Source organism: Streptomyces sp. NPDC048417, assembly GCF_040651615.1.
Classification (GTDB): Bacteria; Actinomycetota; Actinomycetes; order Streptomycetales; family Streptomycetaceae; genus Streptomyces.
Genome location: NZ_JBEZKI010000030.1, coordinates 57,672 through 114,102 on the forward strand (window position 1 = coordinate 57,672; position 56,431 = coordinate 114,102).

Below are 56,431 nucleotides of genomic sequence, written 5' to 3' on the forward strand. Positions count from 1 at the left end.
AATCCGGCACCGATGACCAGCACGCGGGAGGGTCCGTCGGCGAGGGCCCGTCGCAGGCTCTCGGCGTGCTCGCGGGTCCGTACGACGAACACCCCGTCCAGGGCCGCCTCGGACTCGACGAACCAGGGCCGGGCCCGTACCCCGGTGGAGATCAGGAGCCGGTCGAAGGGAACCTCGCGGCCGTCGGCGAGACGCACGTGGTTCGTCGCGAGGTCCAGCCCGTCGGCGGGCACGCCCAGCAGCCACTCCGCGTCGATGTCACGACGGCGGGGCAGCACGGTGCCGTCGGCGGGCACCCACCCCGTCAGCACCTGCTTGGACAGGGGAGGCCGGTCGTAGGGCTCGCCCGACTCGTCACCGATCATGGTCAATGATCCGGTGAACCCCTCGTCGCGCAGAGCCTCCGCGGCCCGCAGCCCCGCCAGGGACGCCCCGACGATCACGATGCGGCCCTCGCGTCTGAACGCTCGCAGGTGGTCGGTACCGGTCATGACGGCGACGCCTCCGCCGGTGCGTGCCGCGCCTCCTGCTGGCCGAGCAGGATCGCAAGATCAACGACAACTTTCACCCCGACCTCCACAGGGAGTGGGAACTGCAGACCCTCAAGCCGGCGTCACTCCGGCGCGCAACGGGGGAGGAGCCGGCCGCTGCCCGCCCCTGCGAAGTGCGAGGGGGTGCACCGCGCTCGTCGGGTCTCCGTGGGAGGAATGGACCACCGCGGCCAAGGCGATCGGCGCCTGACTGGGGACGTATCCCTGGGTGCGGCTGCATTTTGGTTACGTAGGCGGCGCGCTCTTTTGGATTGCCTTTTCGACGGAAACCGTGCCGGCACGGTGTGCCGAAATACCGTCAGAGAATCAGCGTAACAGCGGCACCGACTCCGGCGAGTCCAGCGTTGATCGATGAGATGGCCGCAGGCCAGAGACCCGGCCCCGCACTTCTTCGGCTGCCGGGGCACCCGCCCAGCACCTGCCTCGGTGTGCCTCTCAGTCTCATGCGCACAGCAGCGTGATCAAATAGGGCATGGCATCGTCCTGGACTGGAAATCGGGTCCGCCTGCGCGCTGTCGAGCCCGACGACTGGACGGCGTTCATGCGCTTCGCCGACGACGACGGGCGGCGAGGGAGCCGGCTGGATCTGCCGCGGTCCGCCGAGAGCTACCGTGCCTGGGCGAAGGAGCAGGCCGTTGCCGAGTGCGATGACGACCGCTTCCGGTTGGCAGTCGAAGCGACGGACACGGGAGAGCTGGTCGGCACAGTCGGCTCGCATCGCACCGGCCCTCGTTCAGGCTGGTTCGAGTGTGATGTCACGATCGGTGCTGACCACCGGCGCAACGGCTACGCGGCGGAGGCCGTGGTGCTGCTGCTGCGCTTCATGTTCGCCGAGCGGCGCTATCACAAATGCCTGGCAGCGGTCTTCGCCCACAACGAGGCATCGCTGGCACTTTTCCGTCGGCTCGGCTTCACCGAGGAGGGGCGCTTGCGGGAGCACGTTTTCCTCGCCGGCCGGCACCACGACCTCGTCATGTTGGGCATGCTCGCCGACGAGTTCGACCAGCGACACACGAGGGGCGAACCATGAGCCGGTCGTCCAGGTGCGTACGGAACGGCGCTCGAACTCCGTCGACGTACGCCTCTCGCTCCATCGACGTACGCCGCTCGCCGGTGGAGGCGGCCTGCCGCCGAAAGCAGGACCGCCCTCAGCCGCGCGGGGTGGCGCGCAGGCGCAAGCCGACGGTTGCGAGACCTTCGAGGGTGGTGACCTGGTAGCCGGGTTCCGGTCCGGGCGGCTCGCTCAAGTGGTGGCGGCGGGCGGTCTGCGCGGTCAGGAGCGTCAGCATCGCCATGGCGAGAGAGGCTCCCTCGCAGCCATGCGGCCCGGTACCGAAGGAGAGGAAGACCCCGGGTTTCGCCGGCGAGTCCGAACCGTCGAGCCAGCGCTCGGGCTGGAACCGGTCCGGCTCGGAGAATTCCCGTGCGTCGCGGTGGGCGGTGTAAGGGCAGACGAGAACGGTGGACCCGGCGTCGATCGTGTAGTCGGCGAGCTGGGTCTGTCGCGGGGCGCGCCGGGTCAGTAGCCAGCTCGGGGGGTACAGCCGGAGCACCTCACTCACCAAGGCCTGGGTGTATTGCAGGCTGCCGAGGTGGGCGCTGGTCGTCGCGGGCGGGTCCGCGGGCAGTGAGGCGGCTTCGGCCGCGACGCGGCCGGCCGCCTGGGGGTGCCGGGCCAGGTGGAGCAGGATCCAGCCGGCTGCCCGGGAAGGGGTCTCGAAGGTGGCGACGGTGATTCCGGGGAGAGTGTCGAGGATGGCCTCCTCCGGCAGTAGGCCGTAGTGCGGGGAGGGCCGGAGCATCTGTCCCAGCATGTCGTCACCGAGCCGGCCCGATGAACGACGGCGGCGGACGATGGGCCGCAAGGCGTCGGTGAAGGCGACTTGCTGCCGGGTGCGGAACCGCCGTGCCGGTGTGGGGATCCAGCGCGGCCATACCCAACGCGAGGGGTGTACGAGCACCTCCCGGGCCAGGAAGAGCTGTGCGGCGTAGGGCAGCAGGGTGGGAGCGTCTTCGGAGAAGAGGTAGCTCACGCCGATCTCTGCCAGGGTGTGCCGGATCGGGGGCAGAATCTCGACGTCCTGGCCCGTGGGCCACTGGTCGGCGAATCGAGCGGTCTGGGGCGCGATCTCACCGATCCGGCCCGCGACCGCCTGCGCCCGTAGTCCGCGCATGCGGGCGGCGTGAGCGTGCGCACGCTCCTCGGGTGTGGGTGCTCCGCCCGACCGCTTCAACGCCGGGAAGAGAGGCGAGGATGCCTTGGGGAAGTCCTGCGCGCGGCGCAGGACCGCTTCACACGGCCCGGCCGCAGCGGCTACGTAGACGCCCGGCTCCAGCTGCCAGACGTCCCCACACTCCTCGGCGCCGCGGCGCGCCACTGCCAGCCGGTCGCGGCTCCAGGCCGCGAAGCCGGCTTCGGGCAACCGCGGCGGCTCATTCCTTCGGCCCATGAGATCGTCCCTGGCTCTCGTACCTGTCCAGGCCGATGTCGTCGGCAGCGGGGCTGGGACCTGGCGGGCGCCCAGGGGCGCCCGTCGGCAGTGCGGTCAGTCCTAGTCGCCGGCGTACGCATCCCATTCGTGGGCCCCGTACGCACCGTAGTGGCGGGTGAAGGACAGCTTGCCGAGCAGTTTGGCGATCATGACGCACTCCTCTCGCCTGTCTTCAGCACCAAAAGCCACACATGACATATTGCCACATACAGCACATCTACGATATAGAGCAGATTTCCGGTCACCGGTCGCGCGCAAGAGCCCCGTACGGCACGGGGCCGTGCACGACGCCTCTAAGGCCGTCGCAGAAACCCCCTCTCCATGGCCACCACCACCGCCCTCGTCCGGTCGTTCACATCGAGTTTGGCGAACAGGCGCAGCAGATGCGTCTTCACCGTGGCCTCGGCGATCACCAGGCGTCTGCCGATCTCGGCATTGGTGAGGCCGTCGGCCACCGCGTTGAGGACATCGGTCTCGCGGTCGGTCAGCGGGTCCTGAACGGGGCGCCGCATCCGCGCCACCAGCTTCTCGGCGACCCGGGGAGCCAGCACCGTCTCGCCGCGTGCCGCCGCGTGGATGGCGTCGACGAGCTGCTCGCGGGTGGTGTCCTTGAGCAGATAGCCGATGGCACCGGCCTCCACACCGCGCTCGATCTCCGTGTCCGTGTCGTACGTCGTCAGGATCAGTACCCGGGTACGCGGATACCGGGCGACGATCTCGGTCGTCGTCGCCACCCCGTCCAGGACGGGCATCCGCAGATCGACCAGGGCGACATCGGGGTCGTACCGCTCGACGAGTCCTAGCCCCGCGCGCCCGTCGCCCGCCTCGCCGACGATCTCGATGCTGTCCTCGGCGGCGAGCAGGGCGACCACTCCGGCCCGCATGACGGTGTGATCGTCCACCACGACGATACGCAGAACCCCCTCACTCATGCTTCGCCCTCGCCCGCCGTGGGGATCGTCGCCAGGATCCGCGTCCCGTCTCCCACCGAACTCGTCACCGTGAGCCTCCCGCCCAGCTCCGCCAGTCGTTTGCGCATGCCGTAGAGCCCGAAGCCCGTCGACTCCGCCACCACGAATCCGGTCCCGTCGTCGGTGATCTCCAGTTCCACTCCGTACGGTCGCCGGACCAGCACCACACCGACCGTGGACGCGCGCGCGTGTTTGCGCACGTTGGCCAGGGACTCCTGGGTGCAGCGCAGCAGCGCGATCCGGGTCTGCTGGTCGCACTCCAGGTCTGCCAGGTCGGCGTCCACGGCGAGCCCGGTGTCCTCCGCGAAGCGGTCCAGCGTACGGCGCAGAGTCTGCGTCACCGAACCGGCCGTCGCTCCGCCCGGACCCGGATGCCGCACCGAACCGACCAACTCCCGGGCCTCTGCCAGGTTTTCCCGAGCGGTGGACTCGATCGACCGCAGTTGCTGGGCGCTGCGTGCCGGATCGTCGGACATGCCCGCCCGTGCCGCCTCCGCCAGCACGATGATCGATGCGAAGCCCTGCGCGAGCGTGTCGTGGATGTCCCGTGCGATGCGTTCCCGCTCGTCCGCCGCGCCCTGTCGCTGGTGAGCCTCGGACAGCTGCGCCTGCGTCCGCTCCAACTCCTCGATCAGCCGCGCCCGTTCGCTGCTCTGCGCGACGACCGAGTGCGCCCACAGGCCGATCAGTACGCCCACCGCGACCACGATCAGGGTGGACACCAGCGTCTCGCCGAAGAACTCCGCCGACCAGCCCTGCCGGACCAGGCTCCCGGCCAGCGTGGCACCGGTGGCCAGTCCCAGGAACCCCATCGAGGCCCTGGGCGTATGCCCGAACATCCAGTAGTGCGGCAGCGTCACCATGAACAGTGCCGCATAACTGCTCCCGAGGAACGCCAGCCCGCCAAGAGCGAGTACCAGCACCGAGAGGTAGACCCGCGGACGTACGACGGGATTCCCCGGCCGGCGGTCGAGTACCGCGTAGCACAGCACCACGCAACCGAGCAGTGCGAGCGCCTTGTACTTGCTCCCGCCGGACGGAGCGGTCGTCACCAGCCCGACGGCCATCGCACCGAACAGCCCCCAGCACACCGCGTTCCACCGGCGCAGCGAAGTGGCCCAGAAGGCGTCGGCCGAGGGGTCGGCGAGAGCAGTCATGCCGATCAACGTACGTCGACCACCAGTTGGCCGTCGGCGAATTGAGCCGCCGCCTTTCGCTCCGCCGCCCGCGAGGGCCACCAGGTCGCCTCGCCGAGCAGCAGCATGGCCGACGGCAGCACCATGATCCGGACCACGAAGGCATCGAGCAGCACGGCCACCGCGAGGACGAAGCCGATCTGCTTCATCTCGATGATGTGCAGGAAGACGAAACTCACGAACACGGTCGTCATCACCACCGCGGCGCTCGTCACCACGCTCGCCGACCTGTGGATTCCGTCGAGCACGGCCTGCCTCGTGGACGCGCCCGCGAGCACGGCCTCCCTGATCCGGCTCACCACGAACACCTGGTAGTCCATCGAGAGCCCGAAGAGGATCACGAAGAGGAACAGCGGTACGCGCGAGCCGATCGAACCTGTGGAGTGGAAGTCCAACAACCCTTCGGCCCAGGTGCCCTGGAAGACCAGGACCAGCAGTCCGAGCGCCGCCGCCGCGGACAGCAGATTCAGTACGACACCGATCAGGCCCAGCACCACCGAGCGGAACGCGTATGTGGTCATCGCGAAGGTCACGAGCAACAACGCTCCGAGGACCAGCGGGAGTTTGCTGTTCTGGTGAGCGGGATAGTCGGCGTACCGGGCGACGTCCCCGCTCACCGCGAACTCGGCCCCGTCGACCCGGCCGACGGTCGCGGGCAGATAGTCGTCCCGCAGGTGGTCGAGGGAGTCGTACGCCTGCTCGGAGTCGCCCAGGTACGGCACCCTCAGCTCGAGCACGCTGAACCGGTGGTCGGCGGAGGTCCGGATGCCCGAGGCGCCGGCGAACAGCGGGTCGGCGTCGGCGCGTCGGGCCAGTTCGCCCAGAGCCCGGGCGACCTCGCCGGAGCGCGCGGCGTCGGCACGCACGACCACCTGGTGCGTGACCCGCTGCTCGGGGAACGCTTCGTTCAGCCGGTCGTACACCCGCATGGCGGGGATGTCCCGGGAGTGCGTGTCCCGGCTCATCTCCGTGATCTTCAACCCGGCCAGCGGGGTGACGAGCGCGAGCAGGGCGAGAACGGAGACGCACAGGGTGGCCAGCGGATGCCTGCTCGCCGGCCGCAGCAGCGCGGCCCACACGCGGCCGCCGCCCTCGCCACGTGTCCGGCGCGCCGGCTTTCCGCGCTCGGCGCGGCGCCGCGCCCTGCGCTCGGCCCGCTGTCCGAGCTTGACCAGCAGCGCCGGCAGCGCCGTCAGGGAACTGGCCACCGCGACCAGGACGACCACGATGGTGCCGGTGGCCAGCGAGGAGAAGATGACGTCCGAGGCGAGATACAGCGTCGCGGTGGAGGCCACGACCGCGAGTCCGGAGATCACGACCGCCCGGCCCGAGGTTGCCGCGGCCAGCTCCACCAGCGCCTCGGAGCTCAGCCGACCGCCCGAGCGGGCGCGCTCCTCACGCTCCCGCTTGAGGTAGAAGAGCGTGTAGTCGACACCGACGGCGAGGCCGATCATCAGGATGACGTTCGTGCCGACCCCGGCGTCAGGGGAGAGGTGCGAGGCCACCATCGACAGCCCGACGGCCGCCGCGATCGACGACAGAGCCAGCAGCAGCGGCACCCCGGCCATGGTCACCGACCCGAAGACGACCAACAGGGTGATCAGGGTGATGGGCAGCGTGATCTCCTCCGACAGTGCCAGATCGTCGCCGCGCTGCTGGTCGACTCCCTTGCTGATGGAGGGACTCCCGGTCTCCTGCAGCAGCAGCGCCGGACGCGCCTTCGCCACCGCCTCGGTCTGCGCGAGCAACGCGTCGACCTTGTCCTTCGCGTCCCGTTCCTCGCCCTTCAGGGCCACCTCGACCAGGAGGATCCGGTGATCCCCGGACAGCAGCGGGTCGGCCACGCCCGCCACCTCGGGCAGCCGCTTCATCCGGGAGGTCAGGTCCTTCGCGGCGGCATCGGCCGCGGCCCGGTCGAGGAGGCCCGACCGGGAGGAGATCAGCACCTGCTCGGTGGACCTGCGCTCCAGATGCCCCTCGGCGGCCATCGCCTCCGCCCGGCCGGCCTCGCCGACCCGGTAGTCGGCCGTCGTGGCGCTGTGCGTGCCGACGGCACTGCCGATCCCCAGGCACAGCACCACGAACGCGAGCCAGCCGACGACGGCCCGCCAGGGGTGCCGAGCGCTCCAACGCGCCATACGGACAGTGAATGAGTTCATACCCAATAGCCTTGCTGGCCAGCTCAGTTGGCGGACAGAGGCGCCTGGTTGAACTTCGCGTCCACCGATCGGTGGACCTGGACCGGAAGAGGCCCCGCGTGCCGGGCCTTCGGGGTGCGTGGCGGTGGCAAGAGCGTTGGCCGGCCGACAGAGAGCAGCGGGGGTCGCCGAGCGGAGAAGGCGGCGATGAGAAAGCGCCTGGAACGTCACGTAATTCCCCACCCCGTGACGCCGACTTCCCCGCCCTGTCATTCGAACGCGCGGATCACGGCTCGGGGGTCCATTCCACGGGAGGGAGCGTGCGGCTGTAGTGGGCTCCTCTGGTGCCGTAGCGGGCGAGGTGCAGGGTCTCACCGTCGATCTGGATCTCCGCCGGCGGAGGGTTGGGAACGGAGATCCGCGGGTGGGCGTAGGGGTGGCCTTCGATGAAGAGAGGCTCCCGGTGGCGGTTCCGGCCGTCCGCCCAGCTCTGGGCCCGCTCGCGGGTCCACGGGTTCTGCAGGGTCTGCGGGGCGGCCGGGTCGTGCTCGTAACCGTTGAGGCTGCGCACCGGAGCTTCGCTGTAGACACCCTTGACCCGGAAGTTCTCCAGGTCATCCGCACGTACGATCATGTGGACGTACCGGCGGCTGTTGCCTCGGTGCCGGCCCACCGCGGGCCAGCGACCCCAGCCGGGGTCCCAGCGGACGGGCGGGAGCCACAGCAGGGTGCCTGCGCGGAAGTGCTTCGTGCCGTGCTGGATGTCGAGGCCGCTCTCGCCGTGCGCGGTTTCCCGCGCCACGTTGGCCACCAGGCACCAGCCCAGCAGCCCGTCCGGCGTCTCTTCTTCGGCGGGTCCCGTGTCTGTCACGCCGAGAATCCTGAGGCACGAGACACGGCGCAAGCCAGCGCTTATCGGCTGAGCCGACCGGAACGAACCCTCTGCGGATCACCAGCCGCAGGAGGCATCGGCCTCGTTCGAACACGGGGGCGGGGAGCTGGAGCTCCTGGTGGGGAACTACGTGGCCGCGGCCGCCGACACCGGATCGCCACTGCCTCGTCAACGGTCCGGTGCCACGCGACCACGGTGATTCAATGTCATGGCCTTGTCAGTGCTTGAAGGAATCCTTGGTCCTCTCTTTCGCACCCCGCATCCTGCCCCGCGCTTCGAGGGCGGCGCCCTTTGCTGCGAGGGCATCCTTGTGCACCGCGTGTGCTGCCTTTCGCACGGTCTTTCCGACAACCTGTTCGGCCTTTGCCTTGGCTTTCTCTCCGGCACTCATCTCGGTACCTCCGCGCTCACTGGCCGAGTGCCCCTGAGGCAGGGGCAAAACCTTGAAGCAGTCGGTGTCACATGCGCCGCGTCCGACGGAGCGACAGTTTTGTCCCGAAGCAATGTGGACGGGCCCTCGGCCTTGGGGCGGTGTGCTCCTCACCTGCGCTGATGGTCCGCAGGCGTTCGCGCTCGTTCGTCGGCGTCGTCACGTGGTCAGACACTCACCCGGAAACAGGGAGCTCCTTCATTCCTCCCCGGTTGGAATGAGGCGATCGACGCCCTCTGCGTCGTCCATATTTCCGTGTGCGTCCACGGTGATCGGAGTGGCCCGTCCCCTGGACGTGACGAGCCAAGCAAGTACCTGCTCAGTCAATGGCCCGTTGTCGGGTCCCTCGTCTTTCCCGTACGCGCGCCAGCCGCCCCCCGGTAGGGCGGCCACCACCTGGGCGGCTCGCTCCAGGTGCAAGAAGCCCGCCACGCTGTTTTCGGCACGCTCGGCAACCTCCGTCGGATCAACTCCTGCGTTGAGCCACGTCGACGGAGCAGAGTGGCGAAGGTGAGGTTCTGCTCGGCCGCTACGCGAAGTGCCTCGATGGCAGGCAGGAGGTGGCCAACGGCAAGATCGATGGGCTGCTGCGCGAGTACGAGTGATCAGGTGTGGTGTCGTGTCAGTGCCCTCTCCTACGCTGCTCTTTTGGTCGAACAGTACGCATGGGGAAGGGACGAGGATGGGCGGCGACGCATGGAGACACACGGGCCCGTATCAGCCTGATCTGGCGGACGCATTCCGGCAGGCCCAGGAAGAGGAACTGGTGAAGGACGACCACGGCTTCGAGGGCCGATCCGTAGAGGAGCTGTGGCGCGACCCATCGTGGCACGAGTACATCTTCACCGGTGGCACGGGCACGGTGCTGGACTTCCCCCTCATGATCGAAGCGACGGACACCGACAGCGGTCCATTCATGCGGCCGCTGACCGACCGCGAGGTGCGCGCCTGGGCTCCCAATTGCCGACCCACCTACGAAGAGTGGGATGGCGCCCTCGATTCCTGTCGTTTGGCCTTCCCCGGTCGTGCCCAGGGGAACTGCACGGTGCTCTACCGCGACGGGCGACCCGCGCAGATCGGCTACTGGGGAGTCACCGCAGACTAGAGGAACGGCGCAGCGCCGCAGCGAAAGCCCTTGGACCTGTCCAGGGGCCTTCGCGTTTCCTGGGTCTGACCAGGGAGGGTGCTTCAAGATCCTTTCCCGTGGACCGACTCGGGCGAGCGGCACGACCGCCGCGGGCTGAAAGGCGCGGGAGGCAACCAGCGACCGCCCGGTGCCCATACCGCCCGTCCTGGTCGCCATCCTTCGGGCTCACTTGAAGGAGTTCGGGACCGCCAGGAGGGGCGTGCGTTCGGCAACGAACGCGGGGGAGTGGTCGGCTCTTCCACCTACTGGCGGGTGTGGGAAGAAGCGCGAGAGTGCGCGCTTTCGCCGGAGCGCATCGACTCACCGTGGGCCGGGCGCCCGTACGACCTGCGGCACGCGTGCATCACGCGGTGGCTGAACACCGGCGTGCCGATCGCTGAAGTGGCCAGGAGGGTCGGCAACTCCCCGGAAGTTATCCACCGCAGGTATCACAGTTGTATCGACGGTCACGAGGAAGCCGCGACCGCGAGGATTGCGAAAGCGCTGGTGGAGGACGGCGACACGGTATAAGGCACGCAATGTTAGGGAGCTTGGGGAACAAGGCTCCCTCTGGCGCCGGCTCATGCGAGCCACCGTTCCATCGGCATCGCATTCCGCGTCGCCGGCGGATCAGTTTTCCAGATTTCAATCAAGTTGGAAGTCCCCCAAGTGGCGCAACCCCGCATCTGGAGTAACTATTGAGGAAGGCATTGTGGACGCCCATTGTAGGCGGGGTGAGTGGCTGCCGCCCAGGCGAGCGTGCAATGGACCTCGGGATATGTGACGCCGGGCATCCTTTTCCGGCAAGAGTCAGATTCCTGGACCCTTAAAAGGGTCAACCGAGAGCTTTCTTGGAGAGGTTGGAGAAAATGTCAGTAGTCGACATAGGGTGGGCCACCGTAGCCGCCAACAGCTCCTTCGAATGGTTCAATCACGGCTGGAATTCCAATCAATCAGTCGTGTACAGCATCATCGTCTTCCCGGGGACGGGTGTGCCCAATCCAGTGGGGCACGCGACGCTCGCGCAAGGCGAGTCGTTTCAGCATGTAGACGGCACGAAGGCCTACAAGTTCTATATACGAAACAATGCACCGTTTAATTCATGCGACGTGCACGTTCTCGCGCAAGTCGGTTCCCTCTGAACGTGCATGTCCGGAAGGCGGAGGGCAATCATGTCGACAGTGAAGGTCACGATCGTGCACGATGAGGCGGGCCGCATTGTGTCCATAGCGCGCCCCGCACCCGATGCACAGGTCACGGTGCTGAGCGGCGAAGGGGAGTCTGTGTTGGAGACGGAAGTAGGCGAAGAACTCGTACGTGAGCTGGCGACCGGGAAGCACAGAGTCGACGTCGCAGGCCAACGCATCGTTCCCTACAACGGGTAGACACGGATGCAAGGAGAGCTCTCCCCTGGGGTTACACAGCAGCCATGAGCCGCCCTCAGGGTGTGTCGGAGGTTGTCGCGACCACTGAGAGACAACGAGAAAGGGCGGGAGCCAGTGAGACTGACTCCCGCCCTTTTCTGTCGGCATCCGGGTTGCGTCCGGGGGAGTGGTGTACGGGTTCGACCTGATCCGGGGGTTTGCTCCGGCATCGGGATGAGGCCCGCATAGATGAACGGTCACCGGCTGATCTTCGAGACGTCGAGTCACGAAGGAGATCAGCACGATGACCGCACCCGACAGTCTGCCCCTGCACGCCGGATGCGTCGGACGTCCGGATGATCGGCCGGTCGTCTCCCGGATCATCCGGCGCAGTACCGTGGACGAAACCACCCGCCCTCCCGAGGGCCACAGCCGGCAGGACGAGGCCAGCCGCGCCTGGAACTTCCACGTCGCCCTCTACTACAAGGCCGGCGGCGCCCCATGGCGCTTCCTGCGCAACCCCCTGATCTCACCACCTGCCAAGTCGGCATCGCGTTCTACCGCAGCGACGACGGAAACGCCCTGGACACCTCGGTCGCCCAGGTGTTCAACGAACGCGGGGGCGGAGTGATCGTGCGCGGCGTGCATCTCGCCAGCTACGCGGCGGGGGCGAGTTCGGCTCGACCGAAGAGTAGCGCCCAGCCGGTGGGGAGCTGGTGAAGGATGCGGGTGATCAGGTCGGAGCCGGCATGGGCTGTGACGGCGGCGAAGACGGAGCCGCAGTCCCAGCGGGTGGTGGCCAGGGAGGCACCGGAGCGGGCGGCGAGGTCCTTGACGAAGGCCCAGCCGGTCAGCGGCTGGACGTCGGGGATCTGCGCGGTCAGTACGCGTGCGGCCTCCAGGGGCAGGCAGGCGGCCAGAGCGACACGTTCGTCGCCGGTCAGCTGACGCCCGAGCCCCGCGATGACCAGGCGGACGGCTTCGTCGGCCCGCTCGCGGGTTGGGTAGGCGCCCTCGTAGCGGACTTTCTCCAGCATCTGCTCGTACGCCGTCGAGTACGGCTGCTGGTGCTCAAGCGGTACGCGCGCGTCGGAGATCACTGCGGTGTATGCCTTTCATGGAGCCATGGGGCGCCGGGTGCAGGCGGCCCCGGTCTTGGTCAGGTGGGCTGGGGACGGCCGAAGAGGAGGTCGTAGCCGGCGGGGAGCTGGAGCAGGATCCGCCCCGTCAGGTCCTCGCCTGCCGTGTCGGCGACGGTGGACAGCACGGCGCTGACGTCCCAGGTCGCGGTCTGCTCGGTGGCGCCCTCGATCCAGGCGGCGGTCGCGCGGACGAACCGCTCGGGGGGCAGCGGCTCGGCGCTCTGCAGCGGGTTGAGCAGGATCAGGGCGAAGCCTTCCGGCAGGCGTGCCGCGAGTTGGGCGCGAACCTCGCCGACCAGGTGTGCGCCGAGCAGGGCGAGCACCACGCGGGCCGCACGCTCGGCTTCCTCCGCAGTGTCGTATGCGCCGCGTTCCCTCACGTGGTCGAGGAACGCTTCGTGTCGCAAGGTCATCTGCCGCCACCCCTTTTTGTCTTCGGGCCGTCCACGGGGGGTGCGGAGGGCGGGGAGGGGGAGATCAGGTGTCCGTCCTCCGCACCGGTCCGGCCGGTGTCAGCCGGAGATCTCCTTGCGGCCGGAGCCGACGCCGATGGAGATCTTGCGGGGCTTGGCGCGCTCGGCGATCGGGATGCGCAGAGTGAGCACGCCCGCCTCGTAGTCGGCCTGGATGTGCTCGGTGTCGAGGGTGTCGGCGAGCACGAGCTGGCGGGAGAAGACACCCAGCGGCCGCTCGGACAGCTCCATCTGCACGTCGTCGGTCTTCGCCACCGGCCGCCGCTCGGCCTTGACGGTGAGCATGTTCCGCTCGACGTCGATGTCGATCGCGTCCGCGGTGACGCCGGGGATGTCGAAGGCCACCACGTACTCGTCGCCCTCACGGTAGGCGTCCATGGGCATCGCCGAGGGGCGTGACCAGGTGCCCGGGCCCATCAGATGCTGGGTCAGCCGGTCCAGCTCACGGAACGGGTCAGTGCGCATCAACATCGTGAAACACCTCCAGCAGGTTTGGGGGACTGCCAATGCGCTGCACTGACACCGTTGTAACATGTCATCCAATGGATGACAAACATGACGTCGTCGACCTGATGACCGTCTGAGGGAGGTGCCCGTGACCGCAGCCGACCAGCCGTCCACGACCCCTACCGACGCCCACGGTCCGGCGTCCTTTCTCGCCGCCTCGGCGGCTCTTGCCGCCATAGACGACGCGCTGCGTGATGCCCAGCACGAGACCCCCGACGCCGCCGGCCCCGGTCCCGAGCAGGCGCTGGCCTCGCTGATGCTGCTGCGGCACGTGCGCGAGCAGCTCGCCGGCTGGGAGACCGGCCTGATCGAAACCGCCCGCGACGCGGGCGCCAGCTGGGCCGACCTCGCCGGCCCCCTCGGCGTCGCCAGCCGCCAGGCCGCCGAACGCCGGTACCTGCGTGGCCGCCCCGGCGCCCTCGGCACCACCGGAGAGCAGCGCGTGACGGCCACCCGCCAGGCCAGGGCCGCCGAACGCGCCACCACTACCTGGGCCCGCGCCAACGCCGCCGACCTGCGCCGCCTCGCCGGACAGATCACCGCGCTCGCCCACCTCGCGCCCGAAGCGCGCTCAGCTCAGGCCGCCGTCCATGCCGCCCTCGGCGCCGCCGACGCCGCCGAGCTCATCGCCCCCCTGAACGGCATGCGTCCCTACCTCGATGCCCGCCACACCGACCTCGTCGAATGCCTGGACGCCCTCGGCGACCGGCGCACGACGACAGCAGCCGACGATGCCTGACTCCCGCCGCAGAGAGTCACACCATGCGGGTGCGGTCCGGCCCGCTCCGAACCAAGCCGACGGCGGCCAACGATCCGTCTCCGCCCGAGTCCCATCCGTTCATGACGTTCCCACAGAAAGAGACCCACATGGGTAGCAGTGTCGAGACGCTGGAATTCCAGGCCGAAACCCGCCAGTTGCTCCGACTGGTGATTCACTCGATCTACTCGAACAAGGACATCTTCCTGCGCGAGCTGATCTCGAATGCCTCCGACGCCCTGGACAAGCTGAGGCTGGCATCGCTGACCGACTCCAACCTCGCCGAGATCGACACCACCGACCTGTACATCTCGCTGGAGGTCGACAAGGACGCCCGCACACTGACCGTCCGTGACAACGGCATCGGTATGAGCCGGGACGATCTCGTCGAGCTGATCGGCACGATCGCCAAGTCCGGCACCGCCGGCCTGCTGGAGAAGATCAAGGAGTCCAAGGACACCGCCACCGCCGAGAGCCTGATCGGGCAGTTCGGCGTCGGCTTCTACTCGGCGTTCATGGTTGCCGACAAGGTCACCCTGTGCACCCGGCGGGCCGGCACCGACTCCGGCACCCAGTGGGAGTCCGACGGCGAGGGCACCTACGACCTCCAGGCCGTCGACGGCCTGCCCGTGGGCACGTCGGTCACCCTGCACCTCAAGCCCGCCGACAGCGAGGACGGGCTCGCCGACTACCTCTCCGAATCGAAGATCCGTCAGATCGTCAAGCGGTACTCGGACTTCATCCGCTGGCCGATCCGGATGGCCACCGAGGCCACCGACGCCGAGGGCGAGAGCACCCGCGACATCGACACGCTCAACTCGATGAAGGCGCTGTGGGCCCGGCCGCGCAGCGAGGTGACCGAGGACGAGTACAACGAGTTCTACCAGCAGATCAGCCACGACTGGCTGCCCCCGGCCGAGACGATCCACATGCGCGCCGAAGGCACCTTCGAGTACGAGGCACTGCTGTTCATCCCCTCGCAGGCACCCTTCGACCTGTTCTCCCGCGAGACCAAGCCCGGCATGCAGCTGTACGTCAAGCGGGTGTTCATCATGGACGACTGCGAAGCGCTCATGCCCAACTACCTGCGCTTCGTCAAGGGTGTCGTGGACGCCCACGACCTGTCGCTGAACGTCTCCCGCGAGACCCTCCAGCACGACCGACAGATCCGCGGCGTACGCCGGCGCCTGGTCAAGAAGGTCCTCGGCGCCATCAAGGACATGCAGTCCAAGGACGCCGAGCGCTATGCGATGGTATGGGCCCAGTTCGGCAGGGCGCTGAAGGAAGGCCTGGTCGAGGACACGGACAACACCGAGGCCCTGCTGGAGCTGGTGTCGGCCGCCTCCACGCACGACCCGGAGAAGACCACCACGCTGCGCGAGTACGTCGAGCGCATGAAGGACGGCCAGGACACCATCTACTACCTGACCGGCGAGACCCGCTCGATGGTGGAGAACTCCCCGCACATGGAAGCCTTCGCCGCCAAGGGGTACGAGGTTCTGATCCTCACCGACCCCGTCGACGAGGTGTGGGTGGACCAGGTACCGGCCTTCGACGGCCACCGTCTGCAGTCCATCGCCAAGGGCCAGGTCGATCTCGACGAGTCCGCCGACGGCGACCAGGAAACCGACGCCGAGAAGGCCCAGCGCGAGCAGGACTTCGCAGCCCTGCTGCCGTGGCTGACCACCACCCTGTCCGAGCAGGTCAAGCAGGTCCGCCTGTCGTCACGCCTGACGACCTCGGCGGCCTGCATCGTCGGCGACGCCCACGACGTGACGCCGACCCTGGAGAAGATGTACCGGGCGATGGGACAGCAGATCCCCCCGGTCAAGCGGATCCTGGAACTCAACCCCGCACACCCGCTCATCACCGCCCTGCGCACAGCACATGACGCAGGCGCCGACGACCCCGCACTGGCGGAGATCGCCGAGCTGATATACGGCAGCGCGCTGCTCGCCGAAGGGGGCGACCTGCCCGACCCGGCCCACTTCACCCGGCTGCTCACCGACCGCCTGACCCGCACTCTGTGACCACGGGTGCGGCCCGGCACAACCGAAGCGCCCGGCCGCACCCACCCCGACCTCGCCACCCGCACACTCCCCACGCATCCGCCTGACCGCCTGCCACACAGGGGTGATGTCCTCGGCTGAAATGGGAGATGGCCTCACGATCTGCCAGGTCACGTCGCACCCGATCGTGCGACAGACCCTCGAACGGACACTCGCGAGGAAATCGCCATCAAGGCGTCCTGGAACCAGTTCACCTGCCTCAAACAATGGAAGATTCGCCCGGGTGCGCCCATCATCGAGAGCCGGGTCGCGGAGCAGGGCATCGGCTACCCTGGCGGCGGAAACAGACGGACGTATTGGACCCCGACAGGGACTTGCTGGAGCCATAGTGTCCGAATCAACCGCACAAAGAGCCCTCGCAGCGACCCGACAGGCCCTGTCGGGAATCGATGAGGAACTACCAAGGCACACCACGGGCCACGGACGAGTGAGCAGCGCCCAGCAATTGACGACGCTCCGCGAGCAGTTGGAGCAGGTCGCCGTACAGCTCTCCACCTCGCCGCTCCTGCCCAAGCCGCAGCGGCTGCGCGGCATCGGCCGTGTCATCACCGACTCCTGGCCCTACGGCAATCCACTGGGAAGTCTCATCCTCGAAGCCGAGCAGCTCTACCTCAGGGCGTAGCGTTCCGGGTGGCTTCGAGGCTGCCGGCGCCGCTCCCTCCACGGCATCAGGGAAACGCGCGGCGGGGTATGAGCCCGGCATCCTTGCGTTTCCACCCGAACAGGCCGCCTCCGTCCTGGCGGCTCGCCCGTACGACCTCCGGCACGCGGGTGTCTCCCAGTGGCTCAACTCGGGCGTTCCCGCGCCGGAGGTGGCGGCTCGCGCCGGTCACTTGGTGGACGTCCTTCTGAAGATCTACGCCAAGTGCATAGACGGCCAGGAACAAGAGATGAACGACCGGACCCTGAAAGGGCTGGGAGAGGAGGACGACAGTGAAGGCTGACTGACATGGCCCACACGCCCTCACGCGAATGCTTGATCCCACCTTTGACGCGCCAAGCAGGACTGATCCATCTCATTTTGTTGGTCGGCGCAAGCGCGCGGTGGCCTTGCAGACGGACGCTCCGAAATTGAATGTCGGGATGTGAATATTTGCTCTCGGTCGCTGGCGTCAGACCTTGATGACGGTGATGCGCGAGCCGCACAGGGCGGTTAGATCCTCGGGGTCTGAGGTGAGGATCGTCGCCGGACCGGGGGAGGCGAGGGCGGTGGCGCTGAGCATGGCGTCGATGGCGTACTTGTGGCCGTGCAGGCCGGCGTCGGCGAGGAGGGCGGCGGCGTGGCGAGCGATGGGCTCGGTGACCGGTTCGATGACGAGGCGGGACAGGGTCCATTCCAGAGCTGGGCGATTGATCCGTGGGTGGATCACTTCCACGAGGGCGGCTGCGGAAGTGATCACCCGTAGGTCGTCGGCGCGGGCGAGGGCGAGCCAGCCGGTGACCGTGCGGTCGCGCAGGACGGCCTTGGCCAGTCCTTCGCTGTCGAGGACCAGGGTGCCGCCGGGGGCGGCGGGGGAGGGGGTCACGCGGCGTTCGCCCCGCCTTGGGTCTGCTGCTCTCGGGCTTGGTGGAGCTGGTCGCGCAGAGCCTGAATCTCTTCGTCGCTGATGGGGCCGTGTTCGGCCTCCGCCACCGTGATGAGTTCGTTGAGGTTGTCCCGCTCGATCTGGCGGGCGACGGCTGCGGCGACGTAGGCGGACAGTCCGGATGGGCCGCCGCGGGCCTTGGCGGCTTCGGCGATGTCGCGCGGCATGGTGATCGAGTACTTGCCGGTGGGCTCACTCATGCTACCTATCCTACCTCCCATCCTCCCTCGGTTGAGTGGAGCTGGCAGAGACAGCCGTCGCGGTGCTGGTCCGACACGGGCACGAATCTGGGTTTGGGCGTACGACGGGACTCCAGGGGGCGTTGTTGCTGCCGGGCTTGATATGGGCACCCGAGACGTTCACGTGTCAGGGAGGTGGTGGACGTCATGAGGAACTCGAAATCGCAGGCGCGCGGCGTCCCCGGCCGGAAACGTGGAGGAAGGGCCGTGGCTGGCCGGCGCACGGCGGGTGCGACGGATATCAGAGCGTTGGCCGATGACCTGGGCGCCGCGCTCCTTCGTGCCGTTCGACAAGGCACTGCGGATAAGTCCCCCGCGGGGATCAGTCGTAGCTCGTCTCGGGGTCGCGCGGCCGGGATCAGCTGGTACGCCTTTGCTCTGGAGTACATGGAGATGAGGTGGCCGCTGATCGCGGCGAAGACCCGGGACGAGACCAGCGACGCGCTGTGCGCGATCACCCGGGCGATGCTCCGGGACGTGAGGGGCCGTCCGAGCGATAAATTGCTGCGGCGGGCGATGCGGGGCTGGGCGTTCGTCGTCCCCCGCCCGGGGCCGCGTCAGATGCCGACTGACGTCCGGTTGGTCCTGCGCTGGGTGGAGGGAGCCTCACGTCCGCTGGCCGATCTGACGGATCCGGCCGTGATGCGGTCCCTGCTGACAGCGCTGCGGCTCAATCAGGACGGCGCGGTGGCGGTGGCCGAGACGCAGCGGCACAAGCACAAGGTCCTGGTCAACGCCGTGAGGTACGCCGTCGAGCAGCGCAAGTTGCCCGCCGATCCGCTCGTTCCCATCAAGTGGAGCGTGGCTGAGACCGTCGACCAGGTCGACCCGCGGGTGGTCGCCAACCCCGGCCAGGCACGTTCCCTGCTGTGCGCGGTCTCCTACGTCGGCGGTTACCGGCGTGCTCGTGGGCGGCGGCTGGTCGGGCTGTTCGCCGGGCTGTACTACGCCGGGCTGCGCCCCGCCGAAGCGGTCGGGGTGTCTTTGCCCAACTGCGTGCTGCCTGCCGAGGGCTGGGGCCAGGTGACCGTGCACCGCACACTGCCGCAGGCGGGCAAGCGGTGGACCGACACCGGAAGAGCCCACGACGAACGCGGACTCAAGGGCCGTCCAGCCGACGACACCCGACCTGTACCGCTACCGCCCGAACTGGTAGCCCTCTGGCGGGAGAGCATCGACACCTTCGGCGTCGCGGACGGCGGGCGGCTGTTCTTCAACGAGTGCGGCGGCATCGTCGGGTCCAGTACCTACGATCGTGCCTGGCACGAGGCCCGTGAACTCGGTCTTTCTCCGGATCTGGTGTGCTCGCTGCTCGCGGCCCGCCCATACGATCTGCGCCACTCGGCACTCTCCACCTGGCTTAACGCCGGCGTCGACCCGACCCGTCGATCGGCCCGCACGAGATAGGACCCGGGTTGATGCCACAGGAGCGGGCGGGTCTGGACGCCTGGGTCGAGGACGGGCTGTGCCCCATGCTGACCCGGGTCCCCGACCTCACGCGGATCACCCGGAGTAACACCCCCTCATTGCTGCCTCGTTCGGGAGCCGGACGTGGTCCGGGCGTCCGGGACACGCAGCTGGCCCTGCAGCGGCGGGCGGCGCTGGCACGCGCACTCAACGGCCGTCCCCTGGAGATCGACGTCTTCTGGCAGTCCCCGGAAACCCGTGCCGCGCTGCTCGCGGAACTGCCGAAGCTCATCGGCTTCCCTCCCGGGGAGAGCGTGGGGCCGGCCGATGACGACACCTGGCGGTGGCGGGGCGAGGGGGTCGAGATCCGCGTACGAGCCCGGCCCGCGGGGCCCCTGGCCGACGCTCTGCAGGTCTCCTGGGAGCGCAGGCGCCCCAGGGCCGTCCGGCTGGCCGAAGCCGTCGAAGGGCGCTGCCGACTTGTGGCGGACCGAGTGGTCTCGCGTCCCGAGGCGGCCGGAGTCGTGGTCATGGAGATCGCCGGCAAGGAGCGCTTCGCCGCCGTCCCCGACTCCGACCCCAAGCATGCGCTGCGCATCGCCTGGGCGCGGCAGGACCGGCTGAGCCAGTTCGTCAACCTGCCCGACGACACCGACAGCGGCCTGGAGCACCGGGCCAAGTGGACCTGGCTGGACGCCTTTCGACAGCTCGGTGCGATCAGTCCGCCCGCTCACCGAGTGGGGGCCGGAGTTCCCGGCGACCTCCAGTACGTGGCGCTCTGGCTCGTACGCCACACCAGGAAGGGGCCCACGCGGTGCCCCGTCCATCGGCTGGTCGCGGTGCGGGTCCGCCCCGGGGACGGAGGACCGGGCGTCATCGAGGGGTGGGACGCCGAGCGCGCCGAATGGGTGCCGTACTCGAAGCTGTTGCTGCTGCTCTCCCAGGCAGTGGAACCAGTGGCGGAGACCTGGAAGGAGAAGGAGGCTGATACGGGTGGCCATGGCGATGGCGTGGCCGCCCGGGGAGGGCTCCGGCCCGGTGCCCGCCCGGGCGTGGAGCAGCACAGGCAGCGGGAGACCGAGCGGCAGATCCGCGCACTGCTCTTCCAGCTCCGCGACCGCCCGACGCTCCTGCTGGCGGACGCGGGCAATCTGCGCCAGTGCTGGCCCGGCCTGCGCAACGGTGAACTGGCCCGCGACATGCTCGGCTTCGGCACTGAACCCGCCCAGCGCCACACGCTCTACGGCGACGACCTGCGGGTGGTGCTCGTACGGGACGCCAATGCGCGGGAGGAAGTAGCGGAGTGGTACGCCCATGACGCCAAGGGCAGCGTCGGCTTCGCCGAGGGCGTGTGGGGGACGGCGGAGACGGAGAGCCGTGTCTTCGCAAGCACGGCCTCGAAGCCGCACACGGTGGCGAAACTGCCGAAGGGACTCATTAAGCTGGCGCCCACGTCACAGGGCCGGACAGCACCCGGAAAGTCGGCCTGGAACCCCGGGCAGCTGGAGATCACCATGCTCGGCTGCCTGTCGGAGAAGGCACTGGCGGACTCGGGGCGTGAAGGGGACCTGCCTGACCGGCCGGCGGAGTGGGCGACGCTCACGCACCAGCTGCGCTACCAAGACGACTATCCGCCGCTCGCCCGGCCCCTCGCGCTGCACTTGGCGCGTCTCGCCGGTGAGTACGTGCTTCCGGTGGCCGTAACGAAGGAGGAAGGGAGCACGTCATCCGCTCCATGAGTGAGGCGCCGCCCGCATGGGGCGTCCCAACGATCAACGCTGATAGGAATTATTGTTCCCTCGGGTAAGTCGGACATGGGGGCATACCGCTGTTGGGCGGGCGCGAACGCCTTCGCGCGACTGTGCCGAATCGGGTCCGGGAAAGTGCAACGGCCTGTTTGTCCGTGTCCCCTTGGCTGTCCCGCTCGGTAAACATGCAGGTCAAAGCGGCCTCCTGAGGGTGACGGATCCACCGTGCGGCTTTCTGGCCCACGTATGTCCCGAAGGAGTTAATTTCGCGGGATCGGACAATTGGGATTTCGTCCGCTCGGCCGTGGAAAACCCCTGATCAGGGCAATGAGGGGTCGAGTGGCCACGGCCAAGTAGGCCGTGTGCGTTTTGGCATGCACAAGAAAGGCCCTGACCGGCGTTTCCGCTGGTCAGGGCCTAAATTTCCGGTGCCCCCGGCAGGATTCGAACCTGCGCACACGGCTCCGGAGGCCGTTGCTCTATCCCCTGAGCTACGGGGGCGTGTGGCGTTGAGCTGCTTGCTCGCGGCGACGGGTAGAACACTACCAGCTCGGTCGGGGTGATCAGGAACGGGTTTCCTGGGTCGCTCGCCCGCAGAGTGCGGAAGTCAGGAAAACCCGGACGCGGTGGCCGGTCCGGACCTACTCTCGAGTTGTGCCAGGGGCGTCGGGTCGGGTGCTTGTTGTGGACGACAACAAGGTCATCCGGCAGCTGATCAGGGTCAATCTCGAACTGGAGGGTCTCGAGGTCGTGACCGCGGCCGATGGTGCCGAGTGTCTGGATGTCGTTCATCAGGTGCGGCCCGATGTGATCACCCTTGATGTCGTCATGCCCCGGCTCGACGGTCTGCGGACCGCCGCACTGCTCCGTGCCGACCCCCGCACCCATGACCTTCCCCTCGCCATCGTCAGCGCCTGCACTCAGTACGAGGTCGAGACCGGCCTCGATGTCGGTGTCGACGCCTTCCTCGCCAAGCCCTTCGAGCCCTCCGAACTCGTGCGGCTCGTAAGGGAGTTGATGGAGAGTCGGCGAGGGCCGGAAGAGTCGGAGGAGCGTGAGCGCGGGGGAGAGGGTGGTGAGGGTGGCGGCGAAGGTGGCGAGGTCGAGTTCTCGGGAGAGTGGGCCGGGGGTAACCCCGTCTACCCGTAGGGGCCGTGCAATCGGTGACCCTGCGGCCCGGGCCCGCATCAATCCCGTGGAGCCGTGGGGGGCGTGGTGGGCGTAGGCCTCCAGTCACCCTCCCGCGCGTAGGCCCGTACGGCCACAGGTCCCATCCCGTCCGTAAGCCCATAGGTCCGCAGCGCCCGCAGTACCCGCGGCCCTGTGGTCCCCGTTACCCACACCGCCCCCGCGTCCACATCCCGGACACCCTCCCAAACCGGGTCGCCTGCCCGGCCCCCTCCTCCCCTACGCTTGTTCCGTGACCCCCGTCGAGCTCTCCCGTACCGTGCTGCGCGCGGTGCGTCGTGCTGTTGACGAGGGGGAGCTGAGCGTGAGCGTGCCGGAGCGAGTCGTGGTCACGCCGCCGGGGCCCGGTGGGTGTGGGGACTACGCCACCAACATCGCGCTTCAGCTCGCCCGCCCGGCCGGGCAGCCCCCCATGCGGGTCGCCGAGATCCTGCTGCCCCATCTCGCGGATGCCGCCGGCGTCGGTGACGTCGTCGTCACCGGACCCGGGTTCCTGAACATCAGCCTCAGCCCCACCGCATCCCCCACGGCGACCCTGGTCGCCGAGATCCGCGCCCTCGGCCCCGACTACGGCCACGGCGACGCCTTCGCCGGGCAGGTGGTCGCGCTGCGGGTGCCGTACGACGTCCGGGCCGAGGTCGTCGCCGATGCCGTCGTCCGGATCGTCGCGACCCAGGGCGGACGCGGCGAGGTCGGTCACGGCGAGGTCGGTCACGGTGATCCCGTCAGCCTCCGCCCCGTGCCGGCGCCCGAGGACCCGGCCCCGCTCGGGCCCGACGCCGCGCAGTGGGCCCTGCTGCATCCCGCCGCCCACGACCGGCCCCGGATCACCGCCGACCACCTGGTGCAGCGCGAGAGCAACCCGCTCTTCCGGGTGCGGTACGCCCACGCCCGGACGCGAGCCGTCGGCCGCGGTGCCGGACGGCTCGGATTCGGTGCCGAACCCGGCGACGTCCCCGGCGCCCCGGGCGCCCTCGTCACCGCCCTCGCGGACTACCCCCGCATCCTCACCGCCGCGGCCACCCACCGCGCCCCCGACCGGCTCGCCCGGCATCTCGTCACCGTCGCCGATGCCGCCCTGCCGTTCCTGCCGACCGTGCTGCCCCGTGGCGAGGAGAAACCCTCGGCCGCCCACCGCGCCCGGCTCGCCCTCGCCGAAGCCACCGGGACGGTGCTGGCCGGCGGCCTGTCCCTGCTCGGCATCGACGCACCCGATCACCTCTGAAGAGAGCGCCTGAAGAGCAATGAGCCGTTCCGCACATCCCGCCGGGCCCCGCCACGCCGACGTCCTGCCCGAGGGCCACTACGCCGCCCCGCCCGCCGACCTCAACGCCCTCGACCCCAAGGTGTGGGCCCAGACCGTCACCCGCGACGCCGAGGGGACCGTCACTGTCGGCGGCGTCGACGTGAAGACCCTCGCCGAGCAGCACGGCACCCCCGCCTACGTCCTCGACGAGACCGACTTCCGGGCCCGGGCGCGGGCCTGGCGCACCGCCTTCGGCCCGGACGCCGACGTGTTCTACGCCGGGAAGGCCTTCCTGTCTCGGGCCGTCGTGCGCTGGCTGCACGAGGAAGGGCTCAATCTCGATGTGTGCTCCGGCGGCGAGCTGGCCACCGCCCTCTCCGCCGGGATGCCCGCCGACCGGATCGCCTTCCATGGCAACAACAAGTCGACGGAGGAGATCGAGCGGGCGGTCGAGGCCGGCGTCGGGCGGATCGTGCTCGACTCGTTCCAGGAGATCGTGCGGGTCGCCCACATCGCCCAGTCCCGCGGCAAGCGGCAGCGTGTGCAGATCCGTATCACCGTCGGCGTGGAGGCGCACACGCACGAGTTCATCGCCACCGCCCACGAGGACCAGAAGTTCGGGATTCCGCTGGCCGGGGGGCAGGCCGCCGAGGCGGTACGGCGGGCGCTGCAGCTGGACGGGCTGGAGGTCATCGGGATCCACTCGCACATCGGGTCGCAGATCTTCGACATGTCGGGCTTCGAGGTCGCCGCGCACCGGGTCGTGGGGCTGCTGAAGGACATCCGTGACGAGCACGGTGTCGAGCTGCCCGAGATCGATCTGGGCGGCGGGCTCGGTATCGCGTACACGAGTGGCGACGATCCTCGGGAGCCGCACGAGATCGCCAAGGCGCTCACCGAGATCGTCACCCGGGAGTGCGAGGCCGCCCGGCTGCGGACTCCGCGTATCTCCGTCGAGCCGGGGCGGGCCATCGTCGGGCCGACCGCCTTCACCCTCTACGAGGTCGGCACCATCAAGCCCCTCGACGGCCTGCGGACGTATGTCTCCGTCGACGGCGGCATGTCCGACAACATCCGGACCGCGTTGTACGACGCCGAATACAGCGTCGCTCTCGTGTCGCGGACGAGCGACGCCGAGCCGATGCTCGCCCGTGTCGTCGGCAAGCACTGCGAGAGCGGGGACATCGTGGTGAAGGACGCGTTCCTGCCGGGCGACCTGGCACCCGGTGACCTGATCGCCGTACCGGCCACCGGTGCCTACTGCCGGTCCATGGCGAGCAACTACAACCATGTGCTCCGGCCGCCCGTCGTCGCGGTCCGCGACGGTGAGTCCCGGGTCATCGTCCGCCGGGAGACGGAGGAGGACCTCCTGCGCCTCGACGTCGGATGACATCCGGTGACGTCCGATGACGTCCGATGACGTCCGATGACGTCCGATGACGTCCGATGACGTCCGGTGACGTCCGGTGATGTGCGTGGCGTGCGATGGCCTCTGTTGATGTTCGTTGAGGTCCGACGACGTTCGACGCCGTCGGATCGCGCCGATCGCGCCGATCGCGCCGATCGCGCGCCGATCGTGTGGGATCGCGCCGGTCGTGTGGGATCGCGCCGGATCACAGCGGGCGGCATTCCGACGGCAATTCGCCGGCAATTCGACGGCCCTTCCACGGCATCCGAGGGCATTCGACGGCATGGACTGCATCGGACTGCATCGGACTGCATTCTCGGACGGCGGCCGATGACCCGGATGACGCAGGTGGAAGATCTCCTGTCTGCCACCTCCGCAAAATGAAATAGATGTCTCACGATCCGGACGAAGGGTAGAAACTCCCGTCCGGTGAGTGAGACTGGTCCAACCGTAGACGGTATGAGGAAACGAGGTCGGATGATGCGTACGCGTCCGCTGAAGGTGGCGCTGCTGGGCTGTGGGGTTGTCGGCTCAGAGGTGGCGCGCATCATGACGACGCACGCCGACGACCTCGCGCAGCGGATCGGTGCCCCGGTCGAACTGGCCGGGGTCGCCGTACGACGGCCCTCCAAGGTGCGTAAGGGCATCGACCCGAGTCTGGTCACCACGGACGCGACCGCTCTGGTCAAGCGGGGGGACATCGACGTCGTCGTCGAGGTCATCGGGGGCATCGAGCCCGCCCGCACCCTCATCACCACCGCCTTCGAGCACGGCGCCTCCGTCGTCTCCGCGAACAAGGCGCTGCTCGCCCAGGACGGCGCCGCCCTGCACGCGGTCGCCGAGCAGAACGGCAAGGACCTCTACTACGAGGCCGCCGTCGCCGGTGCCATCCCGCTGATCCGGCCGCTGCGCGAGTCCCTCGCCGGCGACAAGGTCAACCGGGTGCTGGGGATCGTCAACGGGACGACCAACTTCATCCTCGACAAGATGGACTCGACGGGGGCCGGCTACCAGGAGGCCCTCGACGAGGCCACCGCGCTCGGGTACGCGGAAGCCGACCCCACCGCCGATGTCGAGGGTTTCGACGCCGCCGCCAAGGCCGCCATCCTCGCCGGGATCGCCTTCCACTCGCGGGTGCGCCTCGACGACGTCTACCGCGAGGGCATGACCGAGGTCACCGCCTCCGACTTCGCCTCCGCCAAGAACATGGGCTGCACCATCAAGCTGCTCGCCATCTGCGAGCGGGCTGCGGACGGTGGCTCCGTCACCGCGCGCGTGCACCCCGCGATGATTCCGCTGACCCACCCGCTCGCCTCCGTGCGCGGCGCGTACAACGCCGTCTTCGTCGAGTCCGACGCGTCCGGCCAGTTGATGTTCTACGGTCCCGGCGCCGGTGGCGCCCCGACCGCCTCCGCGGTCCTCGGCGACCTGGTCGCCGTCTGCCGCAACCGGCTCAGCGGGGCAACGGGGCCCGGCGAGTCGGCGTACGCCGCCCTGCCGGTGTCGCCCATGGGCGATGTCGTCACGCGCTACCACATCAGCCTCGACGTCGCCGACAAACCGGGCGTTCTCGCCCAGGTGGCGACCGTGTTCGCCGAACACGGGGTTTCCATCGATACGGTTCGCCAGCAGGGCAAGGACGGCGAGGCCTCCCTCGTCGTCGTCACCCACCGGGCCTCCGACGCCTCCCTCTCCGGGACCGTCGAGGCGCTGCGCAAGCTCGACACCGTGCGGGGTGTCGCCAGCATCATGCGGGTTGAAGGAGAGTAACCAGCAATGACCCACCAGTGGCGCGGAATCATCGAGGAGTACCGGGACCGGCTGCCCGTCTCCGACACCACGCCGGTCGTGACGCTCCGCGAGGGCGGCACGCCCCTCGTGCCCGCGCAGGTGCTCTCCGAGCGCACGGGGTGCGAGGTCCACCTGAAGGTGGAGGGTGCCAACCCCACCGGGTCCTTCAAGGACCGCGGTATGACCATGGCCATCTCCAAGGCCAAGGAGGAGGGCGCGCAGGCGGTCATCTGCGCCTCCACCGGCAACACCTCCGCCTCCGCCGCGGCCTACGCCGTGCGCGCCGGCATGGTCTCGGCCGTGCTCGTGCCGCAGGGCAAGATCGCGCTCGGCAAGATGGGCCAGGCCCTCGTGCACGGCGCGAAGATCCTCCAGGTCGACGGCAACTTCGACGACTGCCTCACCCTCGCCCGCAAGCTGAGCGAGAACTACCCCGTGGCGCTGGTCAATTCGGTCAACCCGGTGCGCATCGAGGGGCAGAAGACGGCCGCCTTCGAGATCGTGGACATGCTCGGCGACGCACCCGACATCCACGTCCTGCCGGTCGGCAACGCGGGCAACATCACCGCGTACTGGAAGGGCTACAAGGAGTACGCCGCGGACGGGATCGCCGCCGGGACTCCCCGGATGTGGGGATTCCAGGCCTCCGGTTCCGCGCCCATCGTGCGCGGCGAGATCGTCAAGGACCCCTCGACCATCGCCACCGCGATCCGGATCGGCAACCCCGCCTCCTGGCAGTTCGCGCTCGCCGCCCGGGACGAGTCCGGGGGCTTCATCGACGAGGTGACGGACCGTGAGATCCTGCGCGCCTACCGGCTGTTGGCCGCTCAGGAGGGTGTCTTCGTGGAGCCCGCCTCCGCCGCCTCCGTGGCCGGTCTGCTCAAGGCGGCCGAGCAGGGCAAGGTCGACCCGGGCCAGCGCATCGTCTGCACCGTCACCGGCAACGGCCTGAAGGACCCCGACTGGGCCGTCGCCGGCGCCCCGCAGCCGGTCACCGTGCCCGTCGACGCGGCCGCCGCGGCCGAGCGGCTCGGGCTCGCCTAGAGAGCCGCTGGAGCGTTGCTCGAGAACCGCGCCAGCGCTTCTCGGGCAACGTTCGGCCAACCCAGGCCGGGCAACCGGTGAACGGACCGCGGCGTCCTGAACAGGGGACTCCCTAAGGAGGGGGCACAAGGGGCTTACGACACGCATCGTGCGCCTCCTGTGCGCCCTATGTCGCGACAGAACCTTCCTTCGATAGGCTGTACCGAACCCGCCCGCTGCATATGCCTCCGCATATGGCGCGGTGCCGCGCCGCCTCCGCGGCCCGAGGTTCCCTCAGGTACCTATCGAGTGTCATTCGACCATCACGCAGCTCAAGGAGAGTCATCGAGCGATGGCCGGTCCAGCGTTCCGCGCCGCCGCCGTCCGGGTGCGCACCCCCGCCACCAGCGCCAACCTCGGTCCGGGCTTCGATGCCCTGGGCCTCGCGCTGGGGCTCTACGACGATGTCGTCGTACGGGTGGCCGACTCCGGGCTGCACATCGACATCGCGGGTGAGGGCAGCGAGACGCTGCCGCGTGACGAGAGCCACCTCCTCGTACGCTCCCTGCGCACCGCCTTCGACCTGCTGGGCGGACAGCCCCGCGGTCTGGAGATCGTGTGCGCCAACCGCATCCCGCACGGCCGCGGCCTGGGATCCTCCTCCGCCGCCATCTGCGCCGGCATCGTCGCCGCGCGGGCCGTGACCATAGGTGGCGAGGCCAGGCTCGACGACGCCGCGCTCCTCGAACTGGCCACCGAGATCGAGGGCCACCCCGACAACGTCGCGGCCTGTCTGCTGGGCGGTTTCACACTGTCCTGGATGGAGTCCGGCGCCGCCCGGGCGATCAGGATGGAGCCCGCCGATTCCATCGTTCCGGTGGTTTTCGTGCCCGGGAAGCCGGTCCTCACCGAGACCGCGCGCGGACTGCTCCCGCGCACCGTGCCGCACGTCGACGCCGCCGCCAACGCGGGCCGTGCCGCTCTGCTCGTCGAGGCCCTCACCAGGCGCCCCGAGCTGCTGCTGCCCGCCACCGAGGACCGTCTGCACCAGGAGTACCGCGCCCCGGCCATGCCGGAGAGCGCGGCGCTGGTGGAGCGGCTGCGCGCCGACGGCATCCCGGCCGTGATCTCCGGCGCCGGACCCACTGTCATGGCGCTGGTCGATGCCGCGAGTGCCGACAAGGTGGAAGCCCTGGCGGGCTCGGACTGGGCCGCCAACCGGCTGAACCTCGACGTCCAGGGAGCGAGCGTGCTGCCGCTTGCGCCCTCCAGTGACATTTAACTGCGCACGGTTGCCGGATTTGGAGAGGGGGAATGTTTGTTGGATCCGGTAGTGTTAACCTCAAGTCTGCACCCGACCCCACCATGGCGAGGTGCTTCGTGTCCCCGTCCGGGACAGACATTCTTCCGGGAGTCTCCCAAGCCACTCAGCGTTTCGTATGTCGTACCTGGGCAGTACGCCGTACGCGGGCACTGAGCGGGCCGCTGGGCACGCTCCGGAAATGGTGCTACCACGCCACGTGACACCGGGTGCCACGGCTGAGGAAGCGCCGTCACCAGAAATTCTCTCCGCCGCTTTGGCGGACCACCGCCCCGGCACGGTCCACACAGCAAGGACCGCAGCCGGACAGCACAACCGGTCGCCGAGCCAGACAGGCCGACGTCCGCTCCAGGGAAGGACCCTTCGTGAGCGACACCACCGATCTGATGGGCGCACGTGTCGAGGAGACCGCTGCCGCGCCCGCCACGGACGCCTCCGCGCCTGCCACCGGTGCCGGCTCCCGGCGGCGCCGCGGTACCGGCCTTGAGGGCATGGTGCTGGCAGAGCTTCAGCAGGTCGCATCCGGCCTCGGTATCAGGGGCACGGCGCGGATGCGCAAGAGCCAGCTGATCGAGGTCATCAAGGAGGCGCAGGCCGGTGGGGGCGCCGCCCCCAAGGCCGCCGAGAGCGCCACCGAGACCAAGCCGAAGCGCCGGGCCACCTCCAAGGCCCGTACGGGCGGCGAGGTCGCCGAGAAGCAGGCGGAGCAGGCCGCCGAGGCCCCCGCCGAGCAGGCCGTGGCCCAGCAGCAGATCGAGATTCCCGGCCAGCCCGCCGGCGGCACCGCCCGCGACACCGAGCGTGGCGGCGAGGACGCGCCGACCGAGCGCCGCCGTCGCCGTGCCACCGCCGAGGCCGGCAGCCCCACCGCGAGCGGCGCCGAGACCGTCGTCGCCGAGGCGAAGAGCGAGCCGAAGGCCGAGACGCCCGCCGCGCAGCCGCAGGCTGACGCCGACGGCGACGGCCGCGGCCGCCGTGACCGCCGTGACCGCGGCCGGGACCGTGACCGCCGCAACAAGGGCGACGAGCAGCAGGGCGCCGGCCAGGGCGGCCGTCAGGACCGTCAGGACCGGGACCGCCAGGACCGGGACCGTCAGCAGCCGCAGCAGCAGGGCGGCGGCCGTCAGGACCGCAACGCCGGCCCGCAGGACGACGACGACTTCGACGGCGGACGCCGTGGCCGTCGCGGCCGGTACCGGGACCGTCGGGGCCGTCGTGGCCGCGACGAGATCGGTGGTGCCGAGCCGCAGGTCTCCGACGACGACGTCCTGATCCCCGTCGCGGGCATCCTCGACATCCTCGACAACTACGCGTTCATCCGGACCTCCGGCTACCTGCCGGGCCCGAACGACGTGTACGTCTCCCTCGCCCAGGTCCGCAAGAACGGCCTGCGCAAGGGCGACCACGTCACCGGCGCGGTCCGTCAGCCCAAGGAGGGCGAGCGCCGCGAGAAGTTCAACGCGCTGGTCCGCCTCGACTCCGTCAACGGCATGGCGCCCGAACACGGCCGTGGCCGCCCGGAGTTCAACAAGCTGACCCCGCTCTACCCGCAGGACCGGCTCCGTCTGGAGACCGACCCGGGCGTGCTGACCACCCGCATCATCGACCTGGTGTCGCCGATCGGTAAGGGCCAGCGCGGTCTGATCGTGGCCCCGCCGAAGACCGGCAAGACCATGATCATGCAGGCGATCGCCAACGCGATCACCCACAACAACCCCGAGTGCCACCTGATGGTCGTCCTGGTCGACGAGCGTCCGGAAGAGGTCACCGACATGCAGCGGTCGGTCAAGGGCGAGGTCATCTCCTCGACCTTCGACCGTCCGGCCGAGGACCACACCACGGTCGCCGAGCTCGCCATCGAGCGCGCCAAGCGTCTGGTGGAGCTGGGCCACGACGTGGTCGTGCTGCTCGACTCGATCACGCGTCTGGGCCGTGCGTACAACCTGGCCGCGCCGGCCTCCGGCCGCATCCTGTCCGGTGGTGTCGACTCGACCGCCCTGTACCCGCCGAAGCGCTTCTTCGGTGCGGCCCGCAACATCGAGGACGGCGGCTCGCTGACCATCCTCGCCACCGCCCTGGTGGACACCGGGTCCCGCATGGACGAGGTGATCTTCGAGGAGTTCAAGGGCACCGGCAACGCGGAGCTCAAGCTCGACCGGAAGCTCGCCGACAAGCGCATCTTCCCGGCGGTGGACGTCGACGCGTCCGGCACCCGTAAGGAAGAGATCCTGCTCGCCCCCGACGAGCTCGCCATCGTCTGGAAGCTGCGCCGGGTGCTGCACGCCCTCGACCAGCAGCAGGCGGTCGAACTGCTCCTCGACAAGATGAAGCAGACGAAGTCGAACGCCGAGTTCCTGATGCAGATTCAGAAGACGACGCCCACCCCCGGTAACGGGGACTAGTCGACAAAGGCCCGGTTCTCCGCGCCTCTTCGGAACGCTCGAAGGGCCGCTCCCCGCAATCGCGGGGTGCGGCCCTTTTCGTTTCTCCCCCCGGTGTAGGATCGCGCCCTTCGGTCAGTTGACCGAATCTCGAAATCCTGATCCCTAGGGGGGGACTTAGGTGGGTACACCCACGTCCGGGAGCGGTCGCCACAGACGCCGGATACGTTTCGCTCTGCCCGTGGCCGCGGCCGGAATCGCCGCCGCCGTCACGGCCGCACTGATCTCGACCTCCGCCAGCGCGGCCACCCAGCCGACGCCCACGGTCAAGCCGGTCGTCAGCACGCCGTCGCAGGCCACGCTGAAGCAGCGCGCCGCCAACGCCGTCGCCGCCGTCAACAGCAAGACCACCACGACGAAGACGTCGAGCAGTGGTTCCGCTGTCTCACCGAAGATCATCGGTGGCGGTACGACCACCATCTCCTCGGCGCCCTGGATGGCCCAACTCTGGTACGACGACACCAAGAGCACCACCAGCACCAGCGACGACGTCGCCTTCTTCTGCGGTGGCTCGGTGATCTCGCCCACGAAGATCCTCACCGCCGCACACTGCGTCAAGGGCTTCAAGTGGAGCACCACCAACTCCGTGGTCATCACGGGCACCGCCTCGCTGCCCACCACCACCAGCGGCGGCACCGTCTCCGCCGTCCTGCGCCAGTGGAACCACCCGTCGTACACCGTGTCGTCCAGGGGTGTCCCCAACAACGACATCGCCGTGCTCACCCTGGCCGCCCCGGTCAAGGCCACGCCGATCCGGCTGACGACCAACACCGACACGACCTCGTACAAGGCGAACACCAGCGCCAAGGTCTACGGCTGGGGCCGCACCAGCTCCACCTCGGACAACATCTCCGAGACCCTGAAGACGGCCACGCTGCCCGTCCAGTCCGACACCGCCTGCACGAACGCCTACGGCAGTGACATCGTCAAGGGCCACATGGTCTGCGCCGGCAAGCCCGCCACCGGCTCCGACACCGGTACCACCTCCGCCTGCAACGGCGACTCCGGCGGCCCGCTGGTCGTCGGCGGCCGGATCGTCGGCGTGGTCTCCTGGGGGGTCCAGGACTGTGTCGCCAAGGGCGCCTACAGCGTCTTCACGAAGGTCAGCACCTACGTCGGTGCCGCCTACGCGCAGATCGCCGACACCAACCTGAGCCTGTTCAACGGGCTCAACGACGGCAAGGCCGACCTGTTCGTCCGCAAGTCGTCGACCCACGTCGGCTACGAGCTGGACTCGAAGGGCACCTCGCTCACCTCCCCCACCGCCGCCTCCTCCTGGGGCAACTTCACCGGCGTCAACCTCGTCCTTCAGGCCGACCTCAACCGGGACGGCTTCCAGGACCTGGTCTACCGGGTGGCCTCCACCGGTGACGTCTACTGGTACCACTTCGCGCTGAACAGCGCCCAGACCAGCGGCTCCTGGGTCACCAAGAAGATCTTCACCAACTGGAAGACCCGCAAGGCCACCGTCATCCCCGGTGACCTCACCGGCGACTACCTGCCCGACGTGCTGTCCGAGGACTCCGCCGGTGTCCTGTGGCTGTACCCGGGCAAGGGCAACGGCACCTTCGGCTCCCGCGTCCGGATCGGCGGCGGCTGGAGCCAGTACAACCAGCTGCGCGGCGTCGGCGACTTCAACGGCGACGGCAAGGCCGACCTGCTGGCCCGCAAGAGCAGCGGCGGCGACCTGTACCTGTACAAGGGCACCGGCAAGTCCGGCACCGGCCTCTTCTCGGCCCGGGTGAAGGTCCGTTCCGGCTGGACCGGCTTCAACACCCTCGCCGCGGTCGGCGACCTGACCGGCGACGGCAAGGCCGACCTGGTGGCCCGTACGACCGGGGGAACGCTGTACCTCTACCCGGGCACGGGCAAGGCGACCAGTGAGATCTTCGGCACAAGGAAGTCGCTCGGTACCGGTTTCCAGCAGTACGACATCTTCGGCTGAAATACCTGGTGAGCGGGGTTCGCCCCACTTGCCCGACTACACGGTGTGCCCATCGCGCTACGCGGTGGGCGCACTGCGTTGTGCAACTCTTTCCCGAGTTTCGCCGTCTGACCAGGCGGAGTGACGATGGTCCGGTACGTGCCGATGATCCTGGTACGCCGGGCCTGACCCTGAAAGCAGGGGGTAACCGAGCAGTCGTACGAGAACAGAGGAGCCCATGTCTGCCGAGAGCACGCCGGAGCCCGCCATACCCGAGGCCGGACCGAAGGTCCCGGGCCGCCGGGGCAAGGGCCGCCGCCGCAAGGCCCCCGGTACGGGCCGCAGGGCGCTCCGTGTCACGGCCTGGACGGCGGCCGGCATCCTCGTTCTGGGCGGCACCGGACTCGGTTACGTGTACTTCAAGCTCAACGGCAACCTCAAGACCGTCGACATCAACCAGGCGCTCGGCAGCGACCGGCCCACCAAGGTCGACAACGGCTCCGAGAACATCCTGGTCCTCGGCTCGGACACGCGCTCCGGTGCCAACAAGAAGCTCGGCGGCGGTGCGGACGACGGCAGCGCCCGATCCGACACGGCGATGATCGTCCACGTCTACGAGGGCCACAAGCGGGCCAGCGTGGTCTCCGTCCCCCGGGACACCCTGATCGACCGCCCGTCCTGCACGGACGCGCACGGTGTCACGCACGACGCGGCCACCGACGTGATGTTCAACTCCGCGTACTCCACGGGCGGCGCGAGCTGCGCGGTCAAGACCGTCGAGTCGGTCACCGGCATCCGCATGGACCACTACCTGGAGGTCGACTTCTCGGGCTTCCAGAAGCTCATCGACGAGTTGGGCGGGGTCACGGTCACCACGACCAAGAACATCGACGACCCGCAGAGTCACCTCGACCTCAAGGCCGGCAAGCACACGCTCGACGGTGAGCAGGCGCTCGGCCTGGTCCGCACCCGGCACGGCGTCGGCGACGGCTCCGACCTCGGCCGCATCCAGCTCCAGCAGGCGTTCGTCAAGGCCCTGATCAACCAGGTCGAGCAGGTGGGCGTCTTCACCAGCCCCAAGAAGCTGTACAACCTGGGCGACACCGCGACGAAGACGGTCACCACCGACTCCGACCTGGGCTCGGTGAACTCCCTGATCGACTTCGCGAACGGTCTGAAGTCCATCGGCTCCAAGAACATGCACATGGTCACGATGCCGGTCGAGTACGACCCGGCGAACCCGAACCGGGTGATAGTGGCCAAGGCCAAGGCCAAGCAGGTCTGGACGGCCCTGAAGAACGACAGGCCGATCCCGGCGAGCGCCACGAAGGGCACGGCGACGGGGCAGGCCAAGGGGGTCGTGACGGCGTCGTGAGGGTGCGGCGCCGTCGTGGCCGGTCGCGCCCACGCGGCGGAGCCGCACATCGACACAGCCCCGCGCCCCTGAAGGGGCGCTCAGGCTGACGCCCCTGAAAGGGGCGCGGGGAACTGCGCGAACAACCCACGACGGCCCGCACCCGCGCACGGCGAAACCGTGGCACCCCCCTCGGCGCGACCATCCCCCGCACCCTCGGGAATACCCTGCCGCTCCCCCCGGTTTTGGGGTATGCGCCCAGCCCTGGCAGACTGGTACGTCGGCCCCGGTTCACGCCCCGCAGCCCGCGGCAGCGACCCGGTGCCCTCCCGAAATCTAGGAGACACCTTGAAGCGCGAGATCCACCCCGAGTACGTCGAGACGCAGGTCAGCTGCACCTGTGGCGCGTCGTTCACCACCCGTAGCACCATCCAGTCCGGCACCATCCGGGCTGAGGTCTGCTCCGAGTGCCACCCGTTCTACACGGGTAAGCAGAAGATCCTCGACACCGGTGGCCGTGTGGCCCGCTTCGAGGCCCGCTTCGGCAAGGCTGCCGCCGGCTCCAAGAAGTAGCGAGCCCCATTTCGCCGGTCCACGGCCGTGTCCCTACGGGGGCACGCCCGGGACCGGCGTTTTTGGTCGCCCGCCTTCCCTTCCGTACGCAGTATCAGGAGCCCAAAAATGTTCGAGGCCGTCGAGGAACTCGTCGTCGAGCACGCCGACCTGGAGAAGAAGCTCGCCGACCCGTCGGTCCACGCCGACCAGGCCAACGCGCGCAAGCTGAACAAGCGCTACGCCGAACTCACCCCGATCGTCGGCACGTACCGCTCCTGGAAGCAGACCGGCGACGACATCGAGACCGCGCGTGAACTGGCCGCCGACGACCCCGACTTCGCCGCCGAGGTCAAGGAGCTGGACAAGCAGCGCGACGAGCTGACCGAGAAGCTGCGGCTGCTCCTGGTGCCACGGGACCCGTCCGACGACAAGGACGTGATCCTGGAGATCAAGGCGGGGGCCGGCGGCGACGAGTCGGCGCTGTTCGCCGGTGACCTGCTGCGGATGTACCTGCGGTACGCCGAGCGCGTCGGCTGGAAGACCGAGATCATCGACTCCACCGAGTCCGAGCTGGGCGGCTACAAGGACGTCCAGGTCGCGGTGAAGACCAAGGGCGGCAACGGCGCGACCGAGCCCGGGCAGGGCGTCTGGGCGCGGCTGAAGTACGAGGGCGGCGTGCACCGCGTGCAGCGCGTCCCGGCGACCGAGTCGCAGGGCCGTATCCACACGTCGGCGGCCGGGGTGCTGGTGACCCCCGAGGCCGAGGAGGTCGACGTCGAGATCAATCCGAACGACCTCCGGATCGACGTCTACCGGTCCTCGGGACCCGGCGGGCAGTCCGTCAACACCACCGACTCCGCGGTGCGCATCACGCACCTGCCCACCGGAGTCGTCGCCTCCTGCCAGAACGAGAAGAGCCAACTGCAGAACAAGGAGCAGGCCTTGCGTATCCTGCGCTCCAGGCTGCTCGCCGCGGCGCAGGAGGAGGCGGAGAAGGAAGCCGCCGACGCCCGCCGCAGCCAGGTCCGCACCGTCGACCGCTCCGAGAAGATCCGCACCTACAACTTCCCGGAGAATCGCATCTCGGACCACCGAGTCGGCTTCAAGGCGTACAACTTGGACCAGGTCCTGGACGGCGAACTCGACGCGGTGATCCAGGCCTGCGTCGACGCGGACTCGGCCGCGAAGCTCGCGGCCGCGTAAGGCATGCACGACTGAGTACGACACGGAGGACCAGCGTGAACCTGCTGCTCGCCGAGGTGGCCCAGGCCACCCAGCGGCTGGCCGACGCCGGCGTGCCCTCGCCGCGCAACGACGCGGAGGAGCTCGCCGCGTTCGTGCACGGCGTGAAGCGGGGCGCGCTGCACTCCGTCAAGGACTCCGACTTCGACGCCCGCTACTGGGAGGTCATCGCCCGGCGGGAGCAGCGCGAGCCGCTCCAGCACATCACCGGGCGGGCCTACTTCCGCTACCTCGAACTCCAGGTGGGGCCGGGCGTCTTCGTACCGCGCCCGGAGACCGAGTCCGTCGTCGGCTGGGCCATAGACGCCGTACGCGCCATGGACGTGGTCGAGCCGTGCATCGTCGATCTGTGCACCGGCTCCGGCGCCATCGCGCTCGCCCTCGCCCAGGAGGTCCCGCGCTCGCGCGTGCACGCCGTGGAGCTGTCCGAGGAGGCGCTCCAGTGGACCCGCAAGAACGTGGCGGGCTCCCGGGTCGACCTGCGCCAGGGAGACGCCCTGGACGCCTTCCACGACCTCGACGGCCATGTCGACCTGGTCATCTCCAACCCGCCGTACATCCCGCTCACCGAGTGGGAGTACGTCGCCCCCGAGGCGCGCGACTACGACCCGGAACTGGCCCTGTTCTCCGGCGAGGACGGCCTCGACCTCATCCGGGGCATCGAACGCACCGCGCACCGGCTGCTGCGTCCCGGCGGTGTCGTCGTCATCGAGCACGCCGACACCCAGGGCGGCCAGGTGCCGTGGATCTTCACCGAGGAGCGGGGCTGGGCCGACGCGGCCGACCACCCGGACCTCAACAACCGCCCCCGCTTCGCGACCGCCCGCAAGGCGCTGCCGTGAGCACCCCCCAGACTGATCCCCGGGAGTCCCGGGAGTCCCGGACGTACGTGTACTTCGTGTACGAGGAGGCCCGCTAGACATGGCACGGCGATACGACACCAACGACGCGACCGACCGCGCGACGGGTCTGCGCGAAGCCGCGTCCGCCGTCCGCCGGGGCGAACTGGTGGTGCTGCCCACGGACACGGTGTACGGCATCGGCGCCGACGCGTTCACCGCGGAGGCGGTCTCCGACCTGCTCGACGCCAAGGGCCGGGGCCGCAACATGCCCACCCCGGTGCTGATCGGGTCCCCGAACACGCTGCACGGGCTCGTCACCGACTTCTCCGAGCTGGCCTGGGAGCTGGTCGACGCGTTCTGGCCGGGCGCCCTCACCCTGGTCGCCAGGCACCAGCCGTCCCTCCAGTGGGACCTCGGCGACACCCGGGGCACGGTCGCCGTGCGCATGCCCCTGCACCCGGTCGCCATCGAGCTGCTCACCGAGGTCGGCCCGATGGCCGTCTCCTCCGCCAACCTCACCGGCCACCCGTCCCCGGAGACCTGTGACGCCGCGCAGGAGATGCTCGGCGACTCCGTCTCCGTCTACCTCGACGGCGGTCCGACCCCGGGCAACGTCCCCTCGTCGATCGTCGACGTCAGCCGTGAGGTGCCGCTGCTGCTGCGCGCGGGCGCGATCTCGGCAGAGGAGCTGCGCAAGGTCGTACCCGACCTCGAGGTGGCGAATTGACAGCCCCTGACGCGGGGCGTGGCATAGGCAACGGGGAGCGCGCATCGGAGATCACGACCACGTTCGTGGGGCTTCCGCGCGACAGCTTCCGCATCCTCCACGTCAGCACCGGCAACGTGTGCCGCTCGCCGATCACCGAGCGGCTGACCCGCCATCTCGTGACGGACCGGCTCGGCACCTTTCTGGGCGGCGGGCTGATCGTGGAGAGCGCGGGCACCTGGGGCCATGAGGGCGCGCCCATGGAGGCCAACGCGGAGGCCGTCCTGGCCGACTTCGGCGCGGACGCGACCGGGTTCGTGGGACGGGAGCTGCTCGACGAGCACGTCATCCGCGCCGACCTGGTGCTGACCGCCACCCGTGACCACCGCGCCCAGGTCATCTCCATGGGCCACTCGGCGGGCCTGCGCACCTTCACGCTGAAGGAGTTCACCCGCCTGGTCCGCGCGATCGACCCGGCGACGCTGCCCCCGCTGCACGAGGGCGTGGTCGTCCGCGCCCGCGCACTGGTCCGTGCGGCGGCCGCGCTGCGCGGATGGCTGCTGGCCCCCACGGCGGAGGCGGACGAGGTCTACGACCCGTACGGCGCCCCGCTGCCGTTCTTCCGTTCCATCGGCGACGAGATACACGAGGCCCTGGACCCCGTGGTCACGGCGCTGACGGGCGTCCCGGCGCGGATGTAGCCCAAGGCGCCGTACACACCGCGCACCCCACCCGCCCCGGGCCTACATTGGACGTACGTCACCGTCGACCGCCCGGAGCCCGTCATGCCGGTCAGCCCTACCCTCGTCGAGGCCGATCCGCTGCGCCGGCAGGATCCGGAGCTGGCGGAGATCCTGCTGGGGGAGCTGGCCCGGCAGTCGACGTCGTTGCAGCTGATCGCCGCCGAGAACTTCTGCTCCCCGGCCGTGCTGGCCGCCCTCGGCTCGCCGCTCGCCAACAAGTACGCCGAGGGGTACCCGGGCGCCCGGCACCACGGCGGCTGCGAGATCGTGGACGTCGCCGAGCGACTCGCCGTCGACCGCGCCAAGGCCCTGTTCGACGCCGCGCACGCCAATGTGCAGTCCCATTCCGGGTCGTCCGCCGTGCTGGCCGCCTACGCCGCCCTGCTGCGCCCCGGCGACACCGTGCTCGCCCTCGGGCTGCCCTACGGCGGTCATCTCACGCACGGCTCGCCGGCCAACTTCTCCGGCCGCTGGTTCGACTTCGTCGGGTACGGGGTCGACGCGGAGAGCGGGCTCATCGACCACGACCAGGTGCGGGCGCTGGCCCGCAGCCACCGGCCCAAGGCGATCGTGTGCGGGTCCATCGCCTATCCCCGGCACATCGACTACGCCTTCTTCCGCGAGGTCGCCGACGAGGTGGGCGCGTACCTGATCGCCGACGCCGCCCATCCCATCGGGCTGGTGGCCGGGGGAGCGGCGCCGAACCCGCTGCCGTACGCCGACGTGGTGTGCGCGACCACGCACAAGGTGCTGCGCGGGCCGCGCGGCGGGATGCTCCTGTGCGGTTCGCCCGAGCTGGCCGAGCGCCTCGACCGGGCTGTGTTCCCTTTCACACAGGGCGGCGCGCAGATGCACACCATCGCCGCGAAGGCGGTCGCGTTCGGGGAGGCGGCAACACCGGCGTTCACCGTGTACGCCCATCAGGTGGTCGCCAATGCGAGGGTTCTCGCGGCCGGCCTTGCCGACCAGGGGCTGGTGGTCACGACGGGCGGCACGGACACCCACCTCATCACCGTCGACCCGGCACCCCTCGGCGTCGACGGGCGTACCGCCCGGGGCCGGCTCGTCGCCGCCGGGATCGTCCTGGACAGCTGCGCCCTGCCGCACGGGGAGGCGCGCGGCCTGCGGCTGGGCACCGCCGCCGTGACCACACAGGGCATGGAGGCGGGGGAGATGACCAGGATCGCGGCTCTGCTGGCGGAGGTGCTGCGCGGTGCGACGGATGTGGGGAGGGTGCGTGACGAGGTGCGCGAGCTCACCGGTAGATTTCCGCCGTATCCCGGTGGAGGCGGGGTAGGCGCAGCGTCGTAGAGCCGTTGTACGCCCGCCTCACAGCCACGCGTGCAACCATCGTCGCTACCCGGAAGTCCCCATGCATATGCGACCGTCGCTAGGGTGTGGGGCTGTGATGGCCAGCGAGACCTGTGGGGAAGCCTGTGCGTGAATACCTGCTGACGCTCTGCATCACGGCCGCGGTGACGTATCTGCTGACAGGGCCGGTGCGGAAGTTCGCGATCGTGGCCGGGGCCATGCCGGAGATCCGGGCCCGTGACGTGCACCGGGAGCCCACTCCGCGGCTCGGCGGGATCGCGATGTTCTTCGGGCTGTGCGCGGGCCTGCTGGTCGCCGACCACCTGACCAACCTCAACGAGGTCTTCGCGAAGTCGAACGAGCCGCGGGCGCTGCTCTCCGGCGCCGCGCTGATCTGGCTGATCGGTGTGCTCGACGACAAGTTCGAGATCGACGCCCTGATCAAGCTGGGCGGTCAGATGATCGCCGCGGGCGTCATGGTCATGCAGGGTCTGACGATCCTGTGGCTGCCCATCCCGGGTGTCGGCACGGTGGCCCTGACCCCGTGGCAGGGCACCCTGCTGACGGTGGCCCTGGTGGTCATCACGATCAACGCGGTCAACTTCGTCGACGGCCTGGACGGCCTGGCCTCCGGCATGGTGTGCATCGCGGCCGCGGCGTTCTTCATGTACGCGTACCGGATCTGGTACTCGTACGGCATCGAGGCCGCCGCCCCGGCCACGCTGTTCTCGGCGATCCTGATGGGCATGTGCCTGGGCTTCCTGCCGCACAACCTGCATCCGGCGCGGATCTTCATGGGCGACTCCGGCTCGATGCTGATCGGCCTGGTGCTGGCCGCCGGTGCGATCTCGATCACGGGCCAGCTCGACCCGGACGTGATGAACCTGTTCGCCGGCTCCGAGCGCAACGCGGTGCACCAGATGGTTCCGGTCTACATCCCGCTGCTGCTGCCGCTGACCATCATCGCGGTGCCGGCCGCCGACCTGGTGCTGGCGATCGTGCGGCGCACCTGGCGCGGTCAGTCGCCGTTCGCCGCCGACCGCGGGCACCTGCACCACCGGCTCCTGGAGATCGGCCACTCGCACAGCAGGGCCGTGCTGATCATGTACTTCTGGTCGGCGCTGATCGGCTTCGGGGCGCTGGCGTACTCGGTGAACTCCGCGTCGATGTGGATCGTGCTCGGCGTGGTCTTCCTCAGCGCGATCGGCCTGGGGCTGCTTCTGCTGCCGCGGTTCACCCCGCGGGTGCCGGTGTGGGGCCAGCGGTTCGTGCCGCCGCGCTACCGGCGCCGCGGGCCGGCCCCGGAGGTCGCCGAGCCGACGGACTCAGCTGCTGCCCAGGCCGCCGCCCCCGATGTGCTGGAGAAGGCCGAGGAGCCGTGTGACGGGCACCGTCCCGCGGTGACCGCCGGGGTGGCCCGGGTCAACGGCTCGACGGCCATCGGTCCCCGTTCGCGCATCCTGGACCGGCGCACCTCCGAAACCTCGCGCTGACCCTCGCAAGGTAAGAATCTGACTAGAGCATTGCCAAGTCGTGGGGGAGCAAAAGCCCCTAATACCAGACACAACGGCTCGGTTTTCGCTCAGGCGGGCATGTTCACTCTCATGTGTGACAGCGAGCACACCTACCAGGTAAAGACCTCATCAAATAGTTTGTGATACGGTTCACGAGAACCCCGGACAGAGCCGAAGGACCCAAGTGCGATGGTCCATTGGCGTGAGGTCTTCGACCCTCCGACCGGGACTACGCTCGTCCATGACGACACCTGCCCCCCTGTGAAAGCGGAGTTGCCGCCATGCCGTCCAATGACGCCCGGATCCTGGCCCAGGCCGCCGTACCCACGGCCGCCGTCGGCGTGCTCGCTGCCGTCGTCAGCGCAGTGGTCGCGGGCGGCAAGGGGGCGATCGGGGCGGTGGTCGCGACGGTGATCGTGATCCTCTTCATGGGGGTCGGTCTCTACGTCCTGCAGCGCACGGCCAAATCCATGCCGCAGCTCTTCCAGATGATGGGCCTGATGCTCTACGCGGCCCAGCTTCTGCTGCTGTTCATCTTCATGGCCGTTTTCAAGAACACGACGTTGTTCAACCCCCGGGCCTTCGCCATCACGCTCGTGGTCGCCACGCTCACGTGGATCGCGGCACAGACCCGCGCCCACATGAAGGCCAAGATCCTCTACGTCGAACCCGAGAAGTCCGAGAAGTCCGAGAAGTCCGGACGATCGTCGTGAGAGGTAGGCCCGGGATAAAGGCGCACGAGAGATGCTGCTATCGTCCGGTGCCAACTGCGGCATCGCGGGCGCGGGCATCTGAGCTGACGCCTGCTCAATCGCGAGGCGAGATGCCCCCCAGCCGCCCCCACATCCGTAACACCAGTCCCGTGCCGAACCGCGGCCATGCGCCGCGCCGACACAACGAGGTTGCCGTACCTATGCGCCACGCTGAAGGAGCCCGCGGTGAGTGCTGACCCGACGCAGACGCTCGCTTTCGACACGAGCTGTCACCTGTTCGGAAACGACGGGTGCGGTTTCGACACGGTCGCTCCGGGCCTGCACTCGTTCCTGTTCAAGCCGCTCTTCGGCGGCGCGGACAGCAACGTGTACTTCAACAAGACGATGCTGCTGGCGCTGCTCGGGTCGATCATCGTCATCGGCTTCTTCTGGGCCGCCTTCGCCAAGCCGAAGGTCATCCCGGGCAAGCTCCAGATGGTGGCCGAGGCCGGATACGACTTCGTCCGCCGCGGTGTCGTCTACGAGACCATCGGCAAGAAGGAAGGCGAGAAGTACGTCCCGCTCGTCGTCTCGCTCTTCTTCTTCATCTGGATGATGAACCTCTGGTCGATCATCCCGATCGCCCAGTTCCCGGTGACCGCGATCATCTCGTACCCCGCCGCCCTGGCCGCGATCGTCTACATCCTGTGGGTCTCGCTGACCTTCAAGCGGCACGGCTTCGTCGGCGCCTTCAAGAACTTCACCGGCTACGACAAGTCGCTCGGCGCGGTCCTTCCGCTCTCGATGACGATCGAACTCTTCTCGAACCTGCTCGTGCGGCCCTTCACCCACGCCGTCCGGCTCTTCGCGAACATGTTCGCCGGCCACACCCTGCTGCTGCTCTTCACGGTTGCCAGCTGGTACATGCTCAACGGCGTCGGCATCGCCTACTCCGGTGTCTCGTTCGTGATGGTCCTCGTGATGACCGCCTTCGAGCTCTTCATCCAGGCTGTCCAGGCATACGTCTTCGTACTGCTGACCTGCAGCTTCATCCAGGGCGCGCTCGCCGAGTCCCACTGAGCGCCAACCCGACCACCCACTCCAGGCATCCGGTGGCCAACCCCCACCGGTCATTGAAAGAGAAGGAAGAACCGGCATGTCCGTTCTGCACGAGACCCTGGCCGCTGTCCAGATCAAGGGCAACCTCGGCTCCATCGGTTACGGCCTCGCCGCGATCGGCCCGGGCGTCGGCGTCGGCATCATCTTCGGTAACGGCACCCAGGCCCTCGCCCGCCAGCCCGAGGCGGCCGGCCTGATCCGCGCCAACCAGATCCTCGGCTTCGCCTTCTGTGAGGCGCTCGCCCTGATCGGTCTGGTCATGCCGTTCGTCTACCCGGCCTCCTGACCCGACCGCAGCGCACGTTTAGACGAAAGGCACTGATATGAGCCCCCTGGTTCAGCTGGCGGCGGAGGAGGCCGAGAACCCCCTCATCCCGCCGATCCCAGAGCTCGTCATCGGCCTCATCGCCTTCGTCATCGTCTTCGGCTTCCTCGCCAAGAAGCTCCTTCCGAACATCAACAAGGTTCTGGAGCAGCGCCGCGAGGCGATCGAGGGCGGTATCGAGAAGGCCGAGGCCGCGCAGACCGAGGCCCAGAGCGTCCTTGAGCAGTACAAGGCGCAGCTGGCCGAGGCCCGGCACGAGGCCGCGCGCCTGCGCCAGGAGGCTCAGGAGCAGGGCGCCACCCTCATCACCGAGATGCGCGCCGAGGGCCAGCGGCAGCGTGAGGAGATCGTCGCCGCCGGTCACGCCCAGATCGAGGCCGACCGCAAGTCCGCCGCGCAGTCGCTGCGCCAGGACGTGGGTCAGCTGGCCACCGACCTGGCCGGCAAGCTGGTCGGCGAGTCCCTCGAGGACCACGCCCGGCAGAGCCGTGTGATCGACCGCTTCCTCGACGAGCTTGAGGAGAAGGCCGAGGCGGCCCGATGAACGGAGCGAGCCGCGACGCACTGGCAGCCGCACGGACGCGTCTCGACGCGCTGACGGACTCGACGTCCGTGGACGCGACGCGGCTCGCGGACGAGCTGGCGGCCGTCACCACGCTGCTCGACCGCGAGGGCGGCCTGCGTCGGGTCCTCACCGACCCGGCGCAGTCCGGCGAGGCCAAGGCCGAGCTGGTCCGGCGCCTGATCGGCGGCCAGGTCGGCGAGTCCACCGCCGACGTGGTCTCCGGCCTGGTCCGGTCCCGTTGGTCGCAGCCCCGCGACCTGGTGGACGCGCTGGAGGAGCTGGCGAACACCGCCGACCTCACGGCCGCGGAGAAGGCCGGCACGCTGGACGACGTCGAGGACGAGCTGTTCCGCTTCGGCCGGATCGTCTCCTCCAGCACCGAGCTGCGCGCCGCGCTCACCGACCGCAAGGCCACCGTCACCGCGAAGACCGAGCTGTTGCACCGGCTGCTCGGCGGACGCGCCAAGCCGGTCACCGAGCGTCTGGTCACGCGCCTTGTGACCGTGCCGCGGGGACGTAGCCTGGAAGCGGGCCTGGAGGCCCTCTCCAAGCTCGCCGCGGAGCGCCGCAGCCGCGTCGTCGCCGTCGTCACCTCGGCGGTGCCGCTGAGCGAGCCGCAGAAGCGACGCCTGGGCGCCGCCCTCGCGAAGCTCTACGGCCGCACGATGCACCTCAACCTCGACGTCGACCCCGAGGTCGTCGGCGGGATCCGGGTGCAGGTCGGTGACGAGGTCATCAACGGTTCGATCGCGGACCGGCTGGAGGACGCGGCCCGCCGCATGGCGAGCTAGCACCTCGGTAGTCGAGAACAAGCAGTACGTACTTACGACGGCCCGGGTTGGGCCGTACATGAAGAATCCTGGGGGTCGCCCCCAGACCCCCCAAGTGAAACTTCGGGCCCAACAAGGAGAGCAGGGAACCCAGATGGCGGAGCTCACGATCCGGCCGGAGGAGATCCGGGACGCGCTGGAGAACTTCGTCCAGTCGTACAAGCCGGACGCGGCCTCGCGCGAGGAGGTCGGTACGGTCACCCTTGCCGGCGACGGCATCGCGAAGGTCGAGGGCCTGCCCTCGGCCATGGCCAACGAACTGCTGAAGTTCGAGGACGGCACCCTCGGCCTCGCGCTCAACCTGGAAGAGCGCGAGATCGGCGCCATCGTCCTCGGTGAGTTCAGCGGCATCGAGGAGGGTCAGCCGGTGCAGCGCACCGGTGAGGTCCTCTCCGTCGCGGTGGGCGAGGGCTACCTCGGCCGCGTCGTCGACCCGCTCGGCAACCCGATCGACGGCCTCGGCGAGATCGAGACGTCCGGCCGCCGCGCCCTGGAGCTGCAGGCTCCCGGCGTCATGGCCCGTAAGTCGGTGCACGAGCCGATGGAGACCGGCTACAAGGCCGTCGACGCGATGACCCCGGTCGGCCGCGGCCAGCGCCAGCTGATCATCGGTGACCGTCAGACCGGCAAGACCGCCCTGGCCGTCGACACGATCATCAACCAGCGCGACAACTGGCGCTCGGGCGACCCGAAGAAGCAGGTCCGCTGCGTCTACGTCGCCATCGGCCAGAAGGGCTCGACCATCGCCTCCGTGCGTGGCGCCCTCGAAGAGGCCGGCGCGCTGGAGTACACGACCATCGTCGCCGCCCCGGCGTCCGACCCGGCCGGCTTCAAGTACCTGGCGCCGTACACCGGTTCGGCCATCGGCCAGCACTGGATGTACGACGGCAAGCACGTCCTCATCATCTTCGACGACCTCTCGAAGCAGGCCGACGCCTACCGCGCCGTGTCGCTGCTGCTGCGCCGCCCGCCGGGCCGTGAGGCCTACCCGGGTGACGTCTTCTACCTGCACTCCCGTCTGCTGGAGCGCTGCGCCAAGCTGTCCGACGAGATGGGCGCCGGTTCGATGACCGGTCTGCCGATCGTCGAGACCAAGGCCAACGACGTCTCGGCGTTCATCCCGACCAACGTCATCTCCATCACCGACGGCCAGTGCTTCCTGGAGTCGGACCTGTTCAACGCCGGTCAGCGCCCCGCGCTGAACGTCGGTATCTCCGTCTCCCGAGTCGGTGGTTCCGCGCAGCACAAGGCGATGAAGCAGGTCTCCGGCCGCCTCCGTCTGGACCTCGCCCAGTACCGTGAGCTGGAGGCGTTCGCCGCCTTCGGTTCCGACCTGGACGCCGCGTCGAAGTCGCAGCTGGAGCGTGGTTCCCGACTGGTCGAGCTGCTGAAGCAGGCTCAGTACCAGCCGATGCCGACCGAGGACCAGGTCGTCTCCGTGTGGGCCGGCACCACCGGCAAGATGGACGACGTCCCGGTCTCCGACATCCGCCGCTTCGAGAAGGAGCTCCTTGAGTACCTGCACCGCAAGGAGCAGGGCCTCATGACCTCCATCAAGGAGGGCGGCAAGATGTCGGACGACACCCTCACCGCTGTTGCCGACGCGATCGCCGAGTTCAAGAAGCAGTTCGAGACCTCGGACGGCAAGCTTCTCGGCGAGGACGCCCCGGCCGCGGCCAAGTGACGTAAGGAAGGGACCTGACTCATGGGAGCCCAGCTCCGGGTCTACAAGCGTCGCATCCGATCCGTCACCGCGACCAAGAAGATCACCAAGGCGATGGAGATGATCGCCGCCTCGCGAGTGGTCAAGGCGCAGCGCAAGGTGCGGGCCTCCGCGCCGTACGCGACCGAGCTCACCCGCGCGGTCACGGCGGTCGGTACGGGTTCGAACACCAAGCACCCGCTCACCACGGAGGCGGAGAACCCGACCCGCGCCGCGGTCCTGCTCCTGACGAGCGACCGCGGTCTGGCCGGTGCCTTCAACTCCAACGCCATCAAGGCCGCCGAGCAGCTGACGGAGCGTCTTGAGGCGGAGGGCAAGGAGGTCGACACCTACATCGTCGGCCGCCGCGGTCTGGCCCACTACACGTTCCGCGAGCGCAAGGTCGTGGAGTCGTGGTCGGGCTTCACCGACGAGCCCTCGTACGCGGACGCCAAGAAGGTCGCGGCGCCTCTGATCGAGGCCATCGAGACGGAGACGGCGGACGGCGGTGTGGACGAACTCCACCTCGTCTACACCGAGTTCGTGTCGATGATGACGCAGACGGCGCTTGACGCCCGACTGCTGCCGCTGCGCCTCGAAGAGGTCGCGGAGGAGAGGCCCTCGGGCGAGATCCTTCCGCTGTACGACTTCGAGCCCTCGGCGGAGGACGTCCTCGACGCCCTTCTGCCGCGCTATGTGGAGAGCCGTATCTACAACGCGCTCCTCCAGTCGGCCGCTTCGAAGCACGCCGCCACGCGGCGCGCGATGAAGTCGGCGACCGACAACGCGGGCGAGCTGATCAACACGCTCTCCCGGCTTGCCAACGCGGCCCGCCAGGCCGAAATCACCCAGGAAATCAGCGAGATCGTCGGTGGCGCCAGCGCCCTGGCCGACGCGACCGCGGGGAGTGACCGCTAATGACCACCACTGTTGAGACCGCGACGGCCACGGGCCGCGTCGCCCGGGTCATCGGCCCGGTCGTCGACGTGGAGTTCCCCGTCGACGCGATGCCGGAGATCTACAACGCCCTGCACGTCGAGGTGGCCGACCCGGCCAACGCCGGCGAGAAGAAGATCCTGACCCTGGAGGTCGCCCAGCACCTGGGTGACGGCCTGGTCCGGACGATCTCGATGCAGCCCACCGACGGTCTGGTCCGCCAGGCCCCGGTCACCGACACCGGCGACGGCATCACCGTCCCGGTCGGCGACTTCACCAAGGGCAAGGTGTTCAACACCCTCGGTGAGGTGCTGAACGTCGACGAGCAGTACGAGGGCGAGCGCTGGTCCATCCACCGCAAGGCCCCCAACTTCGACGAGCTCGAGTCGAAGACCGAGATGTTCGAGACCGGCGTCAAGGTCATCGACCTGCTGACCCCGTACGTCAAGGGCGGCAAGATCGGTCTGTTCGGCGGTGCCGGCGTCGGCAAGACGGTGCTCATCCAGGAGATGATCTACCGCGTCGCCAACAACCACGACGGTGTCTCCGTGTTCGCCGGTGTCGGCGAGCGCACGCGTGAGGGCAACGACCTCATCGAGGAGATGGCGGACTCGGGCGTCATCGACAAGACCGCCCTGGTCTTCGGCCAGATGGACGAGCCCCCGGGCACCCGTCTGCGCGTGGCCCTCGCGGGTCTGACCATGGCGGAGTACTTCCGCGATGTGCAGAAGCAGGACGTGCTGTTCTTCATCGACAACATCTTCCGCTTCACGCAGGCCGGTTCCGAGGTCTCGACCCTGCTCGGCCGCATGCCCTCCGCGGTGGGCTACCAGCCGAACCTGGCCGACGAGATGGGTCTCCTCCAGGAGCGCATCACCTCGACCCGCGGTCACTCGATCACCTCGATGCAGGCGATCTACGTCCCCGCGGACGACCTGACCGACCCGGCCCCGGCCACCACCTTCGCCCACCTCGACGCGACGACGGTGCTCTCCCGTCCGATCTCCGAGAAGGGCATCTACCCGGCCGTGGACCCGCTGGACTCCACGTCCCGGATCCTGGACCCGCGCTACATCGCGGCGGACCACTACAACACCGCCATGCGCGTGAAGACGGTCCTCCAGAAGTACAAGGACCTCCAGGACATCATCGCGATCCTCGGTATCGACGAGCTCGGCGAGGAGGACAAGCTCGTCGTCCACCGGGCCCGTCGCGTGGAGCGCTTCCTGTCCCAGAACACCCACGTCGCCAAGCAGTTCACCGGCGTCGACGGGTCGGACGTGCCGCTGGAGGAGTCGATCACCGCGTTCAACGCGATCATCGACGGCGAGTACGACCACTTCCCGGAGCAGGCGTTCTTCCTGTGCGGTGGCATCGAGGACCTCAAGGCCAACGCCAAGGAGCTGGGCGTCTCCTGAACTCGCCTGAGTTCGTGTGAGGGGGCGGGCGCGTCCCGCCCCCTCACTCACGCCCATTAGACTTGTATCCAACACCCGGTGATCGCACCGGGTGGTGACCCGAGGAGCCACCTTTGGCTGCTGAGCTGCATGTCGAGCTGGTCGCCGCCGACCGCCAGGTCTGGTCCGGCGAGGCCACCCTGGTCGTCGCGCGCACCACGTCCGGCGACATCGGCGTCATGCCCGGTCACCAGCCGCTGCTCGGTGTGCTGGAGTCGGGCCCGGTGACCATCCGTACGAGTGAAGGTGGGACGGTCGTCGCCGCGGTGCACGGCGGTTTCATCTCGTTCGCGGACAACAAGCTGTCGCTGCTGGCCGAGATCGCCGAGCTCTCGGACGAGATCGACGTCCAGCGCGCGGAGCGGGAGCTGGAGCGCGCGAAGGCGGAGGGCGACGCCACCGCCGAGCGACGCGCCGACGTCCGTCTGCGGGCGGCGACGTCGCGCTGACACACTGCGCGTATGCGTTGACGTAACTCAGCCGCGGCTGGGGCCGGAGCCATCCGGTCCCAGCCGCGGCTGAGGTAGATCTGGGTCTTTTTACGTTCCATTACCTAGGAGACGAGGAGGTCGGTGCCGATGGTCCTCGCTCTGACTGTGTGCGGAATCGTGGTCGCGCTCGTGGTGGTGGGACTCTTCCTGTTCGGACTGCGGCGCAGACTGATCCAGCGCTCCGGCGGCACCTTCGACTGTTCGCTGCGCTGGGACGTCCCCGAGAAGACGGACACCAGCGGCAAGGGCTGGAGCTACGGTGTCGCCCGCTACAACGGCGACAGCGTCGAGTGGTACCGGGTCTTCTCCTACGCCTACCGGCCCCGCCGGGTCCTGGAACGCGACCGGATCGAGGTGGCCGGCCGCCGCCTCCCGGAGGGCGAGGAGGAACTGGCCCTGCTCTCCGACGCCGTGATCCTCACCTGTGTCCATCGGGGTACCCGCCTCGAACTCGCCATGAGCGACGACGCGCTGACCGGATTCCTCGCGTGGCTGGAAGCGGCCCCGCCCGGACAGCGGGTGAATGTGGCGTAGCCGCATTCACCCGCTGGGTGGGGCCCCCTGATGAAGTCCGGGGGGCCGTCCATGGTGCTCAGGCGCCCTGCTACAGATTCGAGTTGATGGCGCTCACCAGCTCGCCGTCGCTGGTGTCACCACTGAACTCCCAGAAGAACGCGCCGCCGAGACCCTGGGTCTTGGCCCAGCTCATCTTCCCGGCGATCGTCGAGGGAGTGTCGTACGACCACCAGTTGCTGCCGCAGTGCGCGTACGCCGTGCCCGCGACGGTGCCGGTGACCGGGCAGGAGGTCTTGAGCACCTTGTAGTCCTCGATGCCCTGCTCGTAGGTGCCGGGCGCCGGACCGGTGGCCGTACCACCGGGTGCGTCCTGCGTCACGCCCGTCCAGCCGCGGCCGTAGAAGCCGATGCCGATCAGCAGCTTGCTCGCGGGCACGCCCTTCGACTTGAACTTGGCGATCGCGTCGGCCGTGGTGAAGCCGGGCGTCGGGATGCCGGTGTACGTGGTGAGCGGCGAGTGCGGTGCGGTCGGGCCGTCCGCGTCGAAGGCGCCGAAGAAGTCGTACGACATCACGTTGTACCAGTCGACGTACTGGGCGGCGCCCGCGTAGTCCGCGGCGTCGATCTTGCCGCCGGAGGTGCCGTCCGCGGTGGTGGCCGCGGTGACCAGGTTGTTCGAGCCGAACTTGGCGCGCAGCGCGGCCATCAGGTTCTTGTAGGCGGCGGCCCCGCTGGTGTCACAGCTCAGCCCGCAGGCGTTCGGGTACTCCCAGTCGATGTCGATGCCGTCGAAGACATCGGCCCAGCGCGGGTCCTCGACCAGGTTGTAGCAGGAGTCGGCGAACGCGGTCGGGTTGGCCGCGGCCTGGGCGAAGCCGCCGGACCAGGTCCAGCCGCCGAAGGACCACAGGATCTTGATGTTCGGGTACTTGGCCTTCAGCTCGCGCAACTGGTTGAAGTTGCCGGCCAGTGGCTGGTCCCAGGTGTCGGCGACGCCGCTGACCGACTGGTCGGCGGTGTACGTCTTCTGGTAGTCGGCGTAGGCGTCACCGATCGCACACTGGCCGTTGGTCACGTTGCCGAAGGCGTAGTTGATGTGCGTGATCTTCGCCGCGGAGCCGGACGTCACCAGGTTCTTGACCTGGTAGTTGCGGCCGTAGATGCCCCACTCGGTGAAGTAGCCGAGCTTGACCTTGGAGCCGGTGGTCGGGGGAGTGGTCGTCCCGCCGGTGGTGTGTACGGAGACCGCGCCGCTGACCGGACCGGTCTGGTTCGCGGTGTCGCGGGCCTGGACGGTGTAGGAGTAGTCGGTGCCGGCGGTGAGGCCCGTGTCGGTGTACGACGTGGTGGTCACCGTGGAGACGACCTTGCCGTCGCGCAGCACGTCGTAGTTCTTGACGCCCTTGTCGTCGGTGGCGGCGGACCAGCTCAGCTTCACCGAGGTGTCGGTGGTGCCGGACGCGGTCGGGGTGCCGGGCGCGGAGGGCGCCGCGTCACCGGGGACGGTGGTGCCGCCGTCGCAACTGGCGCCGTTGAGCAGACAGTTGCTCGGGGAGCCGGAGCCCGCGCCGTTGAAGCCGAAGGAGACCGAGGCGCCGGGGGCGATGGAGCCGTTGTAGGACTTGTTCTTGGCGGTCCAGTGAGTGCCGGAGGAGGTGACGTCCGCGTCCCAGGCAGAGGTGACCGAGGTCCCGGAGGGGTAGTCCCACTCGACGGTCCAGGAACTGATCGACGTGGTACCGGTGTTCTTGACGGTCCACTGGCCGCCGAAGCCGGTGCCCCAGTCCGAGGTCTTGGTGTAGGTGGCGGTGGCGGTCGTCGCGGCCTGGGCGGGGCCTGCGAGGCCGACCAGGCCGGCCAGCGGGAGCAACAGGGTCGCGAACCCTGCCGCGGCTCTGTGTCTGAAGCGCATCCTGCGCCTCCTATGGGGAGTTGGGGGGCACGACTGAGCCTTCGCGCCCACAGTGCCGCGAGAATAGAAAGGTCTGGACCACCGGTCAATAGGTCTGGACCACTCTGTTGAAAGGGGACTGGATCCCCAACTCCTGCGCCAGCACCGCGGCTTGCACCCGGCTGCGCAGCTCCAGCTTGGCCAGCAACCGGCTGACGTGTGTCTTCACCGTGGCCTCGGCCATGTCGAGGCGGACCCCGATGCCGGCGTTGGACAGCCCCTCACTGAGACACCCCAGCACCTCCCGCTCCCGCCGGGTCAGCGCGTCCAGCACCGTCGGATCGGCCCTCGGCCCGCGCACCGGCCCGGCCGCGAACTCCGCGATCAGCCGCCGGGTGACGGCGGGCGCGATCAGCCCCTCGCCGCCCGCGACCGTGCGCACCGCGGCGATCAGGTCCCGCGCCTCCGTGTTCTTCAGCAGGAACCCGGCCGCACCCGCCCGCAACGCCCCGAAGACGTCCTCGTCGAGGTCGAAGGTGGTCAGCACGAGGACGTCCGCGAGCTCCTCCGCGACGACCTGCCGGGTCGCCGACACCCCGTCCAGGCGCGGCATCTGCACATCCATCAGCACCAGATCGGGCCTCAGCTCCCTGGCCAGCGCCACCGCCTGCTCCCCGTCCGCCGCCTCCCCGACCACTTCCACATCGGGCGCCCTGCGCAGGATGAGGACGAGCCCGGCCCGTACGGCCGACTGGTCCTCGGCGACCAGCACACGGATCATTCGCTCGCTCCTTCACTCGGAGGAAGGGCATGGGGGACCCCCCATGGCCAGCAGCGCGGTCTGTTCGGCGCGCAGCCCGGCGGCCGCGGCGGCGTCCCGGTGGTCGCGGACGATCCAGCCGGTGGCCGCCGGGCCGAAAGCCACGATCCCGGTGACCACCCCGATCAGCAGCGCCTGGGGCACCCGCCACACCGCGAACGGCACCAGCGTCCCGGCCACCGTGAGCAGCCCGGTGGTCCAGGGGATACGGCGGGCCGAGGCGGGCGGGCCGTACAGGACGGCCGCGTACACCAGGTCGGTGAACATCAGGACAGTGGCCAGAGTGCCCTGGGTGACCTGGTCCGCGCAGACGGCGGCGTGCCGGGCAGCAGGGCGGCGCGCGGCGCGGTGCGGCGGGCCAGCTCGCAGCAGGCCGTCACGCACAGGGGGACCAGCACCGGCCAGGGGCCGTCGAAAAGGGTGAGCGGGTAGTCCCGCGAGCGGGTGGCCAGCCCGAGCCCCGCCGGCAGCACTCCGCCGAGCAGGCCGCCGACGGCGACGTACACGTCGAAGCGGTGCGGTCGGGGGAGTCGCGGGCCATGGCTCCATCCAACACGGCCCGCACGGCGTGCGCCTGCACCGTGAGAAGGGTCCCGGACTGCATCCTTCGATGTAGTGCGGGTTCGTCACCACCGACGAGGCGCCGGCCGCCCGGCGCCGGGAGCCTGGAGGAGGAATGACCGAGACCCCGGTGGATCCCCGGTGAGGAGCCAAACCGTGATCGTTGCCCTGATCATCGTCTGCGAAGTGGCCTTCTGGGTGCTGCTCGCGGCCGGGCTGGCCGTCCGGTACCTGCTGAAACGGCGCCGGGCCGGTGTCGTCCTGCTGCTCGCCGAGTCCGTCCTCGAACTCGTGCTGTTCGTGGTCACCGCGGTCGACCTGCGCAACGGCGCCGAACCCGGCTGGGAACACGGCCTGGCCGCGCTCTACATCGGCTTCACCGTCGCCTACGGCCCCTGCACGATCCGCCGGCTGGACGGCCACGCGGCACACCGCCTGGCAGCCGGTGCCCCGGGCTCGCCGAAGCCGTCCCGCCACGGCCTGGCGCGCGCCCGCCACGAGGGCCGCCTGTGGCTGCGTACGGTGCTGATGGCGGCGGTCGCCTGCGCGCTGCTCCAGGCCGCGATCCGGTACGTCGGCGACGGCGACACCTCGTCCCTGCGGGCCTTCCAGTGGGTGGCGCTCAGGGCCGTCGGCCTCCATGGCGTGTTCGCGCTGACGTACCTGGTCTGGCCGAAGAAGCGGCCGGACGGGACGGCGGACTCGGCGAAGCCGGAGTCAGCGCTCCCCGCCGGGGACCCACAGGACGTCGCCGACGTCCTTGTTGGCTGTCCGGGCAAGGATGAACAGTAGGTCCGACAGCCGGTTGAGATAGGTCGCGGTCAGCGGGTTCATGCCGCCGTCCTTTCCTTCGGCGCCATGCGCCTCCAGCGCGGCCCAGGTCGACCGCTCGGCCCGCCGCACGACCGTGCAGGCCTGGTGGAGCAGGGCCGCGCCAGGGGTACCGCCGGGCAGGATGAACGAACGGAGCTTCTCCAGCCGCTCGTTGAAGCGGTCGCAGTCCGCCTCCAGCTTGTCGATGTAGAACTGCTCGACCCGCAGGGGCGGGAACTCGGGGTTCTCCGCCAAGGGCGTGCACAGATCCGCGCCGACGTCGAAGAGGTCGTTCTGCACCCGGGTGAGCACCTTGACGACCTCCTCGTCCAGCCCGCCCAGCGCGATCGCCGTCCCGATCACCGCATTCGCCTCGTTGGCGTCCGCGTACGCCGAGATCCGGACATCGGTCTTGGCGACCCGGCTCATGTCCCCGAGGGCGGTGCTGCCCTGGTCGCCGGTCCTGGTGTAGATGCGCGTCAGATTGACCATACGGCCAGCGTAGTTACGCTCCGGCCGTCCGGAACGCGCGTGTGCCCACCGTCACGGCGAGTGTCGCGAAGGCGACGGCCACCAGCACGCCGTACAGCATGTGGGCGGACGTGTACGTTCCGGCGTACGCGTCGCGCATCGCGTCCACCAGGTAGCGGAACGGGACGAGGTGCGAGAGGACGTCCAGCCACGCGGGGCCCAGCGAGATCGGCAGCATCAGGCCCGAGAGCAGCATCGACGGCATGGTCACCGCGTTGATCATCGGGCCGAACTCCTGCGGGGTGCTCACCCGCATCGCCGCCGCGTACGACAGCGAGCCCAGCGCGACCGTGAGCAGTGCGACGAAGCCGAAGCCGATGAGCACGCCCGGCAGCGGAGCGCGCAGCCCCAGCGGCATCGCGGCCAGGACCAGCAGCACCGCCTGGAAGACGATCACCGTGGCGTCCCGCAGCACCCGGCCGAGCAGCAGGGCCGGCCGGCTGACCGGAGTCACCCGCATCCGCTCCACGACCCCCTGCGCCTTCTCGACGATGACCCCGAAGCCGGCGAAGGCGGCACCGAACAGGCCGAGTTGGAGCAGCAGCCCGGGGACGAGCACCTGCCAGGAGCTGCTCCGGCCGCCCAGGGGCAGCCGGGTCAGCAGCGGACCGAAGAACAGCAGATACAGCAGGGGCATCAGCAGGCCGAAGAGCAGTGCGAGCGGCGAGCGCAGGGACTGACGCAGACAGCGGCCGTAGACCAGCGCGGTATCGCGGACGAAGGTCGTCGGGATCCTCGTCGGGATCCTCATGGGGGTCCTCATCGGGCTCCTATACGGCGAGGGGGGCGGGGTCGGCCGGGGCGGGGCCGCGGCCGGTCACGGCGAGGAAGGTGTCCTGGAGGGAGGCGTCGGGCGAGCCGCCGTGGCGGAGCCTGAGGGCGGCCGGGGTGCCCTCGGCCGCGACCTCGCCGCGGTCGACGATCACCAGCCGGTCGGCCAGGGCGTCCGCCTCGTCCAGGTAGTGGGTGGTGAGGAAGACCGTCGTGCCGTGCTCGTCGCGCAGCCGTCGGACGAGGTCCCACAGACCGGCACGGCTGCCCGGGTCCAGGCCGGTGGTCGGCTCGTCGAGGAACAGCACGCGCGGGCGGTGCGTCAGTGCCAGCGCGATGTCCAGGCGGCGCCGCTGACCCCCGGACAGCGTGGCGATCCTGCGGTCGAGGAGGTCCGCGATCCCCAGGTCGTGCGCCAACTCCTCGGCGCGGACCATCGCCTGGGCCCTCGTCAGCCGGTACAGGCGGCCCTGGGTGACCAGTTCCTCCCGGGCGGCGAGCTGTCCGTCGACGCCGCTCGACTGGGCGACGTAACCGCAGGCGGCGCGCACGCCCGCCGGGTCGGAGGCCAGATCACGGCCCGCCACGGTGGCGCTGCCGCCGGTCGGGGCGAGCAGGGTGGTGAGCATGCGCAGGGTGGTGGTCTTGCCGGCGCCGTTCGGCCCGAGGAAGCCGAGGATCTCGCCCTCGTGGACGGTGAGGTCGATGCCGCGG

The 56,431-nt window shown here is 69.2% G+C and carries 53 protein-coding genes, 1 tRNA gene and 4 pseudogenes (2 of these 58 only partly in view); 39 read left to right on the forward strand and 19 right to left on the reverse strand.

Going from position 1 to position 56,431, the window contains the following annotated elements:
• Positions 1-491: pseudogene (locus tag AB0D59_RS38190) on the reverse strand (FAD/NAD(P)-binding oxidoreductase) (its annotated part extends 871 nt beyond the left edge of the window); the annotation flags it as partial.
• A 532-nt stretch (positions 492-1,023) separates the two neighbouring features.
• Between AB0D59_RS38190 and AB0D59_RS38195 the strand changes: the two are divergent.
• Positions 1,024-1,581: a GNAT family protein gene (locus AB0D59_RS38195; RefSeq protein ID WP_362575461.1), complete on the forward strand. Its 558-nt coding sequence runs from the start codon at positions 1,024-1,026 to the stop codon at positions 1,579-1,581.
• 118 nt (positions 1,582-1,699) lie between these two features.
• Here AB0D59_RS38195 and AB0D59_RS38200 read toward each other — a convergent pair whose 3' ends face one another.
• The 6 genes from AB0D59_RS38200 to AB0D59_RS38225 all read right to left on the reverse strand — a co-directional run bounded on the left by AB0D59_RS38200 (position 1,700) and on the right by AB0D59_RS38225 (position 8,631).
• Positions 1,700-3,001: a cytochrome P450 gene (locus AB0D59_RS38200; protein WP_362575463.1), complete on the reverse strand. Its 1,302-nt coding sequence runs from the start codon at positions 2,999-3,001 to the stop codon at positions 1,700-1,702.
• Between the two features lie 335 nt (positions 3,002-3,336).
• Positions 3,337-3,975: a response regulator transcription factor gene (locus AB0D59_RS38205; RefSeq protein WP_362575465.1), complete on the reverse strand. Its 639-nt coding sequence runs from the start codon at positions 3,973-3,975 to the stop codon at positions 3,337-3,339.
• On the reverse strand, positions 3,972-5,171 hold the full coding sequence (locus tag AB0D59_RS38210) for a sensor histidine kinase (RefSeq protein WP_362575467.1): 1,200 nt from the start codon (positions 5,169-5,171) through the stop codon (positions 3,972-3,974). The genes AB0D59_RS38205 and AB0D59_RS38210 overlap by 4 nt, the downstream gene beginning before the upstream one ends.
• Positions 5,172-5,176: 5 nt before the next feature.
• Positions 5,177-7,369: an MMPL family transporter gene (locus AB0D59_RS38215; protein ID WP_362575469.1), complete on the reverse strand. Its 2,193-nt coding sequence runs from the start codon at positions 7,367-7,369 to the stop codon at positions 5,177-5,179.
• A gap of 265 nt (positions 7,370-7,634) precedes the next feature.
• Complete coding sequence (locus AB0D59_RS38220) at positions 7,635-8,219, reverse strand: hypothetical protein (protein WP_362575471.1); 585 nt, start codon at positions 8,217-8,219, stop codon at positions 7,635-7,637.
• 238 nt (positions 8,220-8,457) lie between these two features.
• On the reverse strand, positions 8,458-8,631 hold the full coding sequence (locus AB0D59_RS38225; RefSeq protein ID WP_362575473.1) for a hypothetical protein: 174 nt from the start codon (positions 8,629-8,631) through the stop codon (positions 8,458-8,460).
• 721 nt (positions 8,632-9,352) lie between these two features.
• Between AB0D59_RS38225 and AB0D59_RS38230 the strand changes: the two genes are divergently transcribed.
• The 4 genes and pseudogenes from AB0D59_RS38230 (at position 9,353) to AB0D59_RS38245 (ending at position 11,791) form a co-directional block, all read left to right on the forward strand.
• Positions 9,353-9,775 (forward strand): hypothetical protein, encoded by a 423-nt coding sequence (locus AB0D59_RS38230; protein WP_362575475.1) that lies wholly within the window; start codon positions 9,353-9,355, stop codon positions 9,773-9,775.
• A 99-nt stretch (positions 9,776-9,874) separates the two neighbouring features.
• Positions 9,875-10,327: pseudogene (locus AB0D59_RS38235) on the forward strand (site-specific integrase); the annotation flags it as partial.
• 641 nt (positions 10,328-10,968) lie between these two features.
• Positions 10,969-11,181 (forward strand): hypothetical protein, encoded by a 213-nt coding sequence (locus AB0D59_RS38240; protein WP_362575477.1) that lies wholly within the window; start codon positions 10,969-10,971, stop codon positions 11,179-11,181.
• Between the two features lie 283 nt (positions 11,182-11,464).
• Positions 11,465-11,791 (forward strand): hypothetical protein, encoded by a 327-nt coding sequence (locus AB0D59_RS38245; RefSeq protein ID WP_362575479.1) that lies wholly within the window; start codon positions 11,465-11,467, stop codon positions 11,789-11,791.
• A gap of 25 nt (positions 11,792-11,816) precedes the next feature.
• Here the strand turns inward: AB0D59_RS38245 and AB0D59_RS38250 are convergent, their stop codons facing one another.
• The 3 genes from AB0D59_RS38250 to AB0D59_RS38260 all read right to left on the reverse strand — a co-directional run bounded on the left by AB0D59_RS38250 (position 11,817) and on the right by AB0D59_RS38260 (position 13,246).
• Positions 11,817-12,260, reverse strand: a complete 444-nt coding sequence (locus AB0D59_RS38250; RefSeq protein WP_362575481.1) for a DUF2267 domain-containing protein — start codon at positions 12,258-12,260, stop codon at positions 11,817-11,819.
• A 59-nt stretch (positions 12,261-12,319) separates the two neighbouring features.
• Entirely contained in the window at positions 12,320-12,715 is a 396-nt protein-coding gene (locus tag AB0D59_RS38255; RefSeq protein WP_362575483.1) for a DUF2267 domain-containing protein, read from the reverse strand.
• Positions 12,716-12,814: 99 nt separating this feature from the next.
• A complete protein-coding gene (locus AB0D59_RS38260; protein WP_362575485.1) occupies positions 12,815-13,246 on the reverse strand; it encodes an Hsp20/alpha crystallin family protein in 432 nt (143 codons plus the stop codon).
• A 124-nt stretch (positions 13,247-13,370) separates the two neighbouring features.
• On the opposite strand from AB0D59_RS38260, the gene AB0D59_RS38265 reads away from it, so the two are divergent.
• The 4 genes and pseudogenes from AB0D59_RS38265 to AB0D59_RS38280 all read left to right on the forward strand — a co-directional run.
• A complete protein-coding gene (locus AB0D59_RS38265; RefSeq protein ID WP_362575487.1) occupies positions 13,371-14,021 on the forward strand; it encodes a type III effector protein in 651 nt (216 codons plus the stop codon).
• A 128-nt stretch (positions 14,022-14,149) separates the two neighbouring features.
• A complete protein-coding gene (gene htpG, locus AB0D59_RS38270) occupies positions 14,150-16,069 on the forward strand; it encodes a molecular chaperone HtpG (RefSeq protein ID WP_362575489.1) in 1,920 nt (639 codons plus the stop codon).
• A 466-nt stretch (positions 16,070-16,535) separates the two neighbouring features.
• Positions 16,536-16,730, forward strand: a complete 195-nt coding sequence (locus AB0D59_RS38275; RefSeq protein ID WP_362575491.1) for a hypothetical protein — start codon at positions 16,536-16,538, stop codon at positions 16,728-16,730.
• A gap of 94 nt (positions 16,731-16,824) precedes the next feature.
• Positions 16,825-17,052, forward strand: a pseudogene (locus AB0D59_RS38280) (site-specific integrase); the annotation flags it as partial.
• A 168-nt stretch (positions 17,053-17,220) separates the two neighbouring features.
• Here AB0D59_RS38280 and AB0D59_RS38285 read toward each other — a convergent pair.
• Together AB0D59_RS38285 and AB0D59_RS38290 are read right to left on the reverse strand one after the other, a co-directional pair.
• Positions 17,221-17,634, reverse strand: coding sequence for a PIN domain-containing protein (locus AB0D59_RS38285; protein ID WP_362575493.1), 414 nt, complete (start codon positions 17,632-17,634; stop codon positions 17,221-17,223).
• Positions 17,631-17,894 (reverse strand): CopG family transcriptional regulator, encoded by a 264-nt coding sequence (locus AB0D59_RS38290; RefSeq protein WP_362575495.1) that lies wholly within the window; start codon positions 17,892-17,894, stop codon positions 17,631-17,633. Before AB0D59_RS38290 ends, AB0D59_RS38285 begins: the two co-directional genes overlap by 4 nt.
• 426 nt (positions 17,895-18,320) lie before the next feature.
• Between AB0D59_RS38290 and AB0D59_RS38295 the strand changes: the two genes are divergently transcribed.
• Positions 18,321-19,340, forward strand: coding sequence for a site-specific integrase (locus AB0D59_RS38295; protein WP_362575497.1), 1,020 nt, complete (start codon positions 18,321-18,323; stop codon positions 19,338-19,340).
• A gap of 11 nt (positions 19,341-19,351) precedes the next feature.
• Positions 19,352-21,079: an RNaseH domain-containing protein gene (locus tag AB0D59_RS38300; protein WP_362575499.1), complete on the forward strand. Its 1,728-nt coding sequence runs from the start codon at positions 19,352-19,354 to the stop codon at positions 21,077-21,079.
• A 438-nt stretch (positions 21,080-21,517) separates the two neighbouring features.
• Here AB0D59_RS38300 and AB0D59_RS38305 read toward each other — a convergent pair.
• Positions 21,518-21,589, reverse strand: a tRNA-Arg gene (locus tag AB0D59_RS38305).
• Between the two features lie 153 nt (positions 21,590-21,742).
• Here AB0D59_RS38305 and AB0D59_RS38310 point away from each other — a divergent pair.
• The 27 genes from AB0D59_RS38310 to AB0D59_RS38440 all read left to right on the forward strand — a co-directional run bounded on the left by AB0D59_RS38310 (position 21,743) and on the right by AB0D59_RS38440 (position 50,348).
• Positions 21,743-22,237, forward strand: coding sequence for a response regulator (locus AB0D59_RS38310; protein WP_362575501.1), 495 nt, complete (start codon positions 21,743-21,745; stop codon positions 22,235-22,237).
• A gap of 271 nt (positions 22,238-22,508) precedes the next feature.
• Positions 22,509-23,501 (forward strand): ArgS-related anticodon-binding protein NrtL, encoded by a 993-nt coding sequence (gene nrtL, locus AB0D59_RS38315; RefSeq protein WP_362575503.1) that lies wholly within the window; start codon positions 22,509-22,511, stop codon positions 23,499-23,501.
• A gap of 19 nt (positions 23,502-23,520) precedes the next feature.
• On the forward strand, positions 23,521-24,912 hold the full coding sequence (lysA, locus tag AB0D59_RS38320) for a diaminopimelate decarboxylase (RefSeq protein WP_362575505.1): 1,392 nt from the start codon (positions 23,521-23,523) through the stop codon (positions 24,910-24,912).
• A gap of 108 nt (positions 24,913-25,020) precedes the next feature.
• Complete coding sequence (locus tag AB0D59_RS38325) at positions 25,021-25,314, forward strand: hypothetical protein (protein ID WP_362575507.1); 294 nt, start codon at positions 25,021-25,023, stop codon at positions 25,312-25,314.
• Positions 25,315-25,410: 96 nt separating this feature from the next.
• Positions 25,411-26,700 carry a homoserine dehydrogenase gene (locus tag AB0D59_RS38330; protein WP_362575619.1) on the forward strand — a complete coding sequence of 430 codons (1,290 nt, stop codon included), beginning with the start codon at positions 25,411-25,413 and terminating at the stop codon, positions 26,698-26,700.
• A 6-nt stretch (positions 26,701-26,706) separates the two neighbouring features.
• Entirely contained in the window at positions 26,707-27,765 is a 1,059-nt protein-coding gene (thrC, locus tag AB0D59_RS38335; protein WP_351710474.1) for a threonine synthase, read from the forward strand.
• A gap of 331 nt (positions 27,766-28,096) precedes the next feature.
• On the forward strand, positions 28,097-29,026 hold the full coding sequence (thrB, locus tag AB0D59_RS38340; protein WP_362575509.1) for a homoserine kinase: 930 nt from the start codon (positions 28,097-28,099) through the stop codon (positions 29,024-29,026).
• A 404-nt stretch (positions 29,027-29,430) separates the two neighbouring features.
• A complete protein-coding gene (gene rho, locus AB0D59_RS38345) occupies positions 29,431-31,467 on the forward strand; it encodes a transcription termination factor Rho (protein ID WP_362575511.1) in 2,037 nt (678 codons plus the stop codon).
• Positions 31,468-31,687: 220 nt separating this feature from the next.
• Entirely contained in the window at positions 31,688-33,451 is a 1,764-nt protein-coding gene (locus AB0D59_RS38350; protein WP_362575513.1) for a trypsin-like serine protease, read from the forward strand.
• Positions 33,452-33,668: 217 nt separating this feature from the next.
• Positions 33,669-34,805 carry an LCP family protein gene (locus AB0D59_RS38355; RefSeq protein WP_362575515.1) on the forward strand — a complete coding sequence of 379 codons (1,137 nt, stop codon included), beginning with the start codon at positions 33,669-33,671 and terminating at the stop codon, positions 34,803-34,805.
• Between the two features lie 327 nt (positions 34,806-35,132).
• Positions 35,133-35,357 (forward strand): 50S ribosomal protein L31, encoded by a 225-nt coding sequence (rpmE, locus tag AB0D59_RS38360; RefSeq protein ID WP_190206740.1) that lies wholly within the window; start codon positions 35,133-35,135, stop codon positions 35,355-35,357.
• Between the two features lie 108 nt (positions 35,358-35,465).
• Entirely contained in the window at positions 35,466-36,542 is a 1,077-nt protein-coding gene (gene prfA / locus AB0D59_RS38365; RefSeq protein ID WP_351710484.1) for a peptide chain release factor 1, read from the forward strand.
• A 35-nt stretch (positions 36,543-36,577) separates the two neighbouring features.
• On the forward strand, positions 36,578-37,423 hold the full coding sequence (gene prmC / locus AB0D59_RS38370) for a peptide chain release factor N(5)-glutamine methyltransferase (RefSeq protein WP_362575517.1): 846 nt from the start codon (positions 36,578-36,580) through the stop codon (positions 37,421-37,423).
• A 79-nt stretch (positions 37,424-37,502) separates the two neighbouring features.
• On the forward strand, positions 37,503-38,150 hold the full coding sequence (locus tag AB0D59_RS38375; protein ID WP_351710488.1) for an L-threonylcarbamoyladenylate synthase: 648 nt from the start codon (positions 37,503-37,505) through the stop codon (positions 38,148-38,150).
• Positions 38,147-38,830, forward strand: coding sequence for a protein-tyrosine-phosphatase (locus tag AB0D59_RS38380; RefSeq protein WP_360477379.1), 684 nt, complete (start codon positions 38,147-38,149; stop codon positions 38,828-38,830). The genes AB0D59_RS38375 and AB0D59_RS38380 overlap by 4 nt, the downstream gene beginning before the upstream one ends.
• Positions 38,831-38,914: 84 nt before the next feature.
• The gene (gene glyA, locus AB0D59_RS38385; protein ID WP_362575520.1) at positions 38,915-40,183 is read left to right on the forward strand and encodes a serine hydroxymethyltransferase; all 1,269 of its coding nucleotides are present in this window, start codon (positions 38,915-38,917) and stop codon (positions 40,181-40,183) included.
• A 125-nt stretch (positions 40,184-40,308) separates the two neighbouring features.
• A complete protein-coding gene (locus AB0D59_RS38390) occupies positions 40,309-41,676 on the forward strand; it encodes an MraY family glycosyltransferase (RefSeq protein ID WP_362575522.1) in 1,368 nt (455 codons plus the stop codon).
• A gap of 302 nt (positions 41,677-41,978) precedes the next feature.
• The gene (locus AB0D59_RS38395) at positions 41,979-42,410 is read left to right on the forward strand and encodes a hypothetical protein (protein ID WP_362575523.1); all 432 of its coding nucleotides are present in this window, start codon (positions 41,979-41,981) and stop codon (positions 42,408-42,410) included.
• 225 nt (positions 42,411-42,635) lie between these two features.
• On the forward strand, positions 42,636-43,469 hold the full coding sequence (gene atpB, locus AB0D59_RS38400) for a F0F1 ATP synthase subunit A (RefSeq protein ID WP_362575525.1): 834 nt from the start codon (positions 42,636-42,638) through the stop codon (positions 43,467-43,469).
• A gap of 76 nt (positions 43,470-43,545) precedes the next feature.
• Entirely contained in the window at positions 43,546-43,794 is a 249-nt protein-coding gene (locus tag AB0D59_RS38405; RefSeq protein ID WP_067003022.1) for a F0F1 ATP synthase subunit C, read from the forward strand.
• Positions 43,795-43,831: 37 nt separating this feature from the next.
• A complete protein-coding gene (locus AB0D59_RS38410) occupies positions 43,832-44,377 on the forward strand; it encodes a F0F1 ATP synthase subunit B (protein WP_360477394.1) in 546 nt (181 codons plus the stop codon).
• The gene (locus tag AB0D59_RS38415; protein WP_362575528.1) at positions 44,374-45,189 is read left to right on the forward strand and encodes a F0F1 ATP synthase subunit delta; all 816 of its coding nucleotides are present in this window, start codon (positions 44,374-44,376) and stop codon (positions 45,187-45,189) included. The genes AB0D59_RS38410 and AB0D59_RS38415 overlap by 4 nt, the downstream gene beginning before the upstream one ends.
• Before the next feature lie 133 nt (positions 45,190-45,322).
• Positions 45,323-46,912 carry a F0F1 ATP synthase subunit alpha gene (gene atpA / locus AB0D59_RS38420; protein ID WP_351710504.1) on the forward strand — a complete coding sequence of 530 codons (1,590 nt, stop codon included), beginning with the start codon at positions 45,323-45,325 and terminating at the stop codon, positions 46,910-46,912.
• A gap of 21 nt (positions 46,913-46,933) precedes the next feature.
• The gene (locus AB0D59_RS38425) at positions 46,934-47,848 is read left to right on the forward strand and encodes a F0F1 ATP synthase subunit gamma (protein ID WP_362575530.1); all 915 of its coding nucleotides are present in this window, start codon (positions 46,934-46,936) and stop codon (positions 47,846-47,848) included.
• Entirely contained in the window at positions 47,848-49,284 is a 1,437-nt protein-coding gene (atpD, locus tag AB0D59_RS38430; RefSeq protein WP_362575532.1) for a F0F1 ATP synthase subunit beta, read from the forward strand. Before AB0D59_RS38425 ends, atpD begins: the two co-directional genes overlap by 1 nt.
• A 113-nt stretch (positions 49,285-49,397) precedes the next feature.
• Complete coding sequence (locus AB0D59_RS38435; RefSeq protein ID WP_351710510.1) at positions 49,398-49,772, forward strand: F0F1 ATP synthase subunit epsilon; 375 nt, start codon at positions 49,398-49,400, stop codon at positions 49,770-49,772.
• Positions 49,773-49,901: 129 nt separating this feature from the next.
• Positions 49,902-50,348 carry a DUF2550 domain-containing protein gene (locus tag AB0D59_RS38440; RefSeq protein ID WP_351710512.1) on the forward strand — a complete coding sequence of 149 codons (447 nt, stop codon included), beginning with the start codon at positions 49,902-49,904 and terminating at the stop codon, positions 50,346-50,348.
• Positions 50,349-50,418: 70 nt separating this feature from the next.
• Here AB0D59_RS38440 and AB0D59_RS38445 read toward each other — a convergent pair whose 3' ends face one another.
• From AB0D59_RS38445 to AB0D59_RS38455, 3 genes and pseudogenes are all read right to left on the reverse strand, one after another.
• Complete coding sequence (locus AB0D59_RS38445; protein ID WP_362575534.1) at positions 50,419-52,242, reverse strand: glycoside hydrolase family 18 chitinase; 1,824 nt, start codon at positions 52,240-52,242, stop codon at positions 50,419-50,421.
• An 85-nt stretch (positions 52,243-52,327) separates the two neighbouring features.
• A complete protein-coding gene (locus tag AB0D59_RS38450; RefSeq protein WP_362575536.1) occupies positions 52,328-53,002 on the reverse strand; it encodes a response regulator transcription factor in 675 nt (224 codons plus the stop codon).
• Between the two features lie 45 nt (positions 53,003-53,047).
• Positions 53,048-53,582 (reverse strand): annotated as a pseudogene (locus AB0D59_RS38455) (two-component sensor histidine kinase); the annotation flags it as partial.
• A 176-nt stretch (positions 53,583-53,758) separates the two neighbouring features.
• On the opposite strand from AB0D59_RS38455, the gene AB0D59_RS38460 reads away from it, so the two are divergent.
• Positions 53,759-54,394 carry a hypothetical protein gene (locus AB0D59_RS38460; RefSeq protein WP_362575538.1) on the forward strand — a complete coding sequence of 212 codons (636 nt, stop codon included), beginning with the start codon at positions 53,759-53,761 and terminating at the stop codon, positions 54,392-54,394.
• On the opposite strand, the gene AB0D59_RS38465 is transcribed toward AB0D59_RS38460, so the two are convergent.
• The 3 genes in view from AB0D59_RS38465 to AB0D59_RS38475 are tightly spaced (at most 19 nt apart) and all read right to left on the reverse strand, a layout consistent with a single transcriptional unit that may run on beyond the window.
• The gene (locus AB0D59_RS38465; RefSeq protein ID WP_362575540.1) at positions 54,320-54,907 is read right to left on the reverse strand and encodes a cob(I)yrinic acid a,c-diamide adenosyltransferase; all 588 of its coding nucleotides are present in this window, start codon (positions 54,905-54,907) and stop codon (positions 54,320-54,322) included. The genes AB0D59_RS38460 and AB0D59_RS38465 overlap by 75 nt on opposite strands.
• Positions 54,908-54,920: 13 nt before the next feature.
• The gene (locus AB0D59_RS38470) at positions 54,921-55,697 is read right to left on the reverse strand and encodes an ABC transporter permease (RefSeq protein WP_362575542.1); all 777 of its coding nucleotides are present in this window, start codon (positions 55,695-55,697) and stop codon (positions 54,921-54,923) included.
• 19 nt (positions 55,698-55,716) lie between these two features.
• On the reverse strand, positions 55,717-56,431 hold the 3' portion of the coding sequence (locus tag AB0D59_RS38475) for an ATP-binding cassette domain-containing protein (protein WP_362575544.1). Its footprint extends 71 nt past the window's final position; the window shows 715 of its 786 coding nt (coding positions 72-786); its start codon lies off the right edge, out of view; the stop codon is at positions 55,717-55,719.

Excerpts from the sequence above, each read along its gene's own strand:
- AB0D59_RS38225 (WP_362575473.1), bottom strand. The coding sequence starts at position 8,631 with ATGAGTGCCGGAGAGAAAGCCAAGGCAAAGGCCGAACAGGTTGTCGGA.
- AB0D59_RS38355 (WP_362575515.1), top strand. The coding sequence starts at position 33,669 with ATGTCTGCCGAGAGCACGCCGGAGCCCGCCATACCCGAGGCCGGACCG.
- AB0D59_RS38445 (WP_362575534.1), bottom strand. The coding sequence starts at position 52,242 with ATGCGCTTCAGACACAGAGCCGCGGCAGGGTTCGCGACCCTGTTGCTC.
- AB0D59_RS38405 (WP_067003022.1), top strand. The coding sequence starts at position 43,546 with ATGTCCGTTCTGCACGAGACCCTGGCCGCTGTCCAGATCAAGGGCAAC.
- AB0D59_RS38230 (WP_362575475.1), top strand. The coding sequence starts at position 9,353 with ATGGGCGGCGACGCATGGAGACACACGGGCCCGTATCAGCCTGATCTG.
- AB0D59_RS38290 (WP_362575495.1), bottom strand. The coding sequence starts at position 17,894 with ATGAGTGAGCCCACCGGCAAGTACTCGATCACCATGCCGCGCGACATC.
- htpG (WP_362575489.1), top strand. The coding sequence starts at position 14,150 with ATGGGTAGCAGTGTCGAGACGCTGGAATTCCAGGCCGAAACCCGCCAG.
- AB0D59_RS38245 (WP_362575479.1), top strand. The coding sequence starts at position 11,465 with ATGACCGCACCCGACAGTCTGCCCCTGCACGCCGGATGCGTCGGACGT.
- atpD (WP_362575532.1), top strand. The coding sequence starts at position 47,848 with ATGACCACCACTGTTGAGACCGCGACGGCCACGGGCCGCGTCGCCCGG.
- AB0D59_RS38395 (WP_362575523.1), top strand. The coding sequence starts at position 41,979 with ATGCCGTCCAATGACGCCCGGATCCTGGCCCAGGCCGCCGTACCCACG.
- AB0D59_RS38375 (WP_351710488.1), top strand. The coding sequence starts at position 37,503 with ATGGCACGGCGATACGACACCAACGACGCGACCGACCGCGCGACGGGT.
- AB0D59_RS38260 (WP_362575485.1), bottom strand. The coding sequence starts at position 13,246 with ATGTTGATGCGCACTGACCCGTTCCGTGAGCTGGACCGGCTGACCCAG.
- lysA (WP_362575505.1), top strand. The coding sequence starts at position 23,521 with ATGAGCCGTTCCGCACATCCCGCCGGGCCCCGCCACGCCGACGTCCTG.
- AB0D59_RS38195 (WP_362575461.1), top strand. The coding sequence starts at position 1,024 with ATGGCATCGTCCTGGACTGGAAATCGGGTCCGCCTGCGCGCTGTCGAG.
- AB0D59_RS38300 (WP_362575499.1), top strand. The coding sequence starts at position 19,352 with ATGCCACAGGAGCGGGCGGGTCTGGACGCCTGGGTCGAGGACGGGCTG.
- AB0D59_RS38440 (WP_351710512.1), top strand. The coding sequence starts at position 49,902 with ATGGTCCTCGCTCTGACTGTGTGCGGAATCGTGGTCGCGCTCGTGGTG.
- thrC (WP_351710474.1), top strand. The coding sequence starts at position 26,707 with ATGACCCACCAGTGGCGCGGAATCATCGAGGAGTACCGGGACCGGCTG.
- AB0D59_RS38240 (WP_362575477.1), top strand. The coding sequence starts at position 10,969 with ATGTCGACAGTGAAGGTCACGATCGTGCACGATGAGGCGGGCCGCATT.
- AB0D59_RS38465 (WP_362575540.1), bottom strand. The coding sequence starts at position 54,907 with ATGGTCAATCTGACGCGCATCTACACCAGGACCGGCGACCAGGGCAGC.
- AB0D59_RS38325 (WP_362575507.1), top strand. The coding sequence starts at position 25,021 with ATGTTCGTTGAGGTCCGACGACGTTCGACGCCGTCGGATCGCGCCGAT.
- atpA (WP_351710504.1), top strand. The coding sequence starts at position 45,323 with ATGGCGGAGCTCACGATCCGGCCGGAGGAGATCCGGGACGCGCTGGAG.
- AB0D59_RS38215 (WP_362575469.1), bottom strand. The coding sequence starts at position 7,369 with ATGAACTCATTCACTGTCCGTATGGCGCGTTGGAGCGCTCGGCACCCC.
- AB0D59_RS38295 (WP_362575497.1), top strand. The coding sequence starts at position 18,321 with ATGGAGATGAGGTGGCCGCTGATCGCGGCGAAGACCCGGGACGAGACC.
- glyA (WP_362575520.1), top strand. The coding sequence starts at position 38,915 with ATGCCGGTCAGCCCTACCCTCGTCGAGGCCGATCCGCTGCGCCGGCAG.
- AB0D59_RS38415 (WP_362575528.1), top strand. The coding sequence starts at position 44,374 with ATGAACGGAGCGAGCCGCGACGCACTGGCAGCCGCACGGACGCGTCTC.
- prfA (WP_351710484.1), top strand. The coding sequence starts at position 35,466 with ATGTTCGAGGCCGTCGAGGAACTCGTCGTCGAGCACGCCGACCTGGAG.
- AB0D59_RS38210 (WP_362575467.1), bottom strand. The coding sequence starts at position 5,171 with ATGACTGCTCTCGCCGACCCCTCGGCCGACGCCTTCTGGGCCACTTCG.
- AB0D59_RS38425 (WP_362575530.1), top strand. The coding sequence starts at position 46,934 with ATGGGAGCCCAGCTCCGGGTCTACAAGCGTCGCATCCGATCCGTCACC.
- AB0D59_RS38410 (WP_360477394.1), top strand. The coding sequence starts at position 43,832 with ATGAGCCCCCTGGTTCAGCTGGCGGCGGAGGAGGCCGAGAACCCCCTC.
- AB0D59_RS38330 (WP_362575619.1), top strand. The coding sequence starts at position 25,411 with ATGCGTACGCGTCCGCTGAAGGTGGCGCTGCTGGGCTGTGGGGTTGTC.
- AB0D59_RS38450 (WP_362575536.1), bottom strand. The coding sequence starts at position 53,002 with ATGATCCGTGTGCTGGTCGCCGAGGACCAGTCGGCCGTACGGGCCGGG.
- AB0D59_RS38255 (WP_362575483.1), bottom strand. The coding sequence starts at position 12,715 with ATGACCTTGCGACACGAAGCGTTCCTCGACCACGTGAGGGAACGCGGC.
- thrB (WP_362575509.1), top strand. The coding sequence starts at position 28,097 with ATGGCCGGTCCAGCGTTCCGCGCCGCCGCCGTCCGGGTGCGCACCCCC.
- AB0D59_RS38470 (WP_362575542.1), bottom strand. The coding sequence starts at position 55,697 with ATGAGGATCCCGACGAGGATCCCGACGACCTTCGTCCGCGATACCGCG.
- AB0D59_RS38205 (WP_362575465.1), bottom strand. The coding sequence starts at position 3,975 with ATGAGTGAGGGGGTTCTGCGTATCGTCGTGGTGGACGATCACACCGTC.
- AB0D59_RS38200 (WP_362575463.1), bottom strand. The coding sequence starts at position 3,001 with ATGGGCCGAAGGAATGAGCCGCCGCGGTTGCCCGAAGCCGGCTTCGCG.